This window comes from Leucobacter tardus (assembly GCF_017583045.1).
Taxonomy (GTDB): domain Bacteria; phylum Actinomycetota; class Actinomycetes; order Actinomycetales; family Microbacteriaceae; genus Leucobacter; species Leucobacter tardus.
On record NZ_JAGFBF010000002.1, the window covers coordinates 1 to 57,671 of the forward strand.

Genomic DNA, 57,671 nt, shown 5'->3' on the forward strand with positions numbered 1-57,671 from the left:
GGGGGGCCCCGGGGGGCGGGCGCGGGCCCGACCCTACCCCGATTGGGGGGGGGGGGCCGCCCGGGGCGAGCGCGCCGAGGTCGACCCCTTCCCACTGCGCCCACGAGGCGTGCAGACGGTGCAGGTCGTGCGCGGCGTACCACTCGACGCGTCCGTTGCCCGCGGTGCCGAGCGTGCGCACTCCGGGCATGACGATGCGCGCCACGCGGTCCGTCACCCCGGCCCAGGCGCGCGTGCGGCCGAGCACCGGCGGGACGGCGCGCAGCACGTAACCGACCGGTGGGCGTGCGCCGACCGTGAACTTCCAGTGCAGCGACCCGGCCGACACGCGCCAGCGGGAATGCCGGCGACGGCCGGTCACCTGGACGTGCACGGGCTCCACCCGAACCTCATCGAACACGTATGTCGCGGCGACGAACTCGGCCACTGTCTCCGTCGGCGCGATGAGGACACGGGTACCGTCCGCCCGTTCGATCATCACGTCGGCGAAGGGGCCGAATGGGCTGTGCACCCATGATCCGAGCACGAGGCGGACTCCCGACGCGGTTCCCGCTCCGGCGATGTGGCCCGCGAAGCGGTACCGCTGGGTCTGAGGCATGGGTGCAGCCTACCTCGCCGAGAAACATCCCATCCGGACACCGGTGCGCACCGAATCACCTCATAACAGCGCCCGAAGCGGGCGACGAAACGAGGAGGAACAGTATGCGTCAGCAGCACCGGATCACTCGCACGCTCGGCACCACCGCAGCCGCAGCAGCACTCGCCATCGGCGGTATCACCCTGGCAGGCGGAGCCGCCCAGGCGGATACGCAGACGGCGCCCGCAGCTGCACCCGCTGTCGTCGAGTCGGTCGCACCGACCTCCGTGCTCTCCGCCCTGATCAACGGACCGTTGATCGAGGGCCCGCTGCTCGACCTCGGCGGACTCCTCAACGACCTGCGCATCGGACAGTTCCAGAACAAGTGAGCACGGGTCGCACGTGCGACCCGTGACCCCATCGACCAGCTTGTCGCGCTGATGCGGTGCATCGGCCAGAAGAGGAGATCGTTCGTGTTGCAGCTCCCGTTCACGTCTCGTGCATCGAATTCGACGGAGGGGGAGCGCCTGCAGCTGACCGCTGCGCAGCGCGGCATCTGGTACGCGCAGCAGCTCGACCCCGGAAACCCGACGTATCAGATCGGTCAGTTCCTCGAACTCTCCGGCCCGATCGATGCCGAGCTCATGTCTCTGGCGCTCACGAAGGTCGCCGGCGATCTCGATGCGATCAGCTCGCGGTTCGCCGAAGACGCCGATGGTCCGTACGCGGTGATCCGTCGCCCGCGGCCCGGCGCGCGTCTGCTGCAGGTCGTCGATCTCACCTCCGTCGAGCCCGATGAGGCACGCGCCCGCGCACGCGCGCAGATGGACGCCGAGATGGAGACCCCGCGGGACCTCACGGGAGACCAGCTCTTCGGGGCGACGCTCTTCCGGATGCCGGATGGCGGATCGCAGTTCTTCCAGCGCGTCCACCACATCATGCTCGACGGCTACTCGGCGGTGATCGCGCTGAAGTACCTCGCGGAGGTGTACTCGCGACTGACGAAGCTCACGCTCGGCGGGCGGTTCGCCGGGGTGCTGCGCACCCCGCTGTCGCACATCGTCGCCCGGATCCCGTCTCCGTTGCCCGCGCTGCCGGAGCTCCTGGACACGCTCGAGGCGTACCGGGCGTCCGAGCAGTACGGGCGCGACGAGGCGTACTGGCGGGAAGCGCTCGCCGAGGAGGCGACCGTCACCGGGCTCGAAGGCGCTCCGTCGTCGGTGGCCCGGCGGGTGGAGCGCGTGACGGTGAACCTGACCGCGGAACGCGCCGAGCAGCTCTCGAGCCTGGGCCGCGAGCTGCCGAAGACGATCGTGGCGCTCACGGCGCTCTACCTGTCGCGCATCACGGGGGAGGAGCGGGTGTCTCTCGGACTCCCGGTCACTGCGCGACGCGGCAAGGTCGCCAAGCGCACGCCGTCCATGCTGTCGAGCATTCTGCCGATGCGCATCGACATCGATCCGTCGCACACCGTCAGCGAGACGGTGCAGCGGGCCGGCGATGTCGTGCGGGGTGCGGTGCAGCACCAGCGGTTCCGTGTCGAGGAGATCGACGGGGCGCCGGCGTATGCCGGCCCGTCGATCAACCTGCTGCCCGTCATCGACGACCTGCACTTCGGCGATACTCCGGGCACGGTCAACATCCTCTCGACGGGCCCCGTGCACGACCTCTCGGTCGTGCTGTCCGGGCTCGAGAGCGGTGCTGCCGATGCGCGCCTGCAGCTCGAGGGCGACGCCTCGCTCCATTCCGCCGAGACGCTGCACGAGCACGCGCGGCGCCTGCTCGCGCTGATCGACGAGGCGCTCGTGCGAGACGATGCACGGGTGGCGGATCTGCCGATGGTCTCGGCGTCCGAGTCCGAGGCACTCCTCGATCGGGGAATCGGCGAGATCGCCCCGATCCCGACGCGCACGGTGCTCGACGCCCTCGCGGAGCACGTCGCGTCCACGCCGCAGCGGACCGCCGTGGTCGCCGAGGATCGGAGCCTCACCTTCGCCGAGCTCGACGGAGAGGCGAACCGGCTGGCGCGGTACCTGATCGATCAGGGCGTCGGACCCGGATCGGCCGTCGCCGTGCGAGTCGACCGCACCTCGGCCCTGCCGGTGGCGGTGCTCGCCGTCCTGCGCGCCGGAGGGGTCTACGTGCCACTCGATCCGGCGTACCCGGTGGACCGCGTCGCCGCGATGATCGAGGATTCGAGTCCCGCGGTGATCCTCACCGAGACACCCCAGGCCGAGCGGGATCGTGCCGACGGCGCGAGTTGGGACGTGCCGTCCGTCGTCCTCGACACGGACACGGCGGCCTGGCGGCGACAGAGCGCGCGTGCGCTGGTGAGCGGGACGGCGGGCGACGACGACCTCGCCTACATCGTCTTCACGTCGGGCAGCACGGGCCGCCCGAAGGGCGTGGGCGTCGACCGGCTCGCCCTCCGCAACCTCTTCCAGCAGCACAGTGCATCGCTCTTCACGCCCGCTCGTGAGCGTCTCGGCAGGCCCCTGCGCGTGGCACACACGACCGGACTGTCATTCGATGCCGCTTGGGATCCGCTGCTGTGGCTCTGCGCCGGACACGAACTGCACCTCATCGACGATGCGACGCGGCGCGATCCCGAGCGTCTGGTGACCGCGCTCGCCGACGCCGAGATCGACGCGATCGAGACGACACCGGCGTTCGCCGAAGCCCTCATCGGAGCCGGGCTGTTCTCGGCCCAGCGTTACCCGACCGAGATCGCACTCGGCGGGGAGGCCGTGGGCCCCGACCTCTGGGACGCCCTCGCCGAACGCGCGGACGTGCGCGCCGTCAACCTGTACGGACCCACCGAGACCACGGTGGACAGTATGGTGGCCGAGATCGAGCCGGGTTCGGCTCCGCACCTCGGCGGCTCGGTGCTGAACAGTCGCCACTACGTGCTCGACGCCGGTCTGCAGCCGGTACCCGACCGCGCCAATGGCGAGCTGTACCTCGCCGGAGCCAATGTGGCTCGCGGGTATGTCGGACAGCCGGGTCTCAGCGCGGAACGGTTCATCGCCGACCCCTTCGCCTCCGACGGTTCGCGCATGTACCGCACCGGCGACGTCGTGCAGCGGCGCGACGACGGCTCGCTGCGGTTCGTGGGTCGCCTCGACGATCAGGTGAAGATCCGCGGGTACCGCGTCGAGATCGACGAGGTCGAGAGCGCGCTGCGCGCGCAGGACGGGGTCGCCGCGGCGGCGGCGCTCGTGCTCGGGTCGGGTGCGGCCGCGCGGATCGTCGGGTACGTGACCGCGGGTGACGGCGTCGACCCCTCCGACCACGCCCTGACCTCCGCGGTGCGCGAGGGCATGCGCCGTTCGGTGCCCGACTACATGGTGCCCGCATCGGTCCTGCTGCTCGACGAGTTCCCGATGACGCCGAACGGCAAGCTCGACCGGCGCGCGCTGCCCGCTCCCGACGCGGGCGTCGTCGCCTCCCAGCAGCCGCGCACCGACGCCGAGCGCCGCGTCGCCGAGGCGATCGCCGAGGTGCTCGAGATCGAACAGGTGGGCATCGACGAGGACTTCTTCGCCGCGGGCGGGCACTCGCTGCTGGCCACGCGCCTCGCCGCACTCCTCTCCGAGCGTCTCGAGCGCTCGGTCGCCGTGCGCGACGTCTTCGAGCGCCCGACGGCCGCCGCTCTGGCGGAGCTCGCGCAGTCGGCGGGCGAGCAGCGCGATCGGGTCTCCGTCGCCGTGCGCCCCGTCCCGCTGCCGGTGTCGCTGACGCAGCGTCGACTGTGGTTCCTGAATCGTCTCGAGCCGGACTCCTCGGCGTACAACATCCCGCTCGTCCTCGAGGTCGACGGGCCGCTCGACGTGCGCGCGCTGCGGCGCGCCGTCGACGACGTCGTCGCCAGGCACGAGCCGCTGCGCACGCGCTTCCCGATGGAGCAGGGGGAACCGGTTCAGCAGGTGATCGATGCGGACGACGCCCGGGTGCCGTTCCTCGCGATCGACGCCGGCAACGCCGATGTCGACACGGTCGTCGCGCACGAGGCGACCCGACCGTTCGACATCGCTCGTGAGCTTCCGTTGCGCGCTCTCGTGCTCAGGGTCGCCGACGATCGGCACGTCCTCGTCCTGACGCTGCACCACATCGCCGCCGACGGCTGGTCGCTCGCACCGTTCGCACGTGACCTCTCACTGGCGTACACCGCGCAGCTCGACGGCACGGCACCGGAGTTCCCGGAGCTGCCGGTCGCGTACGCCGACTTCGCGGTCTGGCAACGCGATCGGCTCGGCGACGCCGCGGACCCCGACAGCGAGATCCGGCAGCAGCTCGCCTACTGGACGCGCGCACTCGCCGGCGCTCCCGCCGAGATCACCCTGCCCCGCGACTTCGACCGCGCATCGGCGACGGACGCGGGCGCGGGAGAGTGCACGTTCGATGTGCCCGCCGATCAGCACGCCGTGCTTCGCGACACCGCGCAGGGGCACCAGGCGAGCCTCTTCATGGTGCTGCACGCGGCGCTCGCGCTCACGCTCGAGCACGTCGGCGCCGGCGAGGACATCGTCATCGGTACACCGGTGGCGGGACGCGACGATCCGCACCTCGAAGACCTCGTCGGCTTCTTCGTTAACACGATCGCGCTGCGCGTCTCGCTGTCGGGCGACCCGACGCTCGCGGAACTGCTCGAGCGCGTCCGCTCGGGCAACACTGAAGCCTACGGGCACCAGGAGGTGCCCTTCGACACGGTCGTGGATGCGATCAAGCCGCCGCGGTCGGCCGGGCGCCACCCGGTGTTCCAGGTGATGCTGACCCTGCAGAACACGGCTCCGGCGGAACTGCGGCTCGGCGAGGCGTCCGTCTCGGTGCCCGGGCAGATGACGAGCGCCGGCGTGAAGGCCGATCTGCTGTTCGATGCGGCGACGCCGGACGGCGACGACGGCCCGCTGCGCATCGGCATCGGGTACGATCGATCGCTCTTCACCGCGGAGACGGTGGAACGGATCCGAGACGCGTTCTCCCGCGCGCTCGCCGCGGTCACGAGCGACGGCGATCGCAGCATCTCGCGCGTCGCGCTCGGAACGTCCGACGCGATCGCAGATGTCGCGGATACCGACCGCGGCCGGGAGCTCGTCGCGGCGGACTCGGTGCTCGATCGGCTGCAGCAGACCGTCGCACGCATCCCCGACGCACCGGCGCTCAGCGCGGGCTCCGATCGGTGGACGTTCCGCGAGCTCGACGCCGAGATCACCCGGTTGGCGTCCGGCATGGCGACGCTCGGGATTCGCGCCGGCGACCGTGTCGGCGTGGCGATGCCGCGCGGCAGGGATGCGATCGCGCTCGTCCTCGCCGCGCTGCGAGCGGGAGCGATCGCGGTGCCCATCGACGTGCAGTACCCCGACCTCCGCATCGCTCAGATGTGGGAGGACGCCGATCTCACCCTGCTGCTGACCGCGGACTCCGACCGCATGCGAGGGATCGCCGACGGCGCGGAGCAGACGATGCCGCACACCACGGTGAGCGCGCCGGACGAACTGCGGCGAGCGCACGCCGACGCCGATGGGACACCCCGGATCGCGCACGTCGCCCGGCTCGACGACGTCGCCTACCTCGTCTACACGTCGGGGACGACGGGCCGCCCGAAGGGGGTGCAGGTGTCGCACGGTGCCCTGGCGAACGTGCTCGCTCAGCACGAGGACGCACTGATCGGTCCGGCGCGCGAGCGGATCGGCGGGGAGCCGCGCATGCTGCACCTCTCGGGCCTCGGGTTCGATGCCGCGTGGGATCCGATGCTCTGGCTCGTCTCGGGCTCGGAACTCGTGATGGCCGACGACGCGCTGCGCGTGGACGCCGAACGCGTGGTGGAGACCATCCGCGAGGCGGGGATCGACGTGATCGAGACGACCCCGTCCTACGCCGCGCAGCTCGCGTCCGTCGGACTGCTCGACGATGCGAGGGACCGGAAGACGCCGCTCACTCTGGCGCTCGGCGGCGAGGCCGTGTCGGCCGACCTGTGGAACCGGATCGCCGAGAACCCCGGAGTCGACGGGTGGAACCTGTACGGCCCGAGCGAGTCGACCGTCGACGCCGTCGTCGCGCCGATCGCGGAAGGACGGGTCGTGATCGGCGCGCCGATCGCCAACGTCTCCGCCCGGGTGCTCGACCGCTTCCTGCGTCCGGTGCCCCCGGGGACGGAGGGAGAGCTCTATCTGTCGGGAGCGTCGCTCGCCGACGGGTATCGCGGTCGCGCGGTCGAGACGGCGACGCGTTTCGTCGCCGACCCGTCCGAGCCGGGTGCGCGCATGTACCGCACCGGTGACGTGGTGCGCCGCGGACGCGATGGCGCGCTCGAGTTCTTGCGACGGAACGACGATCAGATCAAGCTGCGCGGGTTCCGGATCGAGCTGGGGGACGTGGAGCGCACGCTCGAGCGCGTTGCCGGGGTGCGGCAGGCCGTGGCGCGTGTGGTGACCCCGGGAGGCCAGAACGCCAACGCGCAGCTCGTCGCCTGGGTCGCGCCCGAATCGAGCGTCGAGGATCTCGATCCGGAGAGCGTGCGCCGGGAGACGGCGGATCGTCTGCCGGAGTATCAGGTGCCGACGCGCATCACGTCGGTGGCCGAGTTCCCGATGACGCCGAACGGCAAGATCGATATCGATCGGCTCCCGGAGCCCCTCGCGACCACGAGCGACCGGAAGCCCTCCTCCCCGGTCGAGCAGTCGGTCGCCGATGCGTTCGGGGTGGTGCTCGGCGTCGACGACGTCGGCATGGACGACGATTTCTTCCAGCTCGGCGGTCACTCGCTGCTCGCCGTCAGCCTCGCGGGCGAGTTGCGGGACCGTCTGGGTGCCGAGCTGCCGCTGCGCGCGCTCTTCGAGGCGACGACCCCGGCGCGTGTGGTCTCCGCCATCGGCTCGGACGCCGCGGGCGTCGGGTCGGGATCCGGCGGCGCCGGTGACGCTCCCACCGTGATGGCGCTCTCGGAGTGGACGTCGGCCCATCCGCGCGATGCCGGGGCGGATGCCCCGCTCTCGCCGGGCCAGGCGAGACTGCACTTCTTGAATCGCCTCGACCCGGCGTCGCCCGAATACTCCGTCGTGCTGCAGGCGGGTCTGACGGGCGAGCTCGACGTCGAGGCGTTGGAGGCGGCGATCGACGACGTCGTCGCGCGCCATGAGGTGCTGCGCACCGTCTACCCCGAGGTCGATGGTGCGCCGGTGCAGCGGGTACTCCCGGCACCGCAGGGACTTCTGCGCCACGAACCGGTCGATACGCGGCGGGGCTTCGACCTCGCCACCGAACTGCCCATCCGGGCCGGCCTCGCAGTGCTCGCTCCGAACGAGTGGCGACTCGACCTGGTCATCCATCACATCGCGACGGACGGTGCATCGCTCGCACCGCTGACGCGCGACCTCGCGACGGCGTACGCCGCACGCACCGCCGGTGCGCCGGCGTTGCAGCGACCGCTCGCGGTGCAGGTCGCGGACTTCGCACGGATGCAGCGCGCGCAGGAGGTCGACGCGGCGACCGACGCGGGGCTGGCGTCCTGGCTCGAACGGCTCGAGGGAGCGCCCGACGAACTCGACCTGCCGGCGGACGGACGCCGTTCGGATGCGGTCTCGCGTCGAGCGATCCAGGTGCCCTTCACCGTTCCCGCCGACGTCGCCGGCGCGCTCGGCCACGCTGCGGGCACTGCAGGAGGCACCGCGTTCCACGGGTGGCTCGGCGCACTCGCCGGCTACCTGCACCGCGTGGGTGCGGGCGACGACATCGTGATCGGGTCGCCCTCGGCGGGGCGCTCGGATCCCGACCTCTCCGACCTGGTCGGTTTCTTCGTGAACACCCTGCCGCTCCGCATCGGACTGGCGGACGACCCGACCCTGCACCAGACGATCCGACGCGCACGCGAGTCGACGCTGCACGCCATCGAGCACGAGTCGGTCCCGTTCGAGCGCATCGTCGAGGCGATGTCGCCGGAGCGCCGTCTGGGGCGGCACCCGCTGTTCCAGACCATGCTGACGGTCGAAGAAGTGTCGGGAGCCGCGCTCGACCTGCCCGGTGTCGAGGTGCAGGCGATCGAGCCGGAGAGCACCGGGGCGGCGAAGGTCGACTTGTCATTCACCCTGCGACTCAGCGAGACCGGTGATGTCTCGGGCGTGCTCGAGGCCGACGCCGAACTCTTCAGCGAGGCGGCGGCGCACGGCCTCGTCGAGCGCTGGATCGAGTTCGTGCGGACGGCAACGGCCCAGCCCTCGTCCGCACTGCGGACGCTGCCCTTCGCGGACGGAGCGTCCCGGATCGACGGCGCCGATCCCGGCACGATCGTTCCCGAGCCGCTGTTCGATATCTTCGCGCGCACGATCGCGGCGGCCCCCGCCGCGCCGCTGATCTCGGACGGGACGACGCAGCTCTCGGCCGAGCAGCTCGACGACCGGGTGAGCGCGCTCGCCGCCGGGCTCGCCGCCCGGGGCGTGCAGGCGGGCGACGCTGTCGCGATCCACCTGCCTCGCTCCGTCGATACGGCGGCCGCCATGCTCGCGGTATGGCGCGCCGGTGCGGTCGGCGTGCCTGTCGACACGGAGCTGCCCGTGGAACGGGTGCGGAAGATGATCCGCGCCACGGCTGCGGTCGTGCGCATCTCGGTCGAGTCGGACGCGTCGCTCGGCGACTCGTCGAACGGGGTGACCGATGCCCCGGTCGTGACCGTCGACGCGCTCATCGCGGCCGCCGGAGGCGACCGCGTCGTTCGCGCCGTCGAGCCGCACCACCCGGCGTACGTGATCTTCACCTCCGGGTCGACCGGCGAGCCGAAGGGCGTGCAGGTGCCGCATCGTGCGCTCGATGCGCTGCTCGCGAGCCACCGGTCCACCGTGATGGCCGGGGCGGACGGGGCCCGCGTCGCGCACACGACCGGCGTCGGTTTCGATGCCGCGATCGACCCGCTGCTCTGGCTCGTCTCCGGGCACGAGCTCGTCGTGCTCGACGACGACACCCGCCGCAACCCGCGCGCCCTCGTCGACGCGCTCGACGAACTCGAGATCGACGTGTGGGAGACCACCCCGAGTTACGTGGCGGCGCTCGTCGAGCAGAGCCGACTCGGAGACTGGTGGGACGCCCGGTCGCCCGAGCGTCCGTTCACGATGCTCCTCGGCGGCGAGCCCGTCGACCAGGGGCTGTGGACCTGGCTGCGGTCGCGCCCGGCGGTCGACGCCTGGAACCTGTACGGGCCGACCGAGGTCGGCGTCGACACGCTGATCGCTTCCGTGAAGCGGTCGCCGAGCCCCGATCTCGGCGTCACCACCACGGAGACCCGCGCGTACGTGCTCGACGGCCGGCTGCAGCCGGTTCCGATCGGTTCGGTGGGCGAACTCTGGTTGGCCGGAAGCCAGCTCGCCGACGGCTACCTCGGCAATGCGGTGAGCACCGCCGATCACTTCGTCGCCGACCCGTTCACGGCGGACGGCAACCGGATGTACCGGACGGGCGACCTGGTCGTCGTGCGGGACCGCGATGCGCACGGGCATGCCCGGGTCGAATCGCTGGGCCGCTCCGACGGGCAGGTGAAGATCCGCGGGCACCGCGTCGAACCCGGGGAGATCGAATCGGTGCTCCGGGCGGCCTCCGGCATCGTCGACGCCGTCGTGCGACCGGTGAGCGGTCCCGGCGGGGACGTGCTCGCCGCATGGGTGGTACCGGCGGACACGGAGACCGACTTCGACGCCCTCGTGGCTCGGGCGCAGGTGGCCCTGCGCGAGCGGGTGGCGGACTACATGGTGCCGCGCGAAGTCGTGCGGATCGAGGAGGTGCCGCGCACCCCGAACGGCAAGGTCGATGTGCGCGCGCTTCCCGAGGTCCGCGTCACGGGCGGTGCGGGTCGTGCGCCGGAGACCGCGGCGGAGCGCGCCGTCGCCGCGGCGTTCGCCGAGGTGCTCGGCGTCTCGGAGGTCGGCGCTGAGGATTCGTTCTTCGCGCTCGGCGGCCACTCGTTCATCGCGCAGCCGCTCATCGACGCGGTGAATCGGTCGGTGGACGCGCGGGTGACGGTGCAGAGCCTGTTCCGCGCGCCGACGGTCGAGGGGCTCGCCGCCCTGGCGACGTCGGCGGACTCCGCCGATGCCGACGACCTCGACGGGAGTCTCGCCCGAGTGCTGCCGCTCCGGGCCGGCGACGGGAGCGCACCGCTCTTCATGGTGCACCCCGCCACCGGGTTGGCGTGGAAGTTCGCGGGACTCGCCGCGCAGCTGCCCACCGAACGGCCGGTGTTCGGACTGCAGATGCCCGGGATCGCGCCCGACGAGACCGAGCTCCCGCTCGCCGACGACACCGACGAGCTGCTCGATGCCTACCTCGCCGGCATGCGCGAGATCCAGCCGACGGGCCCGTACCATCTGATCGGATACTCGCTCGGCGGACGCATCGCGCATCTGCTCGCCGGGCGGTTGCAGGCCGCGGGGGAGCGGGTCGAGCTGCTCGTCTCCATCGACGCCTACCCGGGGGAGACGGAGCACGGGACGCATCGGGCGCTCACCGGACTCGAGACCGACGACGAGATGTGGCGGGCGTTCCTCGACGCCAACTGCATTGCGGCGCCGGCGAGCGACGCGGAGGCCGGCGCGTTCGATCCGGAGGCCGCACTCGCCTACCTCCGTGAGGCGGGCAGCCCGCTCGGCGACATCCCGGTCGCGAGCGTGCGCCAGATGGTCACGCGCTTCCGCCACCTCGGAGCGCGACTCGATGAGGCGGAACTGCCGGTTTACTCGGGTGACATCCTGCTGTTCGAGGCGACCCAGGAGGTGCCGACCGATCGGCCGGACCCCGAGGCCTGGCAGCAATACGTCGACGGGAACGTCGAGATCGTTCCCGTTCCGGCGCGGCACCAGGACATGCTCGACCAGCATGCACTGGTCGAGCTGGTGCCGGCCCTCGAAACGGCGCTCGCACGACTCGAGTCCCCGATGTGAGGTTGCGGAGGGGTGCGTTCGCGGACGCAGCGCACCCCTCCGCAGGCAACGGGTGTGGGAGATGTTGCGCGGACCGAACCGGTTCCGGATCGGTTCCGAAGAACCTGTAGCAACGATTTCGCCGCCCGGCGGCTCACAGGAGGAGGAACCGTGACCAATCCCTTCGACAACACTGCAGGAGTATTCCGAGTGCTCGTCAACGAGGCGAACCAGCACTCGCTGTGGCCGGACTTCGCAGACGTGCCGAGCGGATGGGTCGTGGTGCACGGCCCCGCAGAACGTCAGTCGTGCGTCGATTACGTCGCCGAGCACTGGCACGACATCACGCCGATCGCCCCGCGCGACCGGGTGGCTTCGTGATTTCGATCAGCGGAGTCCGCAAACGCTTCGGCGACCACGAGGCCCTGGCCGGCGTCGACCTGGAGGTGCCCCAGGGCACGGTCCAGGGTCTGCTCGGCCCGAACGGTGCGGGCAAGACGACGACCGTGCGCGTGCTCACCACGCTGCTCGATCCCGATGCAGGCGAGGCGTACGTCGCCGGCCACTCGGTCCGGACGCACGGAGATCGGGTGCGCCGCAATCTCGGGCTCTCGGGGCAGTACGCCGCCGTCGACGAGCGACTCACCGGTTTCGAGAACCTCGTGCTGGTGGGTGAGCTGTACGGCATGAAGCGCCGAGCGGCCCGGGAACGCGCGAGCGAGCTGCTGCGCGAGTTCCGCCTCGACGACGTACCGCGCACCAAGCGGGCCGGAGCGTATTCGGGCGGGATGCGACGTCGACTCGACCTCGCCGGCGCCATTGTGGCGCGACCACCGGTCGTGATCCTCGACGAGCCCACCACCGGACTCGACCCGCGCGGCCGCCGCGACACGTGGAACGCCGTGAACGCACTCACTCAGGGAGGGACCACGGTGCTCCTCACCACCCAGTACCTCGAAGAGGCCGACGAGCTGGCGGATGCGATCGCCGTGATCGATGCCGGACGCATCGTGGCGGAGGGCACCGCCACCGAGCTGAAGGCCAGGGCCGGAGGCAGCCGGATCGAGGTCACGCTCGACGTCGGCTCCGACGGCGAAGCGGCGAACGCGGCGGTGGAGCGCGCCGTGGGCGGAGCCGTCTACGACGGACGTGCGCGGACGATCCGCGCCGACGCGCCTGAAGGGCTCGAGTCGCTGCACCGGGTCGTCGAAGCGCTCGCCGCTCAGCGGATCGAGGTGCTCGAGACCGCGCTCAGGCAGCCTACGCTCGACGACGTCTTCCTCCGATTGACCGGGTCTCCGGCCATCGCAGCGACGCCCGAGCCTGCGGCGGCGGAGGTGACGGCATGAGCGCGCTGACAGCGGTCCGCGACGGCGGCGTGATCGCCCGCCGCAATCTCGCAGGTGTGCGCCGCACACCCGGCGCGCTCGTGACGGGTGTCGCCCAGCCCATCATCTTCGTGCTGATCCTCGCGTTCGTCTTCGGCGGTGCGCTCGGCGGGGACGCGTACCGCGAGTTCCTCATCGGCGGCATCCTCGCGCAGACGTTGGTGTTCAACTCCTCGTTCACCGCGGTGTACCTCGCGAAAGATCTGCAGACCGGACTCATCGATCGATTCCGGGCCTTGCCCATGTCGAGGATCGGGGTGATCCTCGGACGCACGCTCTCCGACCTGGTCACCAGCACGATCTCCGTGCTCGTCATCATCGGCTGCGGTCTGCTCATCGGGTGGCGCGTGCACAACGGGATCCTTCCCGCGGTGTGGGCCGCCGGTCTGCTGCTGCTCTTCGCGTTCGCCACATCGTGGATCGGCGCATTCATCGCGATGTCCGCGCGGAGCGTGGAGGTGGCCCAGAGCGTCGGGCTGCTGTGGCTCTTCCCGGTGTGCTTCATCTCGGGAGCCTTCGTGTCGGCCGACATGCTGCCCGGCCCGTTGCGGGCGGTCGCGGAGTGGAACCCGGTGACCGCCGTCGCCACGGCTGTCCGTCAGGGGTTCGGCAACGAGGCGCCTGCGGGGTTCGCTGCGGCGGGCGGTTGGCCCGCCGAGAACGCGCTGCTCTACTCCGTGCTGTGCTGCGTCGCCATCATCGCGATCTTCGCGCCGCTCGCCGTGCAGCAGTACCGCAGCATCAGCCGCCGATGATCGACGTCGTCGTCGACCGCGTCGATGCCGTGCTCGACGCCGCGGCCGAGGTCGCCGCAACGCTCGCGACGTCGCCTCCATCGCCGCTCGACGGCGACCTCGGCCCGTGGCGCGTGCTGCTCGACGGCGACGACCGTGCCGCGATCAGCGCACGTCGCTTTCCGAGCGACCGGCGCCGTACTCTCGCCGGCCGGCTCGTGCTGCGATCGTTGCTGCTCGATCGGCTCGGCCGCAGCTGGCGCGACCTGCCCGACCTGCTGGTCTGCCGCACGTGCGACAGTTGCGGGGCCGCGCACGGCCGACCCCGCTACCCGTCGATGTCGCTCTCGAGCGCCTCGTCGGATGGCTGGGTGAGCGCAGCGGTCGGCGCGGAGCGCGCGGCGGTCGGGATCGACATCGAGGCCGTCCGCGAGACCACCTGGAGCGGGTTCGATGGCGCCGCCCTGCACCCCGTCGAGCGCGAGCACTTCCGTCGACACGGGTCCGCAGCGCGCCCGCGGCTGCAGCGCTGGGCCGACAAGGAGGCCGTGCTGAAGGCCGCGGGTGTCGGCCTCCGTGTGGATCCCGCGGCTCTCCGCATCGCGGAGCAGAGCAGCACGCGCACTGCCTTGCGGTGCGCGCCGGAGCGCAATGGGTCCGGTTCCCCGCTCGAATGGAGGCGGGTCGTCGTGTCGCCGACGTCCGCCGCGGAAGGATTCAGCGTCGCCGCGATCGCCGCCGCCCCGGGCGAGGGCGGGGCGGCGGCGTCGATCGCGTCGACGTCACCCGACGATGTTCGGCTCAGGAGTTTCGCCGGGCTCGACCTCTGAGCCCGACTGCGCCGCGGCGCCGGGAACGAGCACGAGCTTGCCCGACGTGCGGCCCGTGTCCCCGGACTCGTGGGCGCGAGCCGCATCCTCCAGTGCGAAGGTCTCGGCGATCGTCGCGCGCAGTCGACCGGTCTCGACGAGGTCGGCGATGGCGAGCATGCCGGCGTGATCCGCCTCGACCAGAATGAGTTCGGCGCGCACGCCGAGTCGATCCGCCTCGTCCGCCAGGCCGTCGGCGGGTCGCGGCAGCGTGGAGACGAGCAGGCCGCCAGGACGCAGCGTGCGCAGCGACCGAAGCTGGTACTCGCCGCCGATCGTGTCCAGGACCACGTCGACATCGGTGACCGCATCGGCGAAATCGACCTCGCGATAGTCGATCATCTCGTCGGCGCCGAGCCCGCGCACGAAGTCGTGCTTGCCGGCGCTCGCCGTGCCGATGACCGTCGCGCCCCGCGACTTCGCGATCTGCACCGCCAGGTGACCGACGCCCCCTGCGGCCGCGTGGATCAGGACTCGATCCCCCTCTGACACCTGCGCCGTGTCGACGAGCGCCTGCCAGGCGGTGAGTGCGGCGAGCGGGATCGCGCCGGCCTGCACGTGGTCGATCGCTGCGGGTTTGGGGGCGAAGGCCCTGGTCGGCCCGACGACGTATTCGGCGTGCGCGCCGGCGCCGTGCGGGTAGGGGAGCATGCCGAACACCTCGTCGCCCGGCTTCAGGATGGTCACACCGATGCCGACGGCCACGACGTCCCCCGAGACGTCCCACCCCAGCGTGTAAGGCGGATCCCCGAGGAACCCCCGACCTGCCCGGTGCTTCCAGTCGGTCGGGTTCACTCCGGCTGCCCGGACGCGCACCAGGATCTCGCTCGGTCCGGGCTCCGGTCGCGGCACGCGCACCCGCTGCAGCACGTCGGGGCCGCCGAACTGCTCCTGCCAGATCGCCAGCATGGTGGGGTGGTCGGTGCCTGCGCTCGGTTCGCTCATGCGCCCATCCTCTCGCCGGCCTCCGGCACGCGCAAGGTGCCCGGGACCGGGCGTCGCTCGCGCCTCACGCGCGAGTGCCGCGCGGCGCGTCCTCCGGTGTCGTCGCCGCCCAGACCGCGGCGAGGAGCGCGAGGCCGGTCACCATGACGACGACGCCGGCCCACCCGAGGTGCGACCAGGCGATGCCCCCGAGAAACCCGAACACGCTCGACCCGGCGTAGTACCAGAGGTTGTAGAGCGACGCCGACTGCGACCGGCCCTGCTCGGCTCGGGCCCCCGCCCATCCCGAGGCGACGGAGTGCGCGCCGAAGAAGCCGCCCGTCAGCACGACGAGGCCCACCACCACGACGACGAGAGACGGCGACAGGGTGAGCAGGGTGCCAGCGATCATCACGGCCGTGGACCCGAGCAGCAGCGGCTTCCGGCCGGTTCGCCCGGCGAGTCCGCCGACGAGCCGCGACGACACGGTCCCCGCGAGGTACGCCAGGAAGAGCAGGCTCGCGAGTCCGATCGGAATGAAGAACGGAGCCGCCTCGAGGCGGAATGTCAGGTAGTTGTACGCCGCGACGAACCCACCCATGAGCAGGAAACCCTGGCCGTAGAGCACGACGAGTCCGGGAGTGCGCATCAGGCGGCCCGACATGCGCAGCACCGATCGCACGGAGGCGGGGTGGGATCTGAAGCCCTGCGGCCTGGGGGTGACGATGAAGAAGACCGCGGTCGCGATCGCCGCGAGGACGGCGACCGCGAAGGCACCGAGGCGCCAATCCGCGGCGTCGGCGATCGGAGCCGCGATGAGGCGACCGGCGAGACCGCCGATCGTGGTGCCGGCCACGTAGGTGCCGGCCGCGACCGCGGCGTGCGTCCGATCGATCTCCTCGCTCAGGTAGGTGACGGCCACCCCGGGGATCCCCCCGAGCGCCACCCCCTCTAGAATGCGGACGCCGAGCAGCAGGTCGAACCAGGGGCACCACGGCATGCAGAGCCCCAGTACGGTCGCGGAGACGAGCGCGATCCGCATCGCCGTGACGCGTCCGATGCGGTCGGCGACCAGGGACCAGGGCAGCACGGAGACGGCGAGGCCGGTCGTCGCGGCAGAGATCGAGAGGCTCGCTCGAGAGGGGTCGACTTCGAGGTCGCTCGCGATGAGCGGCAGGATCCCCTGCGGAGAGTAGAGCTGCGCGAACGTGGCGATGCCTGCGCCGAGAAGGGCGATCAGGATTCGGCGGTAGGCGGGGGACCCGCGCCGGTGCCCCTCCCATCCCATGATCGCCACTCTACCGAAGCGCGTCGCTCGCGCAGAAGAGCCGCACTGCGCTTCGGGTGCAGTATGCTGCACTGATGCGTACATCCCACTTCGTCACGGCCTCCTCTCGCGGAGCGCGTTCATGAGACTGCAGGGCACCGGCACCGGGATCCCGCCGTGGTCGATGGCGGTCGCGGCCATGATGCTGATCCAAGTCTCCAACGCGCTCTCGGTCAGCGTGATCGCAGCGATCGGGCCCGCCGGCACGGCGTGGCTGCGCATGTGCTTCGGCACGCTGTTCCTCTGGGCGATCGCGCGCCCGGCCCTGCGCAGCATTCGCGCGCGCGACATCCCGAACCTCGTCGCGCTCGGAGCGGCGACCGGAGGAATGACCACGCTGTTCCTCGCGGCGATCGACCGCATCCCGCTCGGCACCGCCGTGGCGATCGAGTTTCTCGGGCCGCTGACGGTAGCGGCGATCGCCAGCACGCACCGTCGCGCCCTCATCTGGCCGGTGCTCGCACTCGCCGGCGTCGTGCTGCTCACCGAGCCGTGGCACGGCGACATCGATCTCGTCGGCGTCGGGTTCGCGCTCGCCGCAGCCGTCTGCTGGGCGTTCTACAACGTCTTCACCCAGCGCGTCGGCGACCGGTTCTCCGGCATCAGCGGGCTCTCCCTCACGATCCCGATCGGCGCGCTGCTCACGATGCCGTTCGGTCTGCCCCAAGTCGTCACCGGCGACTTCTCCTGGGGGGTGCTCGGCCTCGTAGCGGGCATCGCGCTCATCACGCCCGTCGTGTCGTTCGGACTCGAGATGCTCGCGCTGCGACGCATGACCCACTCGGCGTTCGGAACGCTGCTGTCGATCGAGCCGGCATTCGGCGTGATCATGGGGCTGCTGCTGCTCAGCCAGTCGCCGACGATCCTGCAGGTCATCGGCATCGCCGTCGTGATCGTCGCCGGCATCGCTGCGCAGCGGGGCGGGATCCGGGATCGCCTGCCCGGAGTGGCGAGCGACACCGTCACCGCTCACGTGCCCGCCCCGAACGCGGAGCGGGAGCCCGGTCGAGGACCGGACTCCCGCTGAGTGTTGCTCGTGCCCCCGGAGAGATTCGAACTCCCGACCTACGGTACCGGAAACCGGCGCTCTATCCCCTGAGCTACGGAGGCGAGTACTGCAACCAGACCAGCGTAGCGCACATCGCGAGACCGCGTGACCGCCGTGGTCAGGAGCCGGGACCGTGCGGTCACTAGAATGGGGCGGGTGACTCCCCAAGAACTCTCGCTCGCTCTCGCCCGCATCCTGACCGACATCGTCGAGGAGCGACGCTCGCGAACCGAGGGCGGGGCAACGGGTGAGCTCGTCGTGACCGTTCAGGACACGCAGGTCGAACGGCCGAAGAACCGCGATCACGGCGACTGGTCGTCCAATGCCGCGATGAAGTTCGCGAAGCGACTGGGCGTACCCCCGCGCGAGCTCGCCGAGCAGATCATCAGCCGTGCCGCCGAGATCGACGGCGTCGCGCGCGCCGAGATCGCCGGTCCCGGCTTCATCAACCTCACGCTCGATGTCGCGAGCGCGGGGGAGACGGCGCGTCGCGTCGTCGAGCAGGGCGCCGCGTACGGGCGCGGCGATGCGCTCGCCGGGCAGGTCATCAACATGGAGTTCGTCAGCGCGAATCCGACCGGTCCGCTGCACATGGGGCACACCCGGTGGGCGGCGCTCGGCGACTCGACCGCCCGCGTGCTGCGCGCGGCCGGCGCCGAGGTGACGAGCGAGTACTACATCAACGACGCGGGCGCGCAGATGAACAAGTTCGGCCGCTCGGTGCTCGCCGCCGCGCTGCACGAGCCGGCACCCGAAGACGCGTACCCCGGCGAGTACATCCAGCAGCTGGGCAGCCGAGTGCGCGAGCAGTTGCCGAACCTCGCCGAGCTCGCTGACCAGGACCGCGATGCGGCGCTGGATCAGGCGCAGGAGCTCGCCTATCAGCTGCAGCTCGCCGAGATCAAGGATTCGCTCGAGCGCTTCAACGTGCACTTCGACGTGTTCTTCTCGGAGCGCACCCTGCACGCACCGGGTGAGCACGGGGAGCCGAGCCCGATCGAGGCGGCCATCGACCGACTGCGGGAGCAGGGGCACGTCTTCACCGAGGACGACGCCATCTGGGTGCGCACCACCGACTTCGGCGATGACAAGGATCGCGTCTTCACCCGCGGCAACGGCGTGTACACGTACTTCGCCGCCGACGCGGCGTACTACCTGTCGAAGATGGACCGCGGATTCGGCGAGAAGATCTATCTGCTCGGCGCCGACCACCACGGCTACATCGGCCGGCTCACGGCGATCGCCGGTGCGGCGGGCGACAACATCGAGACCGACATCACCGTGCTCATCGGCCAGCTCGTGAACCTCAACGGCGCACGACTGTCGAAGCGCGCGGGCAACATCATCGAGCTCGATGATCTGCTCGAGTGGTTGGGAGCGGACGCGCTGCGCTACTGGCTCGCCAGGTACCCCGCAGACTCGCCGCTCGCGCTCGACGGCGAGCAGCTGCGGAGCCGCACGAACGACAACCCCGTCTTCTACGTGCAGTACGCGCACGCGCGCACCTGCGCCGTCGACCGGAACGCGGCCACCGCGGGGATCGACCGCTCGACCTTCGCTCCAGGGCTTCTGGAGCACCCCACCGAGACGGATCTGCTGGGCAAGCTGCAGCAGTACCCCGGCATCGTCGCGGGCGCAGCGGAGCTGCGCGAACCGCACCGCGTGACGCGGTACCTCGAGGAGCTCGCCGCGTCCTTCCACCGCTGGTACGACAACTGCCGCGTCATCCCGCTCGGCGAGGAGCCCGTCGGCGACCTGCACCGCACACGCCTCTGGCTGAACGACGCGGCGGGCCAGGTGCTGCGCAACGGACTGGACCTCATCGGCGTCACGGCACCGGAACGGCTCTGACCCGTGCGGGCGCTGGTCAGGATCCTCGGCGTCGTCGTCGCACTGGCGGTGCTCGCCGGCGCCGCTGAGGTCGCGCTCCGCCTCATCATTCCGAACGTGATCGCGAACGCGGTGCGCGAGCAGGTCGGTCTCAGCGAGGACCACCCGGTGGACGTGTCGCTCGGCGGCTCCGCACTGCTGCACGCGGTCACCGGCCGCGTCGGCGACGTGACGATCGGCGTGGACGACCTCCCGCTGCCCGGCGGGATCGTCGTGAACGCGCGGTTGCACGCGGATTCGGCGCCGTTCGATCCGTCCTCGGGCGATCTGCGCGGCGGAACGGGGGCACTCACGGTGACCGGCGATCAGCTGCCGGGCGTCGTGAGTGCGCTGACGCGCGGCGTCGCCGAAAGCGGCGAGGTGCGCGACGGAGAGCTCGTCGTCGGCCGCGACGTCTCCGTCTTCGGGTTCACCGTGCCGGTCTCGCTCGGACTCGAGCTCGGTGTCGCGAACGGCGATGTGCAGCTCACCCCCACCCAGGTGAGCGCATCGGGTCTCGACCTCAGCTCCGAGCAGATCGCCGGTGCCGCGGCGCCGGTGCTCGGCGATCTGCTCGAGACGCACACCGTCTGCATCGCCGATGAACTGCCGCGGGGCGTCACGCTCACGGGCATCGATCTCTCGACGACCGGGAGCGCGACCCTGCAGGCCGACCTGTCTCCCGGGATCCTGTCCGACCCGAGTGAACAGGATCCGGGCGTCTGCGAGTGACCGCTGTCACACAAGCCGATCGCCGCATGCGCGTCGGTTAAGCTGGGACGGTCACAGCGGGCGGCTCCGCGATTCCCGAGGATCCCCCGCACCCGTCCCCGCACCCGCGAGACCCCGAGGAGCACCGATGACCGAGGCGCTCAACGCCGTCGACCCGCGTGTCTTCCCACCGTCGGTGCGGCGCGACGATGCGCACGGCGACGTGCAGATCGGCGGGGTCGCTGCCGCTGAGCTCGTTGCGCAGTTCGGCAGTCCGCTGTACGTCATCGACGCGGACGCCGCCAGGCAGCGCGCGCGCGAGGTGCGCGGAGCCCTGCAGCGCGAAGCGCGGCGCATCGGCACCGACGCCACCGTCTACTACGCGGGCAAAGCGTTCCTCTGCGTCGCGGTTGCGCAGTGGATGGCCGAGGAGGGGCTAGCCGTCGATGTCGCGAGCGGGGGCGAACTCGCCGTGGCGCTCGCGGCGGGCGTCGACCCGGCGCGCATCGGCTTCCACGGCAACAACAAGTCGGTCCCCGAGATCGATCGAGCCGTTCGGGCCGGTGTCGGCACGATCGTGCTCGACAGCGAGATCGAGATCGCCCGCGTCGCCGACGCCGCGCGGTCGGCAGGGGTGCGGCAGCGCGTGAGCCTCCGGGTGAACAGCGGCGTCCACGCCTCTACGCACGACTTCCTCGCCACCTCGCACGAGGATCAGAAGTTCGGTCAGCCGCTCGACGCCGCACCGCGTCTGGTCTCGGCGATCCTGACGCACGATCACCTGGACTTCGTCGGTCTGCACTGCCACATCGGGTCGCAGATCTTCGCGACCGACGGCTTCCGCGAATCGGCGAGACGGCTGCTCGGCGTGTACCAGGAGCTGGCGACGCTGACCGGAGCGCCGGTGCCCGAGCTGAACCTCGGCGGCGGGTTCGGGATCGCGTACACGCCGTCCGAAGCGGATGAGCTGCCCGCGATCGACGACATCGCGCGCGAGCTCGCCGACCTCGTCTCGGAGACCTGCACCGCGCTCGGCGTGCAGGTGCCGAGACTCGCCTTCGAACCCGGCCGCACCATCATCGGCCAGGCGGGAATCACGCTGTACACGGTGGGAACGACGAAACCCGTCGCGCTCGCCGGCAGCGATGCGGGCCTCGACCCTGCGGACGCGGGGTTCCCCGAGCGCCTGTACGTGAGCGTGGACGGCGGCATGAGCGACAACGCTCGCCCGGCGCTCTACGGCGCGGACTACCACGTCCGCATCGCGAACCGCGCGAGCGACGCCGATCCGGCACTCGTGCGCGTGGTCGGCAAGCACTGCGAATCGGGTGACATGGTGGTGCAGCGCGACCTGCTGCCCGGTGACGTCGCGCCGGGCGACCTGCTCGCCGTCGCTGCGACCGGCGCCTACTGCTGGTCGCTCTCGAGCACCTACAACTACGTTCCGCGTCCACCGGTGGTGGCCGTGAGCGGGGGAGCCGCCCGCATGATCGTGCGCGGCCAGACCGAGGACGAGCTCCTCGCGCAGAGCGTCTGAACGCCTGCCCCGCACCTCAACTGACAATCGATCGGAGATTTTCTGTGAACGCATACCGTGACCTGCGCGTGGCCGTTCTGGGCTGCGGCTCGGTGGGGTCCCAGGTGGCCAGACTGATCCTCGAAGAGGGCGATGAGCTCGCGGCCAGGGTCGGCGCGCGCCTGACCCTCGTGGGCATCGCGGTGCGCGATCTCGATGCGCCGCGCGAGGCCGACCTGCCCCGCGAGCTCTTCACCACCGATGCCGACCGGCTCGTGCTCGGAGCCGACGTCGTCGTCGAGCTCATGGGGGGCATCGAGCCCGCCCGGTCGCTCATCGTGCGCGCGCTCGAGGGCGGAGCCGACGTCGTGACCGCGAACAAGGCGCTCATCGCCGCTCACGGGCCCGAACTGCGGGCCGCGTCCGAGCAGGTGGGCGCCCAGCTGTCGTACGAAGCGGCAGTGGCCGGCGCGATTCCGATCATCCGCCCGCTCGAGTGGAGTCTCGCCGGCGACCGCATCACCCGCGTCATGGGCATCGTCAACGGCTCGACGAACTACATTCTCGACCGCATGGACCGTTTCGGCGACACCGCTGAAGATGCGATGCGCGTCGCCGCCGAGCTCGGCTTCCTCGAGGCCGATCCGACCCTCGACGTCGAGGGGTACGATGCGGCGCAGAAGGCGACGATCCTCGCGAGCATCGCCTTCCACACGGAGGTGCCCGTCGACAAGGTGCACCGCGAGGGCATCCGCGAGATCACCGCCGAACAGATCGAGACCGCGAAGCACGCCGGATCGGTCATCAAGCTGCTGGCCGTCGCCGAACGACTCGCCGCTTCGGACGGCACCCCGGGCGTTTCCGCGCGCGTCTACCCGGCGCTCATCAGTCGCGACCACCCGCTCGCCGCGGTGCACGAGGGCAAGAACGCCGTGTTCGTCGAAGCCGAGGCCGCCGGCGAGCTGATGTTCTACGGCGCCGGTGCCGGCGGCGTCGAGACCGCGTCGGCCGTGCTCGGCGATCTCGTGTCGGCCGCGCGTCGTCACGTCGTCGGCGGGCCGGGAATGCTCGGATCGAATCACGCGGCACTGCCGATCCTGCCGGTCGGCGAAGTGACGACCGCCTACCAGGTCATCCTCGAGGTGCGCGATCAGGCCGGCGTGCTCGCGACCATCGCGGGACTGCTCGCGCAGCACGGCGTCTCGGCCGAGAGCGTCGAGCAGTCGGTGCCGGCAGACGCGCAGGGCACCGCCTCCCTCGTCATCGGCACGCACCGTGCGCGCGAGGCCGACCTCGCCGCCATGGTCGACGATCTGCGCGCCAGCGACGTCGTCACCTCCGTGGTGAGCGTCCTGCGCCGCGAGGGGAACGCCTGATGAGCCGGTCGGGGTCGCGCGCCGTCCGCGTGCACGTTCCCGCCACGAGTGCGAACCTCGGACCGGGGTTCGACACGCTCGGACTCGCGCTCGCCTACGGCGACGAGCTCATCGCCGTCACGCGCGAGGAGACGGGGGCGACGGTGCGGATCACCGGCGTCGGCGAGGGCGCCGTGCCGACCGACGCCTCCAACCTCGTCGTCCGGTCGGCCGCCCACGTCTACGCGCGACTCGGTCGCGCCATGCCGGGTATCGACATCGAGGCGCACAACCGCATCCCCCACGGACGCGGCATGGGATCGTCGGGATCGGCGATCGTCGCGGGCGTCATGATCGCCGCCGGCCTGCTCGAGAGCGACCCCGAGTTTCCGATCGCGCTCTCCGAAGACGACCTGCTGGGGTACGCGACGGAACTCGAAGGGCATCCGGACAACGTGGCCCCCGCGCTCTTCGGAGGACTCACCATCGCCTGGACCGCGCCGACCGGGCCGCGATTCAAACGCCTGCTCGTGCACCGCGGCGTCTCGCCGCTCGTCCTCGTCCCCGAGTTCGAGGTGTCGACGGCGCACGCGCGCAGCCTCCAGCCGGCGCACGTGCCCTACGAGGACGCCGTCTTCAACCTCTCGCGCTCGTCCCTGCTCATCGCGGCGCTCACCCAGAGCCCCGAGCTGCTCTTCGAAGCGACCGAGGATCGGCTGCACCAGAACTACCGCGCCGAGGCGATGCCGCAGACCCGCGACCTGGTCGCCGTCCTGCGCGACGCGGGTCACGCGGCCGTCGTGTCGGGCGCCGGACCGTCGATCATGGTGCTCGCGGGCGACCCGGCCGAGCGGCTTGCCGCCGCCGACCTCGCCGCGGCGCACGGGGGCGACTGGACGCCCCTGATCCTCGCCGTCGACATCTTGGGTGCTACAGTGGAGGCGGTTCCTGCCGATGCGACGCTCTCGTCGCCCGGCACCGAGTGAGCACCTGATCGGTGCCCGCACCGGCGAACCGTTTCCTCGCCGTCATCGATGGCGATCCCCAGCACATTCGTGCGAATCCACGGGTTTGCGGGCATCTGGCCCGAACGTGAGCCGTGGCACACCACTTCCGAAAGGACCATCGTGGAGCAGAACTCCTCAGAGACCACCCCCGAATCCACTCCGACCGCAGACGCGCCCGCCGCACCCCGCCGCCGGGCATCCCGTCGCGTGAGCACCGCCGCAGCCGCGCCGGAAGCCCCCGAGGCGTCGGCGGCCGAGGCCCCGACCGCATCGACCGCCCCGGCCGCGTCCGAAACGGCAGCGTCCGAAGCGGCAGCGCCTGAGGCGGCCGCAGAGGCGCCGAAGAAGCGCACCACCCGAACCCGCAAGAAGGCAGCAGACGCGGACGTCCCGGCTGCGGCGAGCGACGAGACGTCGACCGCGACCGAGGTGCAGGCCCCGGCAGAAACCCCGAGCGCCGCGGCAGATGCCGAACAGGCGGCGCCGAAGAAGCGCACGACGCGCACCCGCAAGAAGGCGACCGACGCAGAGGCGGCTCCCGCCGCCGACGCGCCGGTTGCGGCCGACGGCGCAGACCAGAACGCCGAACAGGTCTCGAACGAGAGCGCAGCGCAGAGCGCCGCCTCGACCGGCGACACCGAGACGGCCGCTCCGAAGCGCACATCGCGCAGCCGCAAGTCGCAGGCCGCTCAGACTGCCGAGACCGGTGACTCCTCCGCAGCGACGGTGCAGTCAGAGTCGGGTTCCGCGACCGACGCACCCGCCGAGAGCGCGCCAGCCGCGCAGCAGACCGAGAGCGATGACGCGTCGGCGGACGACGCGGGCAAGGGTCGCTCGAACCGTGGCGGCCGCGGCAAGAACGGCAAGCAGAACTCCGGTCAGAACCAGAGCCAGAACCGCGACCAGAACCGCGACGCCAAGCAGAACGACAAGTCTGCCGAGCCGTCGGAGAAGGCCGAGCGGAACGAGAAGTCCGGCGGCGACAAGAACGGCACGGATCGCAACGGCGCAGATCGCAACGGCGCCGAGCGCGGCGACAAGGGCGGCGAGTCCTCGCGTTCGACGCGCACGCGCCAGCGCGACCGCAAGCGCCGTGGCCAGGGCGACGATTTCGAGCCGGAGATCTCGGACGACGACGTGCTCCTCCCGGTCGGCGGCATCCTCGACGTGCTCGACAACTACGCGTTCGTCCGCACCAGCGGATACCTGCCGGGCACCAGCGACGTGTACGTCTCGCTCGGCCAGGTGAAGAAGTACGGTCTGCGCAAGGGCGATGCCGTCACCGGTTCGATCCGGCAGCCGCGTGAGGGCGACGGCAACGGTCGCCAGAAGTACAACGCGATCGTCAAGGTCGACACGGTGAACGGGCACTCGGCCGAGGAGCCGCAGAGCCGAGGCGAGTTCGCCGAGCTCACCCCGCTCTACCCCGAGGATCGGGTGCGTCTCGAGACCACGCGCGAGCAGACCGCTCCTCGGGTGATCGACATCGTCGCCCCCATCGGCTTCGGCCAGCGCGCCCTCATCTCGGGACCCTCGGGCTCGGGCAAGTCGACGTTGATCCGCGAGATCGCGGCCGCCGTCTCGGCGAACCATCCGGACGCGCACCTCATGCTGGTGGCGACCTCCGAGCGCCCGGAAGAGGTCACCCACCTGCAGCGCACCATCAACGGCGAGGTCATCGCGAGCACCTTCGACCGTCCGACGGAGGATCACACCACCGTCGCCGAGCTCGCCGTCGAGCGCGCGAAGCGCCTCGTCGAGCTCGGTCACGACGTCGTCGTGCTGCTCGAGTCGGTGACCGATGTCGCGCACGCCTACGTGGACGCCGTGCCGACCGGCGGGCGCAACGCGACCGACGATCCCGAGGGCGTCGCCGCGCTGCAGGTGAAGCGTCTGCTCGCCGCCGCGCGCAACCTCGAGAACGCCGGTTCGCTGACGATCATCGCCACGGCCGACACGAAGACCGGCAACCCCGCGGACAAGGCCCTCGTCAAGACGCTGCTTCCCGTCGTCAACAGCACGATTCGTCTCTCGGGCGATGCCGCGGCGGCGTGGATCTTCCCGGCGGTCGACGTGGCGCGCACCTACACCGAGCGCGAGACGCTGCTGCGCGGCGACGCCGACACGGCGAAGGTGCAGCAGCTGCGCCGCTCCCTCACGGGGGCGAGTGCCGAGGATGCGATCCGCGGTCTCGTCGAGCGCGTCGAGTCGACGGCGACGAACGCCGATCTCATCGCCCGCGCGTAATCCGTTCACGGAGGAACCATGTTCGAACAGGTCGAGGGGCTGATCCGGGAACACACCGGGCTGCAGGAGGAGCTGGCTGATCCCGCGCTCCACGCCGATGCGTCGCGCGCGAAGCGCGTGAACCGCCGGTACGCCGAACTCAGCAAGATCAAGGCGGCGTACGAGCACTGGCAGCAGCTCGGCGACGATCTCGAGGCGGCGCGCGAGCTCGCGAAAGAGGATGACGCGTTCGCCGAAGAGGTGCCCGACCTGGAAGCGGGACTCGCGGAGGCTCAGGAGCGCGTGCGGCGACTCCTGATCCCCCGCGACCCCGATGACGCCCGCGACGTGATCCTCGAGATCAAGGGCGGCGAGGGCGGTGCCGAGTCCGCGCTGTTCGGAGCCGACCTGCTGCGCATGTACCTCCACTACGCGGAGTCCAAGGGCTGGAAGACCGAGATGCTCGAGAAGGACGAGAGCGACCTCGGAGGCTACAAGAACGTGCAGGTCGCCATCAAGGCGAACGCGAGCGATCCGTCGCAGGGAGTGTGGGCGCACCTCAAGTACGAGGGCGGCGTGCACCGCGTGCAGCGCGTTCCCGTGACCGAGTCGCAGGGCCGCATCCACACGTCGACCACCGGCGTGCTCGTCTACCCCGAGGTGGACGAACCCGAAGAGGTCGATATCAACCAGAATGATCTGAAGATCGATGTCTACCGGTCGAGCGGTCCTGGCGGACAGTCCGTGAACACCACCGACTCCGCCGTCCGCATCACGCACCTGCCGTCGGGGATCGTCGTCGCGATGCAGAACGAGAAGAGCCAGCTGCAGAACCGCGAAGCCGCGATGCGCGTGCTCCGCGCGCGACTGCTCGCCAAGCAGGCGGAGGAGGCGGCCGCCGAAGCCAGTGCGTACCGGTCCACCCAGATCCGGACCATGGACCGGTCGGAGCGCATCCGCACCTACAACTTCCCCGAGAACCGTATCGCCGACCACCGCACCGGGTACAAGGCCTATAACCTCGACCACGTGATGAACGGTGCGCTCGATCCCGTCGTGGAGTCCTGCATCCGCATGGACGAAGAGGCGAGGCTCGCCGACCTCGGCTCCTGAGTCCGACTCTGCGCTGGCGCCGTCCCCTCGGCACCTCGCCGAGGGCTAGCATGGACGTATGCGTGCGCCTCGACTGATCCTCCCGTGGGTGGTCTGGGGAGTCGGAGCGATCGCCTACGCCATCGCGATCATCAACCGGTCGTCGCTCGCCGCCCTCGGCCCGGCGGCGCAGGATCACTTCGCGATCGACGCGACGACGCTCGCGACCTTCCCGGTCATCCAGCTCATCGTGTACGCGGGCCTGCAGATCCCCGTCGGCATGCTGCTCGACCGGCTGGGTCCCACGACGCTGATCCTCTGCGGCGGTCTGCTCATGACCGTCGGCCAGGTGCTCATGGCGACGGTGCACGAGGTGTGGCTGGCGGTGCTGGCCCGCGTACTGGTCGGTGCGGGCGACGCCTGCACGTTCATCAGCGTCATGCGTCTCCTCCCCGAGTGGTTCGCGGTGCGGCAGCTGCCCACCGTGAGCCAGGTGACCGCGCTCACCGGACAGGTGGGTCAGCTCGTCTCGGTGACTCCGCTCGCGCTGCTGGTCGGCGCCGCCGGGTGGATGCCCGGCTTTCTCGGCGTGGCCTCGGTCGGGTTGCTCGTCACGATCCTCGCCGCACTCGTGATCCGCGACCGGCCGGGCGTCGGCACGGCCTTCGAGCGCATGACGGGTCGACTCGGCAGGCGCAGCCGCGACGCGCGATCGCTCGCGTCGGCGGCGTCGGGGGAGTCAACGCTCATGCCGCCGCCCGCGACCTCGATGATCGAGATCACGCAGCCGGCTCCGACGGCCGCCCCGCGGCGGGCCGGGTTCTGGAGCAGGTTCCGCCGACTGCTCAGAATCCCCGGCGTGCGTCTCGCCTACTGGCTGCACTTCACCTCGCCGTTCGCCTCGCACGCATTCCTGCTGCTGTGGGGGACGCCGTTTCTCATCGGCGGTGTCGGGCTCGATGCGGCGGCCGCGGGCGGACTCCTCAGCGTGATGGTGGTGTCGTCGATGGCGGCAGGCCTGCTGCTCGGTCCGCTGAGCTCGCGCTTCCTCGAGCGGCGCGTGTGGATCCACTTCGGCATCACGATCGCCATCATGCTCACCTGGACCGCCGTGATCGTGTGGCCGACCACGCCGCCCCTGTGGCTGCTGTTCGTGCTCGTCATCGTGGTACCGCTCGGCGGCCCCGCATCGATGATCGCGTTCGAGGTGACCCGGTCGCACACCCCGGTGAGCTTCGGGGGCTTCGCGACCGGTGTCGTCAACACCGGCGGTTTCACCTCGGCGCTGCTCGTGATCCTCGGCATCGGTCTGGCGCTCGACCTGCAGGGCGCCGGGTCGCCCGAGCAGTACTCGCTCGACGCCTTCCGGATCGCGTTCGCCGTTCAGATCCCGTTCTGGCTGCTCGGCCTGGTGTACATCCTCGTGGAGCAGCGCCGGACGAAGCGCTGGATGGACTTCCACGGCCGCCGTCTGCGGTGAGGCGGCGACGGGCGCCGTCAGATCATGTAGAAGTCGGCCATGTCGGGCTGCTCGGCGCGGGGCGCGCCTCTGCGGGGGCGCTGCCCGGCCGGAATGCCCGTGAGCGTCGTCCACGGGGGAGCGGAGTGCACCACCACCGCGTTCGACCCGACGGCGCAGTCGTCGCCGAGCTCGATGTTGCCGAGCAGTTTCGCTCCGGCCCCGATGACGACGCGGTCGCCGATGGTGGGGTGGCGCTTGCCGGTGTCGTGGCCGGTGCCGCCGAGCGTCACCCCGTGGTAGATGAGTACGTCATCGCCGACGACGGCGGTCTCGCCGATGACGACGCCCATGCCGTGGTCGATGAAGAGTCGGCGCCCGATGGTGGCGCCGGGGTGGATCTCGATGCCGGTGAAGAATCGCACGGCCTGGGAGAGGGCGCGCGGCAGAAACCGCATGCCCCGCTCCCAGAGCCGGTGGCTGATCCGGTGCCACCAGACGGCGTGCAGACCCGAGTACACGGCCAGGACCATGACCGCGCCGCGCGCGGCCGGATCGTTGGCGCGCGCGGCGGCGATGTCCTCGCGCACGCGGGTGAAGATGCTCACGTGGTCGGTGTCTCCGGTGCCGGTTCGGTGCGGATTCAGACGTCCAGGTCCTCGTAGAGCACCGTCGAGAAGTAGCGCTCGCCGAAGTCGGGGATCACCACGACGATCTTCTTCCCGGCGTTCTCGGGGCGCTTCGCGACCTCCGTCGCCGCCCACACGGCCGAACCGCAGGAGATGCCAGCGAGGATGCCCTCCTGCGTCGCCAGATCGCGCGCCTTCGCGACCGAGTCGGCGAGCGAGACGTCGATGACCTCGTCGTAGACCTCGCGATCCAGGATGTCCGGAACGAAGTTCGCGCCGAGGCCCTGGATCTTGTGCGGTCCGGGGGTGCCCTCGGTGAGCAGCGGCGAGTCCGCCGGCTCGACGGCGATGACCTGCAGGCCGGGCTTCTGCTCCTTGAGGTATCCGCCGGCACCCGTGATCGTGCCGCCGGTGCCGATGCCCGCGACGAAGATGTCGATCTCGCCGTCGGTGTCGTTCCAGATCTCCGGTCCGGTGGTGGCGCGGTGGATCGCGGGGTTCGCCGGGTTGCCGAACTGGCGTGCCAGAATCGCGTTCTCCGTCTGCGCCGCGATCTCCTCCGCCTTCGCGACGGCGCCCTTCATACCGAGGGGACCCTCGGTGAGCACGATCTCGGCGCCGTAGGCCTTCAAGATCTTCCGGCGCTCGATGCTCATCGTCTCGGGCATGGTGAGGATGACGCGGTAGCCGCGAGCGGCGCCCACGAACGCGAGAGCGATGCCGGTGTTGCCGCTCGTACCCTCGACGATGGTGCCGCCCGGCTGGAGTTCGCCCGACTGCTCGGCCGCGTCGATGATGGCGATGCCGATGCGGTCCTTCACGGAGCCCGCGGGGTTGTAGAACTCGAGCTTGGCGTACACCTCGGCTGCCGCGCCGTCGGTCACCCGGTTCAGGCGGACGAGAGGGGTGTTGCCGAATGCTTGCGTGATGTTCTCATACGTACGTGCCATGTGCGTGCGATCTCCTTCGCTTCGGGTCACGGATGCTCGCAACAGCATATCGTCCGGTTATGTGCAAAGTCACTGGTCGTTATGCTTTGCGACCGTTCATGACGCCGGATCCCTGCGTCATGCCGGGTAGGGTGGTGTGGTGGTTGCAGCCGAGATCCCCATCGATGCACTCCTGACGCGGATGGCCGACCGGCTGCGCGGCGCGGAGGTGCCGGGTCCCGAGGTCGACGCCGAACTCATCCTCGGCCACGTGCTCGCGGCGTCGCGCGGCCGGGTGCAGTCGCTCGCGATTCTGCGCGAGGCGGTGAGCGCGACCGTCGCCACCGCGGCTCTCGAGATGACGGAGGAGCGCGCGCAGCGGATCCCGCTGCAGCACCTCACGGGCCGAGCACCGTTCCGCGGCCTCGAGCTGGCGGTGGGACCCGGCGTGTTCACCCCGCGCCCGGAGACGGAGACCGTCGCACAGTTCGCGATCGACGCCCTCGGGGCGACCGCCTCCGATCCGCCGATCGCCGTCGATCTCTGCACCGGCAGCGGTGCCATCGCCATCGCACTCGCCGCGGAAGTGCCGAATGCCCGGGTGTGGGCCGTCGAGAAGAGTCGCGATGCCCACGCATGGGCATCGCGCAACGTCGCCGAGCTCGGCGATGACCGGGTCACGCTCCTGCACGGCGATGCGGCCGACGCACGTGCACTCCTCGCCGACATCGACGGCGCAGTCGATGTGCTCGTGTCGAACCCGCCCTACGTGCCGGTCGACATGGTGCCGCGCGACCCCGAGGTGCGCGATCACGACCCCGCGCTGGCGCTCTACGGCGGGACCGACGGTCTCGACGTGGTCCGCGTCATCGCGACGGTCGGCCTGCGTCTGGTGCGGCCGGGAGGCCGCATCGTGCTCGAGCACGCGGAAGAACAGGGTGCGGCGATCCGCGAACTGCTCGCCGGGACGGGGTGGAGCGGCGCGGCGACGCACCAGGATCTCACCGGGCGGGATCGCGCCACCACCGCCGTCCGCTGACACGCGGTCGCGCGCCCGCGGCCGGGGGACTCTCCGCTTCGTCTGCGCACCAGCGGGTAGAGTAGTGCGTTATGGCCGAGGTGTACGACTGCTCCGAGAGTTCCCAGCTGCTGACGGGAACTCGCATGGCGCGTCAGGCGATCGGCCGCGGCGAGCTCATCGTCATGCCGACCGACACCGTGTACGGCGTGGCTGCCGACGCGTTCACGCCGGCAGCGGTGCAGCGGTTGCTCGACGCGAAGGGACGGGATCGCACGTCCCCGCCTCCGGTCCTGATTCCCGGCACCGCCACGCTGCACGCGCTCGCCGCAGAGGTGCCCGGTCCGGTCGTGCGTCTCGCGGAGGCGTTCTGGCCGGGCGCGCTCACCATCGTGCTGCGCGCGAATCCGGCACTCGACTGGGATCTCGGCGAGACCGGCGGCACCGTCGCGCTCCGCATTCCCGACAATCCGCTCGCGATCGAGCTGCTGCAGGAGACGGGGCCCCTCGCCGTCTCGTCGGCGAATCTCACGGGGCAGCCGGCAGCCCAGACGGCGTCCGAGGCTCAGGAGATGCTCACCGACAGCGTGACGGTATACCTCGATGACGGTCCGCGGTCGTCCGGCGGCGTCTCATCCACGATCATCGACGCGACTCAGGTCACGGAGGACGGCGGATCGATCGGAATCCTGCGGTTGGGCGGGGTGACACGGGACGCGATCGCCGACCTGCTGCCGGCCCTCGCCGTCGAGGACCGCACCGGAGCCTGACATGGTCTACGTCATCGTCGCCCTGGTCGCGGCGGGCGCGACGGCGGCAGCGTCGTATCTGGTGCTCCGTCTGAGCCGCCGGTACCGCCTCGCACCCGAGGTGCGGGAGCGCGACGTGCACCGGACGCCCACCCCGAGGCTCGGCGGGGTCGCGATGTTCGCCGGTCTGCTCGTCGCGTTCGGGGTCGCCGCGACGCAGGAGGAGCTCGGCCCGATCTTCGCCGCCCCCGGTCGCATCTGGGCGATTCTCGGTGCGTGCGCGCTGATCGCCGTGGTCGGGGTGCTCGACGACCTGCTCGACCTGGACTGGATGATCAAGCTCTCCGCGCAGCTCGTGGCGGGTGCGCTGCTCGCCTGGCAGGGAGTGCAGATCGTCTCGCTGCCGCTCGGAGACACCCTGGTCGTCGGTTCGCCGGGACTGAACTTCACGATCACGGTCTTCCTCGTGGCCCTGGTGATGAACGCTGTGAATTTCGTCGACGGGTTGGACGGTCTCGTCGCAGGGGTCGCGATCATCGCGAACTCGGTCTTCTTCATCTACACCCGGATCCTCACCGCCGAGGCCGGTGCGATCGACGCGGTGAACCTCGCGAGTCTGCTGGCCGCGGTCGTGATAGGGGTGTGCGCCGGGTTCCTCCCGTTCAACTGGCATCAGGCGCGCATGTTCATGGGCGACACCGGGGCGCTGCTCGTCGGACTGCTCATGGCGACATCGACGATCTCGGTCACGGGCCAGCTCAACCCCGCGGCGCTCGACCAGAAGCTCGTGCTGGCGAGCTACATCCCGATCATCCTGCCGATCGCGGTACTCGCGCTACCGCTGGCCGACTTCACGCTCGCGGTCGTGCGACGGCTCCTGGCGGGCAAGAGCCCGTTCTCCGCCGACCGCCTGCATCTGCACCACCGTCTGCTCGACATGGGGCACTCGCCCCGGCAGGCGGTGCTCATCTTCTATCTCGGCACCGCCGTCCTCTCGACGGCCTGCCTGCTCACCTTCACGCTGCAGAGCTTCCTGCTGCCTGCCGTGGTGCTGGTCGTGGGGGCGGCACTCTGCGCCGTCGTCGTTTTCGTGCCGATGGATCGGGTGCGCGAACGTGCCGTTCAGCGCGGCTTGGTAGCGTTGAGGCGACGTGCGTCCGCCCGGATCGACGCTGCGTCGTCGGCGACTGAGAGGACCCCCGAGTGAGCGACCCCGCGATGCCCGAAGGCCAGGCTCCGCACCCCGAACGGCGGCTGCCCACGTCGCAGCCGCTCCTGCTGCGCGCGGTGCGCTGGGGCGCGATCGCGACGGTCGCGCTGGTCGTGGTGATCGGCGGCAGCGGCTATCTCATCGGGGGTTCGCCCGCCATGATCGGCGGAGCGATGGGCGCCGCGTTCTCCGGTGTCTTCCTGATCCTGACGGTCGGCAGTATCGCGTTCGCGAACCGGTTCATCGGCAGCGAGCTCTACGTCGCCGTGTTCTTCGGGATCGTGCTCGGCACCTGGCTGCTGAAGTTCGTCGGGTTCATCATCGCGCTCCTGCTGCTGCGCGATCAGACCTGGCTCGACCCGGTCGCGTTCTTCATCGGGTTGCTGGCGGGCGTCATGGTCTCACTGGTGCTCGACGTGCTGGTCGTCGTGAAGTCGCGGATGCCGGCGATCTCCGACCCGTCCACCGACTAAAGTCGGCATCTTAGCGTCGCTCAGCCATATACCAGGGTTATGGGCTCCGAGTTTCGCCTGGGGTGAAAATATTGATAGAGTAAGTGTGTTCCCTGCCGGGCTGAGCTTCTGTACCAGCCCTTGAGCCCTGGGGCACGACCATCGCTCGACGTCGTGTGGATCTATGTTCACACCCCGAATCAGGAGAATGGCGCTGTTCGCTAACGCTGTGCAACTCGTGACCCCCCGTCTGCTCGCGGCAGAAGGGGAGTTCCACCCCCCGTCGCTCGATGAGTTCTATCCCCCCGCGCTGTTCTTCGAGGGCACGCCCTTCGAGATGAACCGGATCATGCTGCTCCGGGTGGTCATCGCGATCGTCCTGCTCATCCTGTTCTACATCGGTACGCGCCGCATGCGGGTCATCCCGACGCGCGGGCAGTCGATCACCGAGATGGCGCTCGACTTCGTGCGCGTCAACATCTCCGAGAACCTGCTGGGCAAAGTCGACGGGCGCCGGTTCCTGCCGATCCTGACGACGATGTTCTTCATGATCTTCGCGTTCAACATCACGGGCATCATCCCCGGCATCAACATGCCGGCCACGGCCCTGGTGGGCACGCCGCTCGTGCTCGCGGCCGTGTCGTACGTGACCTTCATCTACGCCGGCATCAAGAAGAGCCCGAAGAACTTCTTCAAGAACTCGCTCTTCCCGTCCGGTGTGCCGAAGCCGTTCTACATCCTGGTGACGCCCATCGAGATCCTCTCGACGTTCGTGCTGCGCCCCGTCACGCTGACGCTCCGTCTGCTGATGAACCTCATGGTCGGGCACATCATCCTCGTGCTGGCCTTCTCGGCGACGAACTTCTTCATCCTCTACGCCGGGAGCTTCTATCCCGTGCTCGGTGTCGGAACGCTCGCGTTCGGCTTCGCCTTCACGCTCTTCGAGATCCTCGTCGCAGTGCTGCAGGCCTACGTCTTCACCATCCTGACCGCCGTCTACATCCAGCTCGCGCTGGCTGAAGAGCACTAACCGGGTTCGGCGACCGCCGAATTCACCCTACGAAAGGAAACACTCACTGTGTCTGTTCTCGCAGAAGTTTCGGGTAGCATCGCGACCGTCGGCTACGGTCTCGCAGCCATCGGCCCCGCCATCGGTGTGGGCATCGTCGTCGGCAAGACGATCGAGGGCGTGGCTCGCCAGCCCGAGCTCGCCGGTCGTCTGCAGGTCCTGATGTGGATCGGTATCGCCTTCACCGAGGCGCTCGCCTTCGTGGGCATCGGTACCGCCTTCATCTTCGGCTCCTGATCCCAGTTCAGCGTTTCATTTGAGAGGAGGCAGCGATGATCAACACAATCGCTGTTGCTGCTGAGGGGTCGGAGCAGAACCCGCTCCTCCCGGCGACGTATGACATCGTCTGGTCAGGGGTTGTATTCGTCATCCTGCTTGTGGCGTTCTGGAAGATCTTCCTTCCGAAGATGCAGGCGATGCTCGACGCTCGTGCGGAGGCCATCGAGGGCAACATCGCGAAGGCTGATGAAGCTCAGGCGAAGGCCGAGGCCGCCCTGCAGGAGTACACCGCCCAGCTCGCCAGCGCGCGCGCCGAAGCCGGTGAGATCCGCGAGGCCGCCCGCGCCGATGCGACGAAGATCGTTGCGAAGGCGAAAGAAGATGCGACCGTCGAGCAGGCCCGCGTCGTGCAGCACGCCCAGGCCCAGATCGAGGCCGAGCGTCAGAGCGCGGCCGTGTCGCTCCGCAAGGACGTCGGATCGCTCGCCATCGACCTCGCTTCGGGTGTCGTCGGCGAATCGTTGACCGACGATCAGAAGGCGTCGGCACTCGTCGACCGCTTCCTCGCGGACCTCGAGGCATCAGAGAAGGCGGCCCAGTAATGGGAAGCGCGTCACGCGAGGCACTGTCCCAGGCGCGCGCCGCGCTGACCGATCAGGTCGCGGCGGGCACCGGGTCCGAGCTCCTGCGCGCTTCGGCGCAGATCGAGGCCAACCCGGCGTTCGCCGCGGTGCTCGGCGATCCCTCTGCTGAGGTCGCCGGGAAGACGCGGCTCGTCGAGCGGGTGTTCGCCGGAGCCTCCGCCGACGCGCGAGCGATTCTGGTCGCCGCGGTCACCGCGCGCTGGTCCACGGTCGGCGAGTTCATCGCCGGTGTGGAGGAACTCGGTCTGCGGGCCGAAGCTCGTCACGCCGCCGAGCTCTCGGACGAGCTGCTCGCCGCCGCCGACGTGATCGACGGGAGCCACGAGCTGCAGCTGAACCTGGGCAGCAAGCTGGCCGCACCCGAGAAGAAGGTGGCGCTCGCCGAGCGCCTGTTCGCCGGCAAGCTGTCGGCTGTCGCGGTTACCGTCGTCTCGCACCTCGTGGCGAACCCGCGCGGTCGCCGTGTCGACGTGGCGCTCCGCTCCGCGGCGCAGGTCGCCGCTGACGAACGCGGCACCGAGCTCGCCACCGTCACGGTTGCCGCACCGCTCTCATCGGCGCAGCACGATCGGCTCGCCCGGCTGCTCGCTGAGAGCGCCGGTCGCAGCGTGAAGATCACAACCGTCGTCGACCCCACGGTCATCGGCGGCGTCCGCATCCAGCTCGCCGACGACGTGATCGACGGCAGCGTGCGCGCACGTCTCGATGACCTCAGGCAGAAGCTCGCAGGCTAGAGCACCACTTTTCACCACCGGGGACGACTCCGGAACAGACAGAGGAAACGAAATGGCAGAACTCTCAATCAGCCCGGATGAAATCCGCGACGCGCTGAAGGACTTCGCGTCGTCGTACGAGGCGTCCCAGGCTGAGAAGACCGAGGTCGGCACGGTCGTCGACGCAGCCGATGGCATCGCACACGTCGAGGGACTCCCCGGTGTGATGGCGAACGAGCTGGTCCGCTTCGCGGACGGCACGCTGGGCCTCGCGCAGAACCTCGAGGAGAACGAGATCGGTGTCGTCGTGCTCGGCGAGTTCACCGGCATCGAGGAGGGCCAGCAGGTCACCCGCACCGGCGAGGTGCTCTCCGTTCCCGTCGGCGAGGGGTACCTCGGCCGCGTGGTCAACCCGCTGGGCGAGCCCATCGACGGACTCGGCGAGATCAAGGAGATCCAGGGCCGCCGCGCACTCGAACTCCAGGCTCCCGGCGTCATGGCCCGCAAGTCGGTCCACGAGCCCATGCAGACCGGCATCAAGGCCATCGACGCCATGATCCCCGTCGGCCGCGGCCAGCGTCAGCTGATCATCGGCGACCGTCAGACCGGCAAGACCGCTCTGGCGATCGACACGATCATCAACCAGAAGGACAACTGGGCGACCGGTGATCCGTCGCAGCAGGTGCGGTGCATCTACGTGGCGATCGGTCAGAAGGGCTCGACCATCGCTTCGGTGCGCGGCGCGCTCGAAGAGGCAGGTGCGATGGAGTACACCACCATCGTCGCGTCGCCCGCATCGGACCCCGCAGGCTTCAAGTACCTCGCCCCCTACACCGGGTCGGCGATTGGTCAGCACTGGATGTACGACGGCAAGCACGTCCTCATCGTGTTCGACGACCTCTCGAAGCAGGCCGAAGCCTACCGCGCCGTGTCGCTCCTCCTCCGTCGCCCGCCGGGCCGCGAAGCCTACCCCGGTGACGTCTTCTACCTGCACTCCCGCCTGCTGGAGCGCTGCGCGAAGCTCTCCGACGAGCTCGGCGCCGGTTCGATGACCGGACTCCCGATCATCGAGACGAAGGCGAACGACGTGTCCGCCTACATCCCGACGAACGTGATCTCGATCACCGACGGCCAGATCTTCCTGCAGTCGGACCTGTTCAACTCGAACCAGCGTCCGGCGGTCGACGTGGGCATCTCGGTGTCGCGCGTCGGTGGTGACGCGCAGGTCAAGTCGATCAAGAAGGTGTCGGGTACGCTCAAGCTCGAGCTCGCCCAGTACCGTGCCCTCGAGGCGTTCGCGATGTTCGCATCCGACCTCGACGCCGCCAGCCGCCGCCAGCTCGAGCGCGGTGCACGCCTCACCGAGCTGCTCAAGCAGCCGCAGTACACGCCGTACCCGGTGGAGCAGCAGACCGTTTCGATCTGGGCAGGCACCAACGGCTTCATGGACGACGTGCCGGTGGAGGACATCCTCCGCTTCGAGCGCGAGTTCCTCGACTACCTGGGTCGCAACTCAGACGCACTGGATCGCCTGCGTGCGAGCAAGGTGCTCGACGACGACCTCGTCGCCGAGGTCACCGCCAAGCTCGAGGCCTTCAAGCCCGAGTTCCGGACCGCTTCGGGTGAGAGCCTGTCCGAGCAGTTCACGGCACTGGACGAGGCCGAGATCGAGCAGGAGCAGCTGGTCGTAGGCAAGAAGTAGTCGACCCGGGGTGGGGTCATCACCCCACCCTGGTCGCCTGCAGCCCTGCGAGAGCCACCCCCGACACACACAGGAGAGACATGGGAGCGCAACTTCGGGTCTATCGGCAGAGAATCCGCTCTGCCAAGACGACCAAGAAGATCACCCGTGCGATGGAGCTGATCGCAGCCTCTCGCATTCAGAAGGCGAAGGCACGCGTCGACGCCTCGAACCCGTACACCACCGCGATCACCCGCGCCGTGTCCGCAGTCGCCACGCACTCGGACATCGACCACCCCCTCCTTACGGAGGCGGAGAAGGTGGAGCGCGCCGCAGTCGTGATCTTCACCTCGGACCGAGGCCTCGCGGGTGCGTTCAACTCGCAGGTGCTCCGTGAGGCAGAGGAGCTCGCCGAGCTGCTCCGCGCCGAGGGCAAGGAGATCACGTACTACCTCATCGGCCGGAAGGCGCAGGGATACTTCACCTTCCGCAACCGTCCGTCGGAGCGCGTGTGGAGCGGTGGCACTGAGAACCCCGTCTTTGAGACGGCGCAGGAGATCGGTGAGGCCCTGCTCGAGGCGTTCGGCACGCCGACGGCCGAGGGCGGAGTGGACGAGATCCACATCGTGTACAACCGCCTCGTCAGCATGGTCAGCCAGGTGCCGAAGGTGCATCGTCTGCTGCCGCTGCAGGTCGTCGAGGGCGTGGCCGAGGCCGCGGAGGGCGTCGCCCCGCTCTACGAGTTCGAGCCGGATCCCGAGACGGTGCTCGACCGCCTGCTGCCCGCCTACATCGAGGCGCGACTGTTCAATGCGCTGCTCGAGTCGGCTGCGGCGAAGCACGCCGCGACGCAGAAGGCCATGAAGTCCGCGAGCGATAACGCCGACTCGCTGATCAACGACTTCACGCGTCTCGCGAACAACGCACGTCAGGCGGAGATCACCCAGCAGATTTCCGAGATTGTGGGCGGCGCGGACGCGCTGTCCAGCTAGCCCACTACGAAGAGAGAGAAAGCATGACCGAAACCGCCGCTGTGGCGACCGAGGCACAGACCGTCGGGCGTATCGCCCGAGTCACCGGCCCCGTCGCCGACATTGAGTTCCCGCACGACGCCATTCCGCCGGTGTACAACGCGCTCGAGACGCGCGTCGACTTCGGCGACGGCTCGGAAGGCTTCACCCTCACGCTCGAGGTCGCTCAGCACCTCGGCGACAACGTCGTCCGCGCCATCGCACTGAAGCCGACTGACGGCCTCGTGCGCGGCCAGGAGGTCTTCGACACCGGCCACCCGATCCAGGTGCCCGTCGGCGACGTCACCAAGGGCAAGGTCTTCGACGTGACCGGCAACATCTTGAACGCGCCCGACGGCGCCCAGATCGAGATCACCGAGCGCTGGGGCATCCACCGCACCCCGCCGGCGTTCGATCAACTGGAGTCGAAGACGCAGCTCTTCGAGACCGGCATCAAGGTCATCGACCTCCTGACCCCGTACGTGCAGGGCGGTAAGATCGGCCTGTTCGGCGGCGCGGGCGTCGGCAAGACCGTCCTCATCCAGGAGATGATCCAGCGCGTGGCTCAGGACCACGGCGGCGTCTCCGTGTTCGCCGGCGTCGGCGAGCGCACTCGTGAGGGCAACGACCTGATCCACGAGATGGACGAGGCAGGCGTCTTCGACAAGACCGCCCTCGTGTTCGGTCAGATGGACGAGCCGCCGGGAACCCGTCTGCGCGTGGCGCTGTCGGCACTGACCATGGCGGAGTACTTCCGCGATGTGCAGAACCAGGACGTGCTGCTCTTCATCGACAACATCTTCCGCTTCACGCAGGCCGGCCAGGAGGTGTCGACCCTGCTGGGTCGTATGCCCTCCGCCGTGGGCTACCAGCCGAACCTGGCGGACGAGATGGGCATCCTGCAGGAGCGCATCACCTCGACCCGCGGTCACTCGATCACGTCGCTGCAGGCGATCTACGTCCCTGCTGACGACTACACCGACCCGGCACCGGCGACCACCTTCGCCCACCTCGACGCCACGACCGAGCTGTCGCGCGAGATCGCGTCGCAGGGTCTGTACCCGGCCGTGGATCCGCTGACCTCGTCGTCGCGCATCCTCGATCCCCGGTACTTGGGCGAGGATCACTACCGCGTCGCGACCACCGTGAAGCAGATCCTGCAGAAGAACAAGGAACTGCAGGAGATCATCGCGATCCTCGGTGTCGACGAGCTCTCGGAAGAGGACAAGATCACGGTGTCGCGTGCGCGCCGGATCCAGCAGTTCCTCTCGCAGAACACCTACATGGCGAAGAAGTTCACCGGTGTCGAGGGTTCGACCGTGCCGCTGAAGGAGACCATCGAGTCCTTCGATGCGATCGCCAAGGGCGAGTTCGACCACGTGGCCGAGCAGGCGTTCTTCAACGTCGGCGCGATCTCCGACGTCGAAGAGAAGTGGGCGCAGATCCAGAAGGAGAACAGCTGATCATGGCTGCTCTTTCGGTTCACGTCGTCTCCGCAGACCGCGAGGTCTGGACCGGTGAAGCGACCCAGGTGGTCGCCAAGACGGTCGAGGGCGAGATCGGCATCCTCGCCGGTCACGAGCCCATGCTCTCGCTCCTCGCCTCCGGCGAGGTGCGCGTGACGACCACCGGCGGAGAGAAGGTCAAGGTCGATGCCGAAGGCGGGTTCTTCTCCGTCGACCACAACACCGTCACCATCGTCGCGGGGAACGCCGAGCTCGTCTCGTAATCCCGCGCCATCGCCACGGACCGGTCGCACTTCCCGAGGGAGGGGCGACCGGTCCGTCCGTGTTTCGAGGAGCCGCCGTGCTGATCCTGCTTCCCCCGTCCGAGACCAAGCGTCCGGGTGGCGACCGGGCCTTCCGTGCGAGTGATCTGTGGCATCACCGTGCTCTGGGTGAGACGCGCGCGCAGGTGCGTGCGGCGCTCGAGGAGCTCAGCCGCGACACCGACGCGGCGGCGAAAGCGTTGAAGCTCGGTGCGAAGAACCGTGGCGAGATCGCGCATAATCTGCGTCTGTCGCGCTCCGGCGCGATGCCCGCGATCGAGCGGTATACGGGCGTGCTCTACGATGCGCTCGGCATCGACAGGCTCGCCGCTCCGGCGCGCGCGTGGATCGACGCGCACGTGGCGGTCCAGTCCGCCCTGTTCGGCCTGGTCAGGGCCGGAGATCCGATCCCGGCCTACCGGCTCTCGGGCGGATCGCGGCTGCCCGAACTCGGTGCGCCGCTGAAGCGCGTGTGGCAGCGCACGCACGCCGACATCGACTGGGACGCCTACGGATTCGTACTGGATCTCCGATCCGGCGATTACCAGGCGCTCGCACCGGTCGATGGACCGAACGCGTTCCGACTGCAGGTCGTGCAGCGTGCGGCAGACGGCACCACCCGGGCGCTCAACCACTTCAACAAGGCGGCGAAGGGTGACCTCGTGCGTCGCCTTGCGGAAACCGGTGCCGAGCTGTCCTCCGCCGACGACCTGATGTCCTGGGGCGCGGCGCACGGACTGGACCTCAGCGTCTCGGTTGCCGCCGACACCGATGCCGACACCGGCTCCGGTCGCGGCGGCGAGATCACCCTCGTGACCGATCTGGGGGCGCCGACGCAGGCGGGCGGATCCGCGTCGTCGTCCACGACGACGTCTCGCGTCGGCACCGCCTGAGACGGCACGGTAGGATACACGAGTGCAGAACCGAGGAGCCAGATGACCGAGCGCGGAGGAAACGCCGTGCGGCGTCGCGTGCGCTACTCGCAGAGCTCCGACATCGAGCTCGAGCTGTCCTGGCACGCGGTCACCGATGTCGGGGTGCGGCGCGAGGTGAACCAGGACAGTTACGTGGCGACGCCGCCGATCTTCGCGGTGGCCGATGGCATGGGCGGACACTCCGCCGGTGAGATCGCGTCGGCCGCGGTGGTGCGTCGTCTCGCCGAACTCGGCGGCGACCGCGATGCGAGCCGTGAGCAGATCGTCGACGCGCTCGGCGACGCCGTCGACGACATCGAGCTCGACGCCGGTGAGACGGAGCTCGGTGCCGGCACCACCGTGACGGGTGTCGCGTTCGGCGGCGGGTCGTGCGACGGGGAACCCGCGTGGAACGTGTTCAACATCGGCGATTCCCGGGTCTACCAGTACTTCAAAGGCGCGCTCAGCCAGATCACCCTCGACCACTCGGTCGTGCAGCACCTCATCGACACGGGGGCCATCACCGAGGCCGAGGCCGAGGTGCATCCCCACGCGAATGTGATCACGCGCGCCGTGGGGTTCAACGAAGAACCGATCCCGGATTACACGGCACTCGCATTGATCCCGGGGCAGCGGATCCTGATCTGCTCAGACGGGCTCACGAAAGAGCTCACGGACGTCGGGATCCAGCACTTCCTCGCGACGATGCCGGCCGCCGAGGACGCCGCGAACGCGCTCGTGCAGCACGCGAAGGACAACGCCGGTCGTGACAACATCACCGTCATCGTGATCGATGTGCACGCCGTCGGCGATGTGCGCGACACCGGCGCACTGCTCGACGGGGAAGACCTCGACGAGATCGCCGAGCAGCAGAGCGGCGGCTTCGAGATCCCGGAACCCGTGAGCGCGGTCGGCGACCGGGGCGCCCCAGGCCGGCCGGAGTAATTCGACGATCGCTCTTCCCCCGGTCGTCTCGCCGCGGCTACGCTGACCACATGACGGCACAGCCTATATTCGAGATCGCCGAAGACGCCGGTATCGACACCTCCGAGCTCCTGCCATACGGCAGGTTCGTCGCGAAGGTTCCCCTGGAATCCGAGCCGGGCGACGCGCCGCTCGTGATGGTGACGGCCATCAACCCCACCCCGCTGGGGGAGGGGAAGACGACCACCGCCATCGGCCTGACGCAGGGCCTCGCCGAGATCGGCAGGCGTCCGATCCTCACGCTCAGGCAGCCCAGTCTCGGCCCGACGTTCGGGATCAAGGGCGGCGCCGCGGGTGCGGGCAAGAGTCAGGTGCTCCCGACGGAGATCCAGAACCTGCACCTCACCGGCGACTTCCACGCCGTCGCCGCGGCGCATAACCTGCTCGCCGCGATGATCGACAATCACCTGCACCACGGCAATGAACTCGACATCGACCCGCAGTCGATCCTGTGGCCGCGGGTGCTGGACGTGAACGATCGGGTGCTGCGCGACATCGTCGTCGGTCTGGGCGGTCGTCCCGATGGCGTGCCGCGGCAGACGTCGTTCGACATCACCGCAGCGTCCGAGGTGATGGCGGTTCTCGCCCTCGCCTCGGGCTACGACGATCTCCGCGCGCGGCTCGGCCGCATCGTGGTCGGGTCGAACCGGTCGGGGGACCCGATCACGGCGGACCATCTCCACGCCGGCGGGGCCATGGCGGTGCTGATGCGCGATGCGCTCATGCCGAATCTCATGCAGACGAGCGCGGGGAATCCGGTGCTCATCCATGCCGGCCCGTTCGGCAACATCGCGACCGGCAACTCTTCGGTCGTCGCCGATGTCGCGGCCTCTCGACTCGGCGACATCGTGGTCACCGAGTCGGGGTTCGGTGCCGACCTCGGCGCCGAGCGCATGGTGAACGTGAAGTCGCGACAGTCCGGGTATGCGCCGTCCGCCGCCGTCGTCGTCGCCACGGTGCGTGCGCTCAAAGCGCACACCGGCAGATATCGCATCGTTCCCGGCCGGGAGCTGCCGGATGAGCTGCTCGCCGAGAACCCCGACGCCGTGCGCGAGGGGTGCGCGAACCTCGGTCATCACCTGCGTACGCTCCGGCAGTGGGGTGTTCCGGTCGTCGTCGCCATCAACGCGTTCCCCGAGGATCACGAGTCCGAGCACCGCGCCATCGCCGAGTATGCGGCGGAAGCCGGAGTGGCGTGCGAGATCTCGACGCACGTGGTCGACGGGGGTCCAGGTGCGGCGTTGCTCGCCCGCGCCGTGGTCGCGGCGGTCGAGGGGAACGACACCCCCGGCGTCGTGCACCGCGACTACGCCGCCGATCAGCCGCTCACCGAGAAGATGGAGCACGTCGCGCGCAACGTCTACGGTGCCGAGGGGATCGATTTCACGCCCGCGGCACGTCAGGCGCTCGAGCGCTACACCGAACTCGGGTACGGCGACCTGCCGGTCGTCATCGCGAAGACCCATCTGTCGATCCCGCACGATCGCGCGATCGACCCCGAACAGCCGTGGCGTCTGCCGGTGCGCGAGGTGCGGCTCGCCGCAGGTGCCGGCTACGTCTACGCCCTGAGTGGAGCGATCTCGACCATGCCGGGGCTGTCGAAACATCCTCGTGCCGAGCGCATCGACCTCGTCGACGGCGAGATCGTCGGGCTCTAGAACCGAGTGAGGGAGGGATGCTCGCGGCATCCCTCCCTCACTCGCGCTGCGAGCGCTCCGGCCTAGATCTCTGCGGCGATCGCGGCGTCGATGACGCTCACCACATCGGCGATCAGCGCGTCGCTCATCTTGAGCGACGGCAGGAACCGGATCACGTTGCCGAACGCTCCCGCGCTCAGCAGCAGCACACCCTCCTGCGCCGCTCGCGCGATCACGCGCGAGACGAGCGCCGCGTCGTGCTCGAGGGTCTCGGGATCGGCGAACTCGATCGCGAGCATGGCCCCCTTGCCGCGCACATCGACGATGCGGTCGTACTTGGCCTGCAGGCCCTCGAGGGCCGGTTTGAACGCCCGCTCGATGCGCTGCGCCTCAGCGAGCAGGCTCTGGCTCTCGATCTGCTCGAAGACCGCGACCGCAGCGGCGCACGAGACAGGGTTGCCGCCGAAGGTGCCGCCGAGGCCGCCTGGCTGCGACTTGTCCATGATCTCGGCGCGGCCCGTGATGCCGGCGAGCGGCAGGCCACCGGCGATGCCCTTCGCCGAGAGCACGATGTCGGGCTCGACACCGAACTGCTCGATGGAGAAGACGGTGCCGGTACGCGCCATACCGGCCTGAACCTCGTCGGCGATGAAGACGATGCCGTTCTCGCGGCACCAATCGGCGATGGCGGGCAGGAAGCCGTCTGCGGGAACGATGAAGCCGCCCTCGCCCTGCACGGGCTCCACCACGAGACAGGCGAGATCCTCGGCGCCCGCGACCTTCTCGAGGTAGGCGATGGTGCGCTGGGCGGCTTCGGGGCCGGAGAGTCCGTCACGCAGCGGGTACGAGTTCGGCGCCTTCGTGATGTCGCCGGCGCGAGGGCCGTAGCCGAGCGCGTACGGCGCCGCCTTGTAGTTCATGCTCGACGTCAGCATCGTCCGGCCGTGGTAGGCGTGATCCAGCACGGCGACTCCGGGGCGACCGGTGTATTTGCGGGCAATCTTGACGCCGTTCTCGACAGCCTCGGCGCCCGAGTTCATGAGCAGCGTCTTGTAGGGCTGCTCGGGGGTGGAGCCGGGAACGTGCTGGGCGAGGTATTCGGCGACGCGCACATAGGGCTCGTACGGGGTCATCGTGAACAGCGTGTGCGTCACCTTGTGGAGCTGGGCCTCGGCCGCCGCGACGACGGCGTCGTCGGTGTGCCCGATGGTGGTCACGCCGATCCCGCCGCAGACATCGACGATCTGATTGCCGTCGACATCGACGAGCACGGAGTCGTGCGCGCGGTCGATGTAGACCGGGAGAACCGAGTGCACACCGGGCGGCACGACCGCCGTACGTCGCGCGTGCAGTTCTCGGGACTTCGGCCCCGGGATCTCGGTGACGACGCGACGTTCCTGGGTGATGGGGGTCTCTGCACTCATGCAGTCGAGTCTACTGCGGCTCGGCATGGTGGGACAGGACCGGGTAGCGTGGGCGCATGCGCGACACACACGAGTTCGAGGTCGGCGTCGAATGGCGCGGCAACCGGGGGAGCGGCACGAGCGGGTACCGCGATTACGGTCGGCAGCTCGTGATCCGTGCACCCCACAAGGCCGAGCTCGACGGGTCGGCGGCGCGGGTGTTCCACGGCGACCGCGACCGTTGGAACCCGGAGGAGCTGCTCGTCGCCGCACTGGCCGAGTGCCATATGCTCTCGTATCTGCACATGGCGGTCCGCGCGGGCGTCGTGGTGACGGCGTACGTCGATGACGCCGTGGGCGTGCTGCGGGTCGCGGGACTGGGTGGCGCGTTCAGCGAGGTCGTGCTGCGCCCCAGGGTCACCGTCGCCGAGCCGGGAATGGTGGAGGCGGCGCGCGCGGCGCACGCCGAAGCCAGCGAGCACTGCTTCATCGCGAACTCCGTGAACTTCCCGGTGCGCCACGAACCCGAGATCAGCGTCGCGGGGGAGTGACCCGCGTGCGGAGCGGCGCGTCGGCTGGCGATAGAATGGCACCCATGCCCCAGCGCTCCTCGTTCTTCATCACGACTCCGATCTTCTACGTCAACGACGCCCCGCACATCGGGCACGCGTACACGGAGGTCGCCGCAGACGTGCTGGCCAGGTGGCACCGCCAGGCGGGCGACGACACCTGGTTTCTGACGGGCACCGACGAGCACGGGCAGAAGATTCTCCGCACGGCGACCGCGAACGGCGCGCATCCGAAGGAGTGGGCCGACCGGTTGGTCGAGTCGGAGTGGAAGCCGCTGCTCGACCTCATCGACATCTCGAACGACGACTTCATCCGGACGACCGATGAACGGCACGAGCGCGGCGTCGCCAACTTCTTGCAAGATCTGTACGACGCCGGGCACATCTATGCAGGCGAGTTCGAGGCCCTCTACTGCGTCGGCTGCGAAGAGTTCAAGCCGAAGAGCGAGATCGTCGACGGCGAGGGCGCATTCGAGGGGCAGAAGGTGTGCGCGATCCACTCGAAGCCGCTCGAGCTGCTCCAGGAGAAGAACTACTTCTTCAAGATGAGCGCGTTCGCCGAGCGTCTGCTGAAGCTCTACGAGGAGCGCCCCGACTTCATTCAACCGGCGAGTGCCCGGAACGAGGTCATCGCGTTCGTGCAGCAGGGGCTCGATGATCTCTCGATCTCGCGCACCTCGTTCGACTGGGGCATTCCGATCCCGTGGGACGATGCGCACGTCACGTACGTGTGGTTCGATGCGCTGCTCAACTACGCGACGGCGATCGGCTACGGCACCGACACCGAGCAGTTCGCGCGGCGCTGGCCGGCGACGCACATCGTGGGCAAGGACATCCTGCGCTTCCACGCCGTCATCTGGCCGGCGATGCTCATGGCCGCGGGCGTCGAGGTGCCGCACCAGGTCTTCGCGCACGGCTGGCTGCTCGTCGGCGGCGAGAAGATGTCGAAGTCGAAACTCACCGGGATCGCTCCCAACGAGATCACGGACACCTTCGGGTCGGATGCGTTCCGCTACTACTTCATGCGCGCGGTGTCGTTCGGCCAGGACGGCTCCTTCAGCTGGGAAGATCTCGCGGCTCGGTACCAGGCGGAGCTCGCGAACGGTTTCGGCAATCTCGCCAGCCGTCTCCTCGCGATGAACGCGAAGTACTTCGACGGCCGCGTGCCCGAGGAGTCCTCGATCGCGGACACCGAGGCGGAGTCGGCGATCCGCGATCTCGTGGCCACGGTCGCCGAGCGCGCCGACGAGCGTATCGAGGCGCTCGCGATCCACGAGGCCATCGCGGCGATCTGGGAACTGGTCGACGCGCTGAACGGGTACATCACCGAGCAGCAGCCCTGGGTACTGGCGAAGGATCCTGAGCAGCGGGATCGCCTCGGCACGGTGCTCTACACCGTGACCGAGGGGCTGCGTGCGCTCGCCGAACTGCTGTCTCCCGTGATTCCGGAAGCCACGGCGAAGCTCTGGGCGGCACTCGGTGCGGAGGCAACGCTCGGAGCGCTCGATCAGCAGCCCCTGCGCGAGTCCGGTACCTGGGGCCGTCTGGTCTCCGGAACCGAGCAGCAGCCGCTCGCAGTGCTCTTCCCGCGCATCGACAGCGAGAGCGTCGGCTCGTGACGCAGGACGCCCCCGCCGGAGGGCTGCGCAAGCGGTCGCGCGATGGTGAGCGCGGTGATCCGAGTCGCCCGCCGATGCCCGAACCGCTGCCGGTGCCGCTCTACGACAATCACACCCACCTCGAATTCGAAGACGGCGTCGACGTGCTCGACCCTGCGGAATCCCTCGACCGCGCCACCGCGGTCGGGGTGCACGGCGTCGTCCAGGTCGGCACCGACCTCGAGACCAGTCGGTGGGGCGCGCAGCTCGCCGCCGCCGACTCGCGAGTGCTCGCCGCGGTCGCTCTGCACCCCAACGAAGCACCGCGTCTGGCCGCCCGCGGGTTGCTGAGCGAGCACCTCTCCGAGATCGCGCGTCTCGCCGCCGAACCGCGCGTGCGCGCGATCGGCGAGACCGGACTCGACTACTTCCGCACCGGTGAAGACGGCCGAGAAGACCAGATGGAGTCCTTCGAGGCGCACATCGAGATCGCGAAGGCCAATGGTCTGGCGCTGCAGATCCACGATCGTGATGCCCACGACGACGTGGTCGCCACGCTGCTGCGCGTCGGCGCCCCCGAGCGCACCGTCTTCCACTGCTTCTCCGGAGACGTCGGACTCGCGCGGATCTGCGCGGACCGCGGGTGGTATCTCTCGTTCGCCGGGACGGTGACGTTCAAGAACGCACCCGCCCTGCGGGAGGCGCTCGCCATCACCTCGCCCGACCGGGTGCTCGTCGAGACCGACGCCCCGTTCCTCACGCCCGAACCGTTCCGCGGCCGTCCGAACGCCCCGTACCTCATGCCGCACACCGTGCGCCGTATCGCCCAGGTGCTCGAGCAGCCGCTGGACGAGGTGTGCGCGCGACTCGCGAGGAACACCGAGCACGTCTACGGGCCGTGGTTGCTCGGCATGGAGCCCGAGGGGTGAACCTGCTCGGACCGGCCGAGGTGCGGGAGCTCGCCGCGCGACTCGACGTGACGCCGACGAAGAAGCTCGGGCAGAACTTCGTCATCGATCCGAACACCGTGCGCAAGATCGTGCGCGCCGCCGGTGTCGAGCGCGGCGACCGCGTCATCGAGATCGGGCCGGGCCTCGGGTCCCTCACACTGGGGCTCACCGAAGCCGGAGCCCACGTGACCGCCATCGAGATCGATGGGCGGCTCGCCGCCGAACTGCCTCGCACCGCAGAGGCGATGCAACCCGAGCTCGTCGATGGCGGACCCGAAGTCGGCTCTCTCCGCGTCGTCCACTCCGATGCCCTCGAACTCGCCGCCGAGCACCTCGACGCTCAGCTCGAGCGACCCGAAGTGCTCGTGGCGAACCTGCCGTACAACGTGTCGGTGCCGATCCTCATGCACCTCCTCGAACTCATCCCGTCCCTGCGCAGCGGGCTCGTGATGGTCCAGGCCGAGGTCGGCTACCGCGTCGCGGCGGGGCCCGGCTCGAAGGAGTACGGTTCGCCGAGCGCCAAGGCCGCGTGGTACGGCGAGTGGCGAATCGCCGGCACCGTCAGTCGGCGCATCTTCTGGCCGGTGCCAGGCGTGGACTCGGTACTCGTCTCCTTCACGCGCCGCGACGCCCCGCGCGGCACCGACGTCGAGCGGGCCCAGACCTTCGCCCTCGTGAACGCCGCGTTCGCGCAGCGACGCAAGATGCTGCGACAGGCCCTGCAGTCCGTGCTCGGTCCGGCGCAACGCGTGGTCGAGCTGTGCGCGGCCGCGGGCGTCGATCCGACCGCTCGCGCCGAGCAGCTCGCCATCGACGAATACCTCGCCGTCGCCCGAGCCGCACTCGCCGCCGTCACAGAAGCGCCACCCGTCACCGATCAGGGCGGACTGCGGTAGCGTGAGTGGCATGGAGTCGAGGCAGTCAGGCCGATCGGTCACGGTGCGCGCGCCGGGCAAGATCAACGTCTTCTTCCGCGTCGGCGCACTGCAGCACGACGGGTACCACAGCGTCGCCTCGCTCTACCAGGCGGTCTCGCTGTACGAAGAGGTGACGGCGACGCACGCCGAGGGGCGCAGCGTGCGGTTCTCGGGGCCCATCGACACCAGTGCGCTGGCCACCGACGACTCCAATCTCGCGATGCGCGCGGCCGCGCTGCTCATGCAGGAGACGGGGTACTCCGGCGGTGTCGCCCTCTCGATCGTGAAGCGCGTGCCGATCGCCGGAGGCATGGGAGGCGGCTCGGCCGACGCCGCGGCCACCCTGCTCGCGTGCGACGAACTGTGGGGGACCGGACTCGGCCGGACCGGACTGCTGCCGCTCGCGGCTCGGCTCGGTGCGGACGTGCCCTTCGCTCTCGAGGGCGGCACCGCGGTCGGCACCGGACGCGGCGACGAGCTCAGTCACGCTTTGGCGAAGGGCACGTTCCACTGGGTGCTCGCATTGCCTGACGGCGGTCTCAGCACGCCGACCGTGTACTCGGCACTCGACCGGCACCGCGACGAGCACCCCGCCGAGCTCGCCCCGCCGCCCGAACCGGTGAAGGTCGACACGGCCGTGCTGCAGGCGGTGCGGATCGGCGACCCCGAATCGCTCGCGAACGCCATGCACAACGATCTGCAGGCCGCCGCGGTGAAGCTCGCCCCGAACCTGCTCGAGGTCATGGAGCTCGGAGAGCAGCGCGGTGCTCTCGCCGGGATCGTCTCGGGTTCCGGACCGACCGTGGCGTTCCTGGCGCAGGACAACCGATCGGCGGCCGAACTGCAGCGCGTGCTGACGCGCTCCGGGGTGCGCTCGCTCACCGCGACGGGCCCGGTGCCCGGCGCGCGCGTGATCGAGAGCTGAGACCGCTCAGTCCTCGGGGGCCAGGAAATAGAGGCCGGTGATCTGTCCGCCGGCGTCGATCGAGAGCTGCATGTCGACCGGATCGGTGCTCGAGCTCTCGAGCCGGATCACCGACTGCGTCTCACCCGCTGCGTAGTCGGTGACGGTGTAGGGGCGTGCGGGCCGCACGTTCTCGGTGACGATGCCGACGAACTCGGACGCGGGCACTTCCTCGAGGAATGCCGGGTGCAACGCCGCTTCCCACTCCTCCTCGGTGGTCTCGGCGTCGTCGTTCAAGATGTCGACGACCCACTGGGTGCGGTCGCCGACCACCGTGTCGGGCACCGGTACCGCTTCGGGGGTCTCGTCGGGGATCATCGAGCTGCATCCGACGCTGATGAGCACCGCGGCGCAGGCCCCCGCGATGGCGAGCGTGCGACGAGCTTTCATAGGCGAGTCCAATCCTGTGCGGCGGTCGGTGAACGCGTCCTTCGAGCCTATCGACCGCGCACGGGTTCCCGCGAAGCCCAGCCGGTAGGCTGGAGGCCTTATGGCGCATTTGCTGGGGGCCGAGGCCCTGCACCTCGAAGTACCGACCAAAGTCGTATTCGACTCCGTGACGATCGGCGTCGCCGCGGGCGATCGCATCGGCATCGTGGGGCGCAACGGCGACGGCAAATCCAGTCTGCTCATGATGCTGGCCGGACGCCGGGATCCCGATGGCGGACGCGTGACCATGCGCGGCGGCACGACGATCGGCGTGCTCGATCAGGCCGACGTCTTCGTGACCGATGAGACCGTCGGCAACGCGGTCGTCGGTGATGCCGCCGAGCACGAGTGGGCGAGCGACCCGCGCGCGCGAGACGTCATCGAGGGGCTCATCGCCGACCTGCCGTGGGACGCCCGCGTCGACGCGCTCTCGGGCGGACAGCGCCGCCGCGTCGCCCTCGCACGGTTGCTCGTCGGCGACTGGGACATCCTGGCACTCGACGAGCCGACGAACCACCTCGATGTCGAGGCGATCTCCTGGCTCGCCGAGCACCTCAAGCGGCGCTGGGCAGCGAGCCAGGGGGCGCTCCTCGTCGTCACGCACGACCGTTGGTTCCTGGATGAGGTGTGCAACGCCACCTGGGAGGTGCACGACCGCATCGTCGAGCCGTTCGAGGGCGGGTACGCCGCGTACATTCTGCAGCGCGTCGAGCGCGACCGTCAGGCCGCCACGATCGAGCAGAAGCGGCAGAACCTCGCCCGGAAGGAGCTGGCGTGGTTGCGTCGCGGAGCGCCGGCCCGCACCTCGAAACCGAAGTTCCGCATCGACGCCGCGAACGAGCTCATCGCCGATGTACCGGCCGTGCGCGACTCGGTCTCGCTGCAGTCGATGGCGGTGCAGCGGCTCGGCAAGGAGGTCGTGAACCTGCTCGACGCCGGTGTCGCGTACGGGGACCGATCGGTGCTCGAAGACGTCGAGTGGCTGCTCGCTCCAGGAGAGCGCACGGGCATCCTCGGCGTGAACGGCGCGGGCAAGTCCACGCTGCTGGGGCTCATCGCCGGCACCGTCGAGCCCACGAGTGGTCGCGTGAAGCGCGGCAAGACGGTCAAGGTCGCGACCCTCACTCAACGGCTCGACGAGCTCGAGGAGCACCTCCACGAGCCCGTCCGCGTCGTCATCGGTCGTCTGCGCACGAGTTTCTCCGTGGGGTCGGGATCCAAAGCGCAAGAACTCACTCCCTCGCAGCTGCTCGAGCGGATGGGGTTCTCGAGCGCGCAGCTGTCGACCCCGGTGAAAGACCTCTCCGGAGGGCAGAAGCGACGCCTCCAGCTGCTCCTGATCCTGCTCGATCAGCCGAACGTGCTGATCCTCGACGAGCCGACCAACGACCTCGACACCGACATGCTCGCGGCGATGGAGGATCTGCTCGACTCGTGGCCTGGCACGCTCATCGTCGTGAGCCACGACCGGTACTTCCTCGAACGCGTCACCGATCAGCAGTACGCGATCCTGGATCGTCATCTGCGGCACCTGCCCGGGGGCGTGGACGAGTACCTGCGGCTGCGGGCGGCGCAGGATCACGGCACCTCGGCACCGACCGCTGCGGGGAACGGGGCATCGACGACGGCGCAGGCCGTGGCGACTCCCGCGCTGTCCGGGGCCGAGTTGCGCTCCGCGCAGAAGGAGCTCTCGTCGATCGAGCGGAAGATGGAGAAGCTGCAGTCGGATATCGCGCGCTCGCGAGACGGGCTCGCCGATCTCGACCAGACCGACTTCCAGCTCCTGAACGCCGAGATGTCCAAGATCACCGCGCTCGAGGACGAGGTCGTCGCGCTCGAGGAGCGCTGGATGGAGCTTTCCGAGCTGGTGGAGTAGCGTCCGCTGTATGACCGTTCCGCAGCAGCTCGACCACATCGTCATCGCCGGCCCCGATCTGGACGCCCTCGTCGCCTGGTTCGCCGACCGGACGGGCGTGACCGCCGCCCCCGGCGGTGCGCATCCGACGGGGACCGCGAACGCGCTCATCGCGCTCACGATCGACGGTGCCCGCGGACCGCAGTACCTCGAGCTCATCGGGCCGGACCCCGATCGCGGCGATCCGGGCCTGCCGTCGATGTTCGGCATCGACCGGCTCAGCGGGCCGACCGTGCAGACGTACGCGGTGCACCCGGCCGACATCGAGGCGACCGTGGCGGAGGCGCGCGAGCGCGGCGTCGATCTCGGCGAGGTCGCCGACCTGTCGCGGCACACACCGAATGGTGAGCTCCTGGAATGGCGCCTCGCCGGTGTGCGCGGTCCGCGGCGCGAGATCCCCTTCGTTATCGACTGGGGCGGCACCCCGCACCCGGGGCTCGGAGATATGCCGCTCCTCGAACTGCGGTCGTTCACGTGGGTCGAGAGCGATGCGACCCGTCGCCGCGAGCTCAGCGCGGCGCTCGGCGCACTCGGTCTCGGTGTCGGAGCCGCAGAGGTCGTGGACGGGAGCGACTCGGGATTCAGGCTCGAACTCGTGCGGGCGGACGGCGGCACCGCGATCCTCTGAGCGTTCGAGCGAGCACTCGCGCGATGGCAGGCCGGACGGTGGAATGCAACCCGGTATCAGTGGCGACACGGCGTTGTTAGCGTGGCTCCCACTTCGCGCCGCGCAACAGGAGTACGCAGTGAGAGCGTTGCGCACGGCGGAAGCGCACCCCGCACACCGATGTCAGGAGCATGCACCGTGTCACCACACATTCCTGGAGCCCCGGCTCCCACGCCCCCGCCCGTTGCAGAGCCCACCGAAGCGCGCGAGCCGCTGCCCCCGAAGGACGATCAGCAGGGTCCTGAGACCGTCAGTGCGACCGGTGAACGGTCCGGAGCTGACCAGGACGTCCGTGCGCAGCGCGGATCCTTCCTCACGACGTCGCAGGGTGCCCGCATCCGCGACACCGACCACTCGCTGAAGGCGGGGCCGCGCGGACCGACGCTGCTGCAGGACCACCACCTCCGCGAGAAGATCACCCACTTCGACCACGAGCGCATTCCCGAACGCGTTGTGCACGCGCGCGGTGCTGCGGCGCACGGCGTCTTCGAGTCCTACGGCAACGCGGCGAACCTCACCTGCGCGAAGTTTCTCGCCGAGAAGACGACCGTGCCGGTGTTCACCCGGTTCTCGACCGTGGTCGGCTCGCGCGGGTCCGCGGATGCCGTGCGCGACACCCGCGGATTCGCCACCAAGATGTACACCGACGAGGGAACGTTCGACCTGGTCGGAAACAACATTCCCGTGTTCTTCATCCAGGACGGCATCAAGTTCCCGGACATCGTGCACGCCGCGAAGCCTCATCCGGATCGCGAGATCCCGCAGGCGCAGAGCGCGCACGACACGTTCTGGGACTTCGTCTCCCTGCACACGGAAGCCCAGGCGCACGTGATGTGGCAGATGTCCGACCGCGCCATCCCGCGCTCGTACCGCACCATGGAAGGGTTCGGGGTCCACACGTTCCGGCTGGTGAATGCCGAGGGGCAGAGCTCCCTCGTGAAGTTCCACTGGAAGCCGAAGCTCGGCGTGCACTCGGTGCTGTGGGAGGAGGCCCAGCTGATCAACGGCGCCGACCCCGACTTCCACCGACGCGACCTGGCCGATGCGATCGAGGCCGGCGCGTACCCGCAGTGGGAGCTCGGCGTCCAGGTGTTCCCCGACACCGACGAGGAGGTGTTCGCGGGCATCGACCTGCTCGACCCGACGAAGATCGTGCCCGAGGAGCTCGCCCCTGTGAAGCCCATCGGCATGCTCACGCTGAACGCCAACCCGAAGAACTACTTCGCCGAGACCGAGCAGGTCGCGTTCCACCCCGGCCACCTGGTGCCCGGCATCGAGGTCACCAACGATCCGCTGCTGCAGGCGCGTCTGTTCTCGTACATCGACACGCAGATCACGCGTCTCGGGGGGCCGAACTTCTCGCAGATCCCGATCAACCGGCCGCACGCGCCCGTCAACGACATGCTGCGCGACGGCTTCCACCAGTCGGCGGTGCACACCGGCGTCGCCCCGTACCGGCCGAACTCGCTCGACGGCGGGTGCCCCTTCCACGCCGGCGACGGCCAGGCGGCACTGATCGACTTCCCGGAAGCGGTGCAGGAGGCGGTGAAGCTGCGCGAGTCCCCGGCATCGTTCGAGGATCACTACTCGCAGGTGACGCAGTTCTTCCGCAGTCTCATGCCCGCCGAGCAGGATCACGTGATCCAGGCGTACACGTTCGAGCTCGGCAAGTGCTTCGAGCCTGCGATCCGCGAGCGGCAGTTGCAGCGACTCGCGAATATCGACGCCGACCTGTGCGCCGCGGTGGCGACGGGGCTCGGCATGACGGCTCCGGATCCGGAGCAGCCGCCGCGCGACTCCGAGCCGAGCCCGGCGCTGTCGCAGATCGGCGGCACATGGCCCGTGGACGGACGCATCATCGGCATCGCCGTGGACGCGGACAGCGACGCGGCGACGGTCGCCGATCTCGCCGAGCGCATCGACGACGCGGGTATGGTGCCGCTCATCATCGCACCGACCGCCGGGACCCTCGACGATGGGACCCCGATCCAACGCACCTACCTGACGGCGCGCTCCGTGGAGTTCGACGCGATCGTGTTCGCGACGGTGCAGGGTGCGCCCGCCGCGGACGCGGTCCCGGATCGCGACGCCAAGGCGGGGGATCCCGTCGGCCGCGGGCCGGTCGATCCGCGGCTCGTGCTCTTGGCGGCCGAGGCGTTCCGGCACGCGAAGGCGGTGCTGTTCACGGAGCAGACGCCGATCCCCGAGGCGGCGGGAATCGATCGGAATGCGCCCGGTGTGCTCGTGGGTGCCCCGCTCGATCACCTCGACGATCTCGTCGGTCTGCTCGGGCAGCACCGGGTGTGGGAGCGCTTCGCCTGACGCGGGCGAGACGACGCGGCGGGGCCGGGACGCGCAGTGCGTCCCGGCCCCGCCCATGCGTGCCCGCGATCACGGGGAGGGCGTGCCGCCGTTCACGTTCAGGGTCTCGCCGATGACGTAGCTCGACTCGGGGGACGTCAGGAACACGTACGCCGGTGCGAGTTCGGTCGGCTGTCCGGCGCGCCCGAGCGGGGTGTCCTTGCCGAATTCAGGCAACGCGTCCTTCGGCTGGCCATCCGACACCTGGAGCGGGGTCCAGATGGGTCCGGGCGCGACCCCGTTCACCCGGATGCCCTGCTGGGCGAGCGCCTGACCGAGGCCCTTGGTGAAGTTGTTGATGGCCGCCTTCGTCGACGCGTAGTCGAGCAGATGCGGGGAGGGCTGGTACGCCTGGATCGACGTCGAGTTCACGATCGTGGAACCGGCAGGCATATGCGGCACCGCCGCGTGGCTGACGCGGTAGATCGCGTGAATGTTCGTCTCGAACGTGTGCGCCCACTGGTCCTCGGAGAGATCCTCGAAGCGCTCGACGGCGATCTGCCTGCCGGCGTTGTTCACCAGAGCGTCGAGTCCGCCGAGCGCCGCAACGGCATCGGCGACGAGCTGCGTGCAGAACGCGCTGTCGGAGAGGTCGCCAGGGAACAGGAACGCGCGGCGCCCGGACGCTTCGATGATCGACTTGATCTCCTGCGCGTCAGGTTCTTCGTCGGGGAGGTACGAGAGCGCGACGTCGGCACCCTCACGGGCGAACGCGATGGCGACGGCGGCACCGATGCCCGAGTCCGCACCGGTGATCAGTGCTTTGCGCCCCTCGAGGCGACCGGTACCGCGGTAGGAGTGCTGGCCGCGGTCGGTCTGCGGTTCGAGGTCGCGGTCGAGTCCCGGCTCCGGCTGATGCTGCTTCGGCGGGGTGACGCTCGGAAAGCGCGTCACGGGGTTCTGGAACGTCAGCTGATCGGTCATGTGATTCCTCCTGCGTGCGTGTGATTTCGGACGAGTGCGTCGGTCAGATGTTGCTCACTGGTGATCCTCTTCGATCTGAGCGTAGACATCGAGCAGTGCGAGCGCGCGCGTTCCCGCTGCGCCTTCGGTCTGCAACGTCGCGCGCATCGCGTCGACCTGCTCGCGCCCGTGGGGGAACGGTGGAATCAGCGGAACTTCGCGGTCCGTGCGGGCCTCGATGACCACCGGCCGGTCGGCGGCGAAAGCCTGATCGAGCGCCGCATCGAGCGAGCCCGGGTCGTCGACGCGGATGCCGCGCAGTCCGAGCAGCTCCGCGTACCCGGCGAAGTCGAATCGCGGCAGGTC

47 protein-coding genes and 1 tRNA gene (1 of these 48 running past the window's edge) are annotated in these 57,671 nt (G+C 69.6%); 38 read left to right on the plus strand and 10 right to left on the minus strand.

The features are described 5' to 3' along the window. Positions 1–598 (minus strand): hypothetical protein (locus J4H85_RS04655; RefSeq protein ID WP_208237405.1); only part of this gene is annotated, 598 nt, incomplete at its 3' end. Positions 599–702: 104 nt separating this feature from the next. On the opposite strand from J4H85_RS04655, the gene J4H85_RS04660 reads away from it, so the two are divergent. The 6 genes from J4H85_RS04660 (at position 703) to J4H85_RS04685 (ending at position 14,430) form a co-directional block, all read left to right on the plus strand. Continuing rightward, positions 703–966: a hypothetical protein gene (locus J4H85_RS04660; RefSeq protein ID WP_208237406.1), complete on the plus strand. Its 264-nt coding sequence runs from the start codon at positions 703–705 to the stop codon at positions 964–966. Between the two features lie 84 nt (positions 967–1,050). Further along, positions 1,051–11,499, plus strand: coding sequence for a non-ribosomal peptide synthetase (locus tag J4H85_RS04665; RefSeq protein ID WP_307863418.1), 10,449 nt, complete (start codon positions 1,051–1,053; stop codon positions 11,497–11,499). A 150-nt stretch (positions 11,500–11,649) separates the two neighbouring features. After that, the gene (locus J4H85_RS04670; RefSeq protein ID WP_208237408.1) at positions 11,650–11,859 is read left to right on the plus strand and encodes an MbtH family protein; all 210 of its coding nucleotides are present in this window, start codon (positions 11,650–11,652) and stop codon (positions 11,857–11,859) included. Beyond that, positions 11,856–12,827, plus strand: coding sequence for an ATP-binding cassette domain-containing protein (locus tag J4H85_RS04675; protein ID WP_208237410.1), 972 nt, complete (start codon positions 11,856–11,858; stop codon positions 12,825–12,827). Before J4H85_RS04670 ends, J4H85_RS04675 begins: the two co-directional genes overlap by 4 nt. Continuing rightward, positions 12,824–13,621, plus strand: a complete 798-nt coding sequence (locus J4H85_RS04680) for an ABC transporter permease (RefSeq protein WP_208237412.1) — start codon at positions 12,824–12,826, stop codon at positions 13,619–13,621. Before J4H85_RS04675 ends, J4H85_RS04680 begins: the two co-directional genes overlap by 4 nt. Next, on the plus strand, positions 13,618–14,430 hold the full coding sequence (locus J4H85_RS04685) for a 4'-phosphopantetheinyl transferase family protein (protein WP_208237414.1): 813 nt from the start codon (positions 13,618–13,620) through the stop codon (positions 14,428–14,430). Before J4H85_RS04680 ends, J4H85_RS04685 begins: the two co-directional genes overlap by 4 nt. On the opposite strand, the gene J4H85_RS04690 is transcribed toward J4H85_RS04685, so the two are convergent. Beyond that, a complete protein-coding gene (locus J4H85_RS04690) occupies positions 14,383–15,414 on the minus strand; it encodes an NADP-dependent oxidoreductase (protein WP_208237416.1) in 1,032 nt (343 codons plus the stop codon). The two genes, J4H85_RS04685 and J4H85_RS04690, sit on opposite strands and share 48 nt — an antisense overlap. Positions 15,415–15,478: 64 nt before the next feature. Next, positions 15,479–16,681, minus strand: coding sequence for an MFS transporter (locus tag J4H85_RS04695; protein ID WP_208237418.1), 1,203 nt, complete (start codon positions 16,679–16,681; stop codon positions 15,479–15,481). A gap of 121 nt (positions 16,682–16,802) precedes the next feature. Here J4H85_RS04695 and J4H85_RS04700 point away from each other — a divergent pair, with 121 nt between their 5' ends. After that, the gene (locus tag J4H85_RS04700; protein ID WP_243893466.1) at positions 16,803–17,747 is read left to right on the plus strand and encodes an EamA family transporter; all 945 of its coding nucleotides are present in this window, start codon (positions 16,803–16,805) and stop codon (positions 17,745–17,747) included. 10 nt (positions 17,748–17,757) lie between these two features. Here J4H85_RS04700 and J4H85_RS04705 read toward each other — a convergent pair. Further along, a tRNA-Arg gene (locus tag J4H85_RS04705) sits at positions 17,758–17,830 on the minus strand. A 94-nt stretch (positions 17,831–17,924) separates the two neighbouring features. On the opposite strand from J4H85_RS04705, the gene argS reads away from it, so the two are divergent. From argS to J4H85_RS04745, 8 genes are all read left to right on the plus strand, one after another. Further along, complete coding sequence (gene argS, locus J4H85_RS04710) at positions 17,925–19,619, plus strand: arginine--tRNA ligase (protein ID WP_208237419.1); 1,695 nt, start codon at positions 17,925–17,927, stop codon at positions 19,617–19,619. Between the two features lie 3 nt (positions 19,620–19,622). Further along, complete coding sequence (locus J4H85_RS04715) at positions 19,623–20,369, plus strand: LmeA family phospholipid-binding protein (RefSeq protein WP_208237420.1); 747 nt, start codon at positions 19,623–19,625, stop codon at positions 20,367–20,369. 127 nt (positions 20,370–20,496) lie between these two features. Beyond that, a complete protein-coding gene (lysA, locus tag J4H85_RS04720) occupies positions 20,497–21,885 on the plus strand; it encodes a diaminopimelate decarboxylase (RefSeq protein WP_208237421.1) in 1,389 nt (462 codons plus the stop codon). 44 nt (positions 21,886–21,929) lie between these two features. Beyond that, complete coding sequence (locus J4H85_RS04725; protein ID WP_208237422.1) at positions 21,930–23,240, plus strand: homoserine dehydrogenase; 1,311 nt, start codon at positions 21,930–21,932, stop codon at positions 23,238–23,240. Further along, the gene (gene thrB / locus J4H85_RS04730) at positions 23,240–24,205 is read left to right on the plus strand and encodes a homoserine kinase (RefSeq protein WP_208237423.1); all 966 of its coding nucleotides are present in this window, start codon (positions 23,240–23,242) and stop codon (positions 24,203–24,205) included. The genes J4H85_RS04725 and thrB overlap by 1 nt, the downstream gene beginning before the upstream one ends. 141 nt (positions 24,206–24,346) lie before the next feature. Beyond that, on the plus strand, positions 24,347–26,473 hold the full coding sequence (gene rho / locus J4H85_RS04735) for a transcription termination factor Rho (RefSeq protein WP_307863420.1): 2,127 nt from the start codon (positions 24,347–24,349) through the stop codon (positions 26,471–26,473). Positions 26,474–26,491: 18 nt separating this feature from the next. Beyond that, positions 26,492–27,565, plus strand: a complete 1,074-nt coding sequence (prfA, locus tag J4H85_RS04740; RefSeq protein WP_208237426.1) for a peptide chain release factor 1 — start codon at positions 26,492–26,494, stop codon at positions 27,563–27,565. A 58-nt stretch (positions 27,566–27,623) separates the two neighbouring features. Beyond that, positions 27,624–29,024, plus strand: coding sequence for an MFS transporter (locus J4H85_RS04745; RefSeq protein WP_208237427.1), 1,401 nt, complete (start codon positions 27,624–27,626; stop codon positions 29,022–29,024). A gap of 17 nt (positions 29,025–29,041) precedes the next feature. On the opposite strand, the gene cysE is transcribed toward J4H85_RS04745, so the two are convergent. Then, entirely contained in the window at positions 29,042–29,611 is a 570-nt protein-coding gene (cysE, locus tag J4H85_RS04750; RefSeq protein ID WP_208237428.1) for a serine O-acetyltransferase, read from the minus strand. Between the two features lie 35 nt (positions 29,612–29,646). Beyond that, the gene (cysK, locus tag J4H85_RS04755) at positions 29,647–30,582 is read right to left on the minus strand and encodes a cysteine synthase A (RefSeq protein ID WP_208237429.1); all 936 of its coding nucleotides are present in this window, start codon (positions 30,580–30,582) and stop codon (positions 29,647–29,649) included. Between the two features lie 181 nt (positions 30,583–30,763). On the opposite strand from cysK, the gene prmC reads away from it, so the two are divergent. The 15 genes from prmC (at position 30,764) to J4H85_RS04830 (ending at position 44,650) form a co-directional block, all read left to right on the plus strand. Then, a complete protein-coding gene (prmC, locus tag J4H85_RS04760; RefSeq protein ID WP_208237529.1) occupies positions 30,764–31,600 on the plus strand; it encodes a peptide chain release factor N(5)-glutamine methyltransferase in 837 nt (278 codons plus the stop codon). A gap of 71 nt (positions 31,601–31,671) precedes the next feature. Beyond that, entirely contained in the window at positions 31,672–32,349 is a 678-nt protein-coding gene (locus J4H85_RS04765) for an L-threonylcarbamoyladenylate synthase (protein WP_208237430.1), read from the plus strand. A 1-nt stretch (position 32,350) separates the two neighbouring features. Continuing rightward, positions 32,351–33,535 (plus strand): MraY family glycosyltransferase, encoded by a 1,185-nt coding sequence (locus tag J4H85_RS04770; protein WP_208237431.1) that lies wholly within the window; start codon positions 32,351–32,353, stop codon positions 33,533–33,535. Then, entirely contained in the window at positions 33,532–34,011 is a 480-nt protein-coding gene (locus J4H85_RS04775; protein WP_307863422.1) for a Cg1360 family ATP-synthase-associated protein, read from the plus strand. The genes J4H85_RS04770 and J4H85_RS04775 overlap by 4 nt, the downstream gene beginning before the upstream one ends. A 187-nt stretch (positions 34,012–34,198) precedes the next feature. After that, positions 34,199–35,020, plus strand: a complete 822-nt coding sequence (atpB, locus tag J4H85_RS04780; protein WP_208237432.1) for a F0F1 ATP synthase subunit A — start codon at positions 34,199–34,201, stop codon at positions 35,018–35,020. Positions 35,021–35,068: 48 nt separating this feature from the next. Then, entirely contained in the window at positions 35,069–35,296 is a 228-nt protein-coding gene (gene atpE, locus J4H85_RS04785; RefSeq protein WP_208237433.1) for an ATP synthase F0 subunit C, read from the plus strand. Between the two features lie 35 nt (positions 35,297–35,331). Next, positions 35,332–35,880, plus strand: coding sequence for a F0F1 ATP synthase subunit B (locus J4H85_RS04790; protein ID WP_208237434.1), 549 nt, complete (start codon positions 35,332–35,334; stop codon positions 35,878–35,880). Then, positions 35,880–36,656, plus strand: coding sequence for a F0F1 ATP synthase subunit delta (locus tag J4H85_RS04795; protein ID WP_208237435.1), 777 nt, complete (start codon positions 35,880–35,882; stop codon positions 36,654–36,656). The genes J4H85_RS04790 and J4H85_RS04795 overlap by 1 nt, the downstream gene beginning before the upstream one ends. A 52-nt stretch (positions 36,657–36,708) precedes the next feature. Next, positions 36,709–38,337: a F0F1 ATP synthase subunit alpha gene (gene atpA / locus J4H85_RS04800; protein ID WP_208237437.1), complete on the plus strand. Its 1,629-nt coding sequence runs from the start codon at positions 36,709–36,711 to the stop codon at positions 38,335–38,337. Positions 38,338–38,417: 80 nt separating this feature from the next. Continuing rightward, complete coding sequence (locus J4H85_RS04805) at positions 38,418–39,308, plus strand: F0F1 ATP synthase subunit gamma (RefSeq protein ID WP_208237438.1); 891 nt, start codon at positions 38,418–38,420, stop codon at positions 39,306–39,308. Between the two features lie 23 nt (positions 39,309–39,331). Beyond that, the gene (gene atpD / locus J4H85_RS04810; RefSeq protein ID WP_208237439.1) at positions 39,332–40,789 is read left to right on the plus strand and encodes a F0F1 ATP synthase subunit beta; all 1,458 of its coding nucleotides are present in this window, start codon (positions 39,332–39,334) and stop codon (positions 40,787–40,789) included. A 2-nt stretch (positions 40,790–40,791) separates the two neighbouring features. Beyond that, positions 40,792–41,055: a F0F1 ATP synthase subunit epsilon gene (locus J4H85_RS04815; protein WP_208237440.1), complete on the plus strand. Its 264-nt coding sequence runs from the start codon at positions 40,792–40,794 to the stop codon at positions 41,053–41,055. A 77-nt stretch (positions 41,056–41,132) separates the two neighbouring features. Further along, complete coding sequence (locus J4H85_RS04820; protein ID WP_208237441.1) at positions 41,133–41,987, plus strand: YaaA family protein; 855 nt, start codon at positions 41,133–41,135, stop codon at positions 41,985–41,987. A gap of 42 nt (positions 41,988–42,029) precedes the next feature. Next, a complete protein-coding gene (locus J4H85_RS04825; RefSeq protein ID WP_208237442.1) occupies positions 42,030–42,953 on the plus strand; it encodes a PP2C family protein-serine/threonine phosphatase in 924 nt (307 codons plus the stop codon). Positions 42,954–43,003: 50 nt separating this feature from the next. Beyond that, on the plus strand, positions 43,004–44,650 hold the full coding sequence (locus J4H85_RS04830) for a formate--tetrahydrofolate ligase (protein WP_208237443.1): 1,647 nt from the start codon (positions 43,004–43,006) through the stop codon (positions 44,648–44,650). A gap of 62 nt (positions 44,651–44,712) precedes the next feature. On the opposite strand, the gene J4H85_RS04835 is transcribed toward J4H85_RS04830, so the two are convergent. Continuing rightward, positions 44,713–46,053: an aminotransferase class III-fold pyridoxal phosphate-dependent enzyme gene (locus tag J4H85_RS04835; protein ID WP_208237445.1), complete on the minus strand. Its 1,341-nt coding sequence runs from the start codon at positions 46,051–46,053 to the stop codon at positions 44,713–44,715. Positions 46,054–46,109: 56 nt separating this feature from the next. Here J4H85_RS04835 and J4H85_RS04840 point away from each other — a divergent pair, with 56 nt between their 5' ends. Genes J4H85_RS04840 through J4H85_RS04860 form a run of 5 tightly spaced genes read left to right on the plus strand, consistent with a single transcriptional unit; the run spans position 46,110 to position 50,991 of the window. Next, on the plus strand, positions 46,110–46,583 hold the full coding sequence (locus J4H85_RS04840) for an OsmC family protein (protein ID WP_208237446.1): 474 nt from the start codon (positions 46,110–46,112) through the stop codon (positions 46,581–46,583). 44 nt (positions 46,584–46,627) lie between these two features. Beyond that, positions 46,628–48,220: a methionine--tRNA ligase gene (metG, locus tag J4H85_RS04845; RefSeq protein WP_208237447.1), complete on the plus strand. Its 1,593-nt coding sequence runs from the start codon at positions 46,628–46,630 to the stop codon at positions 48,218–48,220. Beyond that, positions 48,217–49,128 (plus strand): TatD family hydrolase, encoded by a 912-nt coding sequence (locus tag J4H85_RS04850; RefSeq protein WP_307863425.1) that lies wholly within the window; start codon positions 48,217–48,219, stop codon positions 49,126–49,128. Before metG ends, J4H85_RS04850 begins: the two co-directional genes overlap by 4 nt. Further along, positions 49,125–50,045, plus strand: a complete 921-nt coding sequence (gene rsmA, locus J4H85_RS04855; protein WP_208237448.1) for a 16S rRNA (adenine(1518)-N(6)/adenine(1519)-N(6))-dimethyltransferase RsmA — start codon at positions 49,125–49,127, stop codon at positions 50,043–50,045. Before J4H85_RS04850 ends, rsmA begins: the two co-directional genes overlap by 4 nt. Positions 50,046–50,055: 10 nt before the next feature. Then, positions 50,056–50,991 (plus strand): 4-(cytidine 5'-diphospho)-2-C-methyl-D-erythritol kinase, encoded by a 936-nt coding sequence (locus tag J4H85_RS04860; protein ID WP_208237449.1) that lies wholly within the window; start codon positions 50,056–50,058, stop codon positions 50,989–50,991. 6 nt (positions 50,992–50,997) lie between these two features. Here J4H85_RS04860 and J4H85_RS04865 read toward each other — a convergent pair whose 3' ends face one another. After that, entirely contained in the window at positions 50,998–51,420 is a 423-nt protein-coding gene (locus J4H85_RS04865) for a Cpe/LpqF family protein (RefSeq protein ID WP_208237450.1), read from the minus strand. Positions 51,421–51,520: 100 nt separating this feature from the next. Between J4H85_RS04865 and J4H85_RS04870 the strand changes: the two genes are divergently transcribed. The 3 genes from J4H85_RS04870 (at position 51,521) to J4H85_RS04880 (ending at position 56,363) form a co-directional block, all read left to right on the plus strand. Beyond that, positions 51,521–53,335, plus strand: a complete 1,815-nt coding sequence (locus J4H85_RS04870) for an ABC-F family ATP-binding cassette domain-containing protein (protein WP_208237452.1) — start codon at positions 51,521–51,523, stop codon at positions 53,333–53,335. Between the two features lie 10 nt (positions 53,336–53,345). After that, positions 53,346–54,002, plus strand: a complete 657-nt coding sequence (locus J4H85_RS04875) for a VOC family protein (protein WP_208237454.1) — start codon at positions 53,346–53,348, stop codon at positions 54,000–54,002. A gap of 159 nt (positions 54,003–54,161) precedes the next feature. Beyond that, on the plus strand, positions 54,162–56,363 hold the full coding sequence (locus tag J4H85_RS04880) for a catalase (RefSeq protein WP_208237456.1): 2,202 nt from the start codon (positions 54,162–54,164) through the stop codon (positions 56,361–56,363). A 69-nt stretch (positions 56,364–56,432) separates the two neighbouring features. On the opposite strand, the gene J4H85_RS04885 is transcribed toward J4H85_RS04880, so the two are convergent. Continuing rightward, positions 56,433–57,326, minus strand: a complete 894-nt coding sequence (locus tag J4H85_RS04885) for an SDR family oxidoreductase (protein ID WP_208237458.1) — start codon at positions 57,324–57,326, stop codon at positions 56,433–56,435. A gap of 54 nt (positions 57,327–57,380) precedes the next feature. Next, positions 57,381–57,671, minus strand: the end of a protein-coding gene (locus tag J4H85_RS04890) for a thiamine pyrophosphate-requiring protein (RefSeq protein ID WP_208237460.1). It continues 1,494 nt past the right edge of the window; only the last 291 of its 1,785 coding nucleotides appear in the window; its start codon lies off the right edge, out of view; its stop codon occupies positions 57,381–57,383.

Bases quoted from the DNA above. Each gene is read 5' to 3' on its own strand.
- atpB (WP_208237432.1), top strand. From the start codon at position 34,199: ATGGCGCTGTTCGCTAACGCTGTGCAACTCGTGACCCCCCGTCTGCTC.
- J4H85_RS04695 (WP_208237418.1), bottom strand. From the start codon at position 16,681: ATGGGATGGGAGGGGCACCGGCGCGGGTCCCCCGCCTACCGCCGAATC.
- prmC (WP_208237529.1), top strand. From the start codon at position 30,764: ATGGCCGACCGGCTGCGCGGCGCGGAGGTGCCGGGTCCCGAGGTCGAC.
- cysK (WP_208237429.1), bottom strand. From the start codon at position 30,582: ATGGCACGTACGTATGAGAACATCACGCAAGCATTCGGCAACACCCCT.
- J4H85_RS04700 (WP_243893466.1), top strand. From the start codon at position 16,803: ATGAGACTGCAGGGCACCGGCACCGGGATCCCGCCGTGGTCGATGGCG.
- lysA (WP_208237421.1), top strand. From the start codon at position 20,497: ATGACCGAGGCGCTCAACGCCGTCGACCCGCGTGTCTTCCCACCGTCG.
- J4H85_RS04860 (WP_208237449.1), top strand. From the start codon at position 50,056: ATGGAGTCGAGGCAGTCAGGCCGATCGGTCACGGTGCGCGCGCCGGGC.
- J4H85_RS04770 (WP_208237431.1), top strand. From the start codon at position 32,351: ATGGTCTACGTCATCGTCGCCCTGGTCGCGGCGGGCGCGACGGCGGCA.
- J4H85_RS04835 (WP_208237445.1), bottom strand. From the start codon at position 46,053: ATGAGTGCAGAGACCCCCATCACCCAGGAACGTCGCGTCGTCACCGAG.
- thrB (WP_208237423.1), top strand. From the start codon at position 23,240: ATGAGCCGGTCGGGGTCGCGCGCCGTCCGCGTGCACGTTCCCGCCACG.
- J4H85_RS04790 (WP_208237434.1), top strand. From the start codon at position 35,332: ATGATCAACACAATCGCTGTTGCTGCTGAGGGGTCGGAGCAGAACCCG.
- J4H85_RS04795 (WP_208237435.1), top strand. From the start codon at position 35,880: ATGGGAAGCGCGTCACGCGAGGCACTGTCCCAGGCGCGCGCCGCGCTG.
- J4H85_RS04680 (WP_208237412.1), top strand. From the start codon at position 12,824: ATGAGCGCGCTGACAGCGGTCCGCGACGGCGGCGTGATCGCCCGCCGC.
- J4H85_RS04880 (WP_208237456.1), top strand. From the start codon at position 54,162: ATGTCAGGAGCATGCACCGTGTCACCACACATTCCTGGAGCCCCGGCT.
- J4H85_RS04815 (WP_208237440.1), top strand. From the start codon at position 40,792: ATGGCTGCTCTTTCGGTTCACGTCGTCTCCGCAGACCGCGAGGTCTGG.
- J4H85_RS04660 (WP_208237406.1), top strand. From the start codon at position 703: ATGCGTCAGCAGCACCGGATCACTCGCACGCTCGGCACCACCGCAGCC.
- J4H85_RS04875 (WP_208237454.1), top strand. From the start codon at position 53,346: ATGACCGTTCCGCAGCAGCTCGACCACATCGTCATCGCCGGCCCCGAT.
- J4H85_RS04745 (WP_208237427.1), top strand. From the start codon at position 27,624: ATGCGTGCGCCTCGACTGATCCTCCCGTGGGTGGTCTGGGGAGTCGGA.
- J4H85_RS04840 (WP_208237446.1), top strand. From the start codon at position 46,110: ATGCGCGACACACACGAGTTCGAGGTCGGCGTCGAATGGCGCGGCAAC.
- J4H85_RS04825 (WP_208237442.1), top strand. From the start codon at position 42,030: ATGACCGAGCGCGGAGGAAACGCCGTGCGGCGTCGCGTGCGCTACTCG.
- J4H85_RS04830 (WP_208237443.1), top strand. From the start codon at position 43,004: ATGACGGCACAGCCTATATTCGAGATCGCCGAAGACGCCGGTATCGAC.
- J4H85_RS04685 (WP_208237414.1), top strand. From the start codon at position 13,618: ATGATCGACGTCGTCGTCGACCGCGTCGATGCCGTGCTCGACGCCGCG.
- J4H85_RS04765 (WP_208237430.1), top strand. From the start codon at position 31,672: ATGGCCGAGGTGTACGACTGCTCCGAGAGTTCCCAGCTGCTGACGGGA.
- atpA (WP_208237437.1), top strand. From the start codon at position 36,709: ATGGCAGAACTCTCAATCAGCCCGGATGAAATCCGCGACGCGCTGAAG.
- J4H85_RS04885 (WP_208237458.1), bottom strand. From the start codon at position 57,326: ATGACCGATCAGCTGACGTTCCAGAACCCCGTGACGCGCTTTCCGAGC.
- metG (WP_208237447.1), top strand. From the start codon at position 46,628: ATGCCCCAGCGCTCCTCGTTCTTCATCACGACTCCGATCTTCTACGTC.
- J4H85_RS04865 (WP_208237450.1), bottom strand. From the start codon at position 51,420: ATGAAAGCTCGTCGCACGCTCGCCATCGCGGGGGCCTGCGCCGCGGTG.
- J4H85_RS04870 (WP_208237452.1), top strand. From the start codon at position 51,521: ATGGCGCATTTGCTGGGGGCCGAGGCCCTGCACCTCGAAGTACCGACC.
- J4H85_RS04690 (WP_208237416.1), bottom strand. From the start codon at position 15,414: ATGAGCGAACCGAGCGCAGGCACCGACCACCCCACCATGCTGGCGATC.
- J4H85_RS04805 (WP_208237438.1), top strand. From the start codon at position 38,418: ATGGGAGCGCAACTTCGGGTCTATCGGCAGAGAATCCGCTCTGCCAAG.
- atpD (WP_208237439.1), top strand. From the start codon at position 39,332: ATGACCGAAACCGCCGCTGTGGCGACCGAGGCACAGACCGTCGGGCGT.
- prfA (WP_208237426.1), top strand. From the start codon at position 26,492: ATGTTCGAACAGGTCGAGGGGCTGATCCGGGAACACACCGGGCTGCAG.